Source organism: Rhizobium hidalgonense (assembly GCF_002914525.1).
In the GTDB taxonomy this organism is placed as follows: Bacteria; Pseudomonadota; Alphaproteobacteria; order Rhizobiales; family Rhizobiaceae; genus Rhizobium; species Rhizobium hidalgonense.
In genome coordinates, this window is the sequence record NZ_LODW01000048.1 from 280,890 (window position 1) to 337,106 (window position 56,217).

Annotated in this window: 56 protein-coding genes, 2 pseudogenes and 1 riboswitch (2 of these 59 running past the window's edge); of the genes and pseudogenes, 25 read left to right on the plus strand and 33 right to left on the minus strand. The window is 62.3% G+C overall.

Annotated elements, in window-relative coordinates; all coding sequences use genetic code 11:
* The 6 genes from cbiB to ATY29_RS11330 form a co-directional block, all read right to left on the minus strand.
* Nucleotides 1-138, minus strand: the start of a protein-coding gene (cbiB, locus tag ATY29_RS11305) for an adenosylcobinamide-phosphate synthase CbiB (protein WP_097532741.1). Its footprint begins 843 nt before the window's first position; only the first 138 of its 981 coding nucleotides appear in the window; the start codon lies at nt 136-138; its stop codon lies beyond the left edge, outside the window.
* Nucleotides 135-1,157 (minus strand): threonine-phosphate decarboxylase CobD, encoded by a 1,023-nt coding sequence (cobD, locus tag ATY29_RS11310; protein WP_097532742.1) that lies wholly within the window; start codon nt 1,155-1,157, stop codon nt 135-137. The genes cbiB and cobD overlap by 4 nt, the downstream gene beginning before the upstream one ends.
* Entirely contained in the window at nt 1,154-2,461 is a 1,308-nt protein-coding gene (locus tag ATY29_RS11315; protein WP_003564247.1) for a cobyrinic acid a,c-diamide synthase CobB, read from the minus strand. The genes cobD and ATY29_RS11315 overlap by 4 nt, the downstream gene beginning before the upstream one ends.
* Complete coding sequence (gene cobA, locus ATY29_RS11320) at nt 2,458-3,297, minus strand: uroporphyrinogen-III C-methyltransferase (protein ID WP_097532743.1); 840 nt, start codon at nt 3,295-3,297, stop codon at nt 2,458-2,460. The genes ATY29_RS11315 and cobA overlap by 4 nt, the downstream gene beginning before the upstream one ends.
* Nucleotides 3,298-3,480: 183 nt before the next feature.
* Entirely contained in the window at nt 3,481-4,431 is a 951-nt protein-coding gene (locus tag ATY29_RS11325) for a nucleoside hydrolase (RefSeq protein ID WP_097532744.1), read from the minus strand.
* Nucleotides 4,432-4,560: 129 nt separating this feature from the next.
* Complete coding sequence (locus ATY29_RS11330; RefSeq protein ID WP_097532745.1) at nt 4,561-4,980, minus strand: cobalamin biosynthesis protein; 420 nt, start codon at nt 4,978-4,980, stop codon at nt 4,561-4,563.
* 99 nt (nt 4,981-5,079) lie between these two features.
* On the opposite strand from ATY29_RS11330, the gene ATY29_RS11335 reads away from it, so the two are divergent.
* From ATY29_RS11335 to ATY29_RS11345, 3 genes and pseudogenes are all read left to right on the plus strand, one after another.
* Complete coding sequence (locus tag ATY29_RS11335) at nt 5,080-5,865, plus strand: TSUP family transporter (RefSeq protein WP_097532746.1); 786 nt, start codon at nt 5,080-5,082, stop codon at nt 5,863-5,865.
* Between the two features lie 61 nt (nt 5,866-5,926).
* Nucleotides 5,927-6,330, plus strand: a pseudogene (locus ATY29_RS11340) (nuclear transport factor 2 family protein).
* Entirely contained in the window at nt 6,330-7,124 is a 795-nt protein-coding gene (locus ATY29_RS11345; protein ID WP_097532747.1) for a helix-turn-helix domain-containing protein, read from the plus strand. Before ATY29_RS11340 ends, ATY29_RS11345 begins: the two are co-directional and overlap by 1 nt.
* A 5-nt stretch (nt 7,125-7,129) precedes the next feature.
* On the opposite strand, the gene cobO is transcribed toward ATY29_RS11345, so the two are convergent.
* The 4 genes from cobO to cobU are packed head-to-tail and all read right to left on the minus strand — an operon-like array spanning nt 7,130 to nt 13,484.
* Nucleotides 7,130-7,765, minus strand: a complete 636-nt coding sequence (cobO, locus tag ATY29_RS11350; protein WP_097532748.1) for a cob(I)yrinic acid a,c-diamide adenosyltransferase — start codon at nt 7,763-7,765, stop codon at nt 7,130-7,132.
* Between the two features lie 17 nt (nt 7,766-7,782).
* Nucleotides 7,783-11,916, minus strand: coding sequence for a cobaltochelatase subunit CobN (gene cobN / locus ATY29_RS11355; protein ID WP_097532749.1), 4,134 nt, complete (start codon nt 11,914-11,916; stop codon nt 7,783-7,785).
* Between the two features lie 4 nt (nt 11,917-11,920).
* Nucleotides 11,921-12,970, minus strand: a complete 1,050-nt coding sequence (gene cobW, locus ATY29_RS11360) for a cobalamin biosynthesis protein CobW (RefSeq protein ID WP_097532750.1) — start codon at nt 12,968-12,970, stop codon at nt 11,921-11,923.
* A 4-nt stretch (nt 12,971-12,974) separates the two neighbouring features.
* Nucleotides 12,975-13,484 carry a bifunctional adenosylcobinamide kinase/adenosylcobinamide-phosphate guanylyltransferase gene (gene cobU / locus ATY29_RS11365; protein ID WP_037091570.1) on the minus strand — a complete coding sequence of 170 codons (510 nt, stop codon included), beginning with the start codon at nt 13,482-13,484 and terminating at the stop codon, nt 12,975-12,977.
* Between the two features lie 299 nt (nt 13,485-13,783).
* Nucleotides 13,784-14,176, minus strand: a riboswitch (cobalamin riboswitch).
* 253 nt (nt 14,177-14,429) lie between these two features.
* Here cobU and ATY29_RS11370 point away from each other — a divergent pair.
* On the plus strand, nt 14,430-16,220 hold the full coding sequence (locus tag ATY29_RS11370; RefSeq protein ID WP_097532751.1) for a chloride channel protein: 1,791 nt from the start codon (nt 14,430-14,432) through the stop codon (nt 16,218-16,220).
* Between the two features lie 54 nt (nt 16,221-16,274).
* Here the strand turns inward: ATY29_RS11370 and ATY29_RS11375 are convergent, their stop codons facing one another.
* The 3 genes from ATY29_RS11375 to ATY29_RS11385 all read right to left on the minus strand — a co-directional run bounded on the left by ATY29_RS11375 (nt 16,275) and on the right by ATY29_RS11385 (nt 20,058).
* Nucleotides 16,275-17,333 carry an adenylate/guanylate cyclase domain-containing protein gene (locus ATY29_RS11375; protein WP_165779348.1) on the minus strand — a complete coding sequence of 353 codons (1,059 nt, stop codon included), beginning with the start codon at nt 17,331-17,333 and terminating at the stop codon, nt 16,275-16,277.
* Nucleotides 17,334-17,751: 418 nt separating this feature from the next.
* Nucleotides 17,752-18,522 (minus strand): SDR family oxidoreductase, encoded by a 771-nt coding sequence (locus ATY29_RS11380; protein WP_097532753.1) that lies wholly within the window; start codon nt 18,520-18,522, stop codon nt 17,752-17,754.
* Nucleotides 18,523-18,603: 81 nt separating this feature from the next.
* Complete coding sequence (locus ATY29_RS11385) at nt 18,604-20,058, minus strand: cobyric acid synthase (RefSeq protein WP_097532754.1); 1,455 nt, start codon at nt 20,056-20,058, stop codon at nt 18,604-18,606.
* 685 nt (nt 20,059-20,743) lie between these two features.
* Between ATY29_RS11385 and ATY29_RS11390 the strand changes: the two genes are divergently transcribed.
* Complete coding sequence (locus ATY29_RS11390; protein ID WP_172644314.1) at nt 20,744-21,745, plus strand: glycine betaine ABC transporter substrate-binding protein; 1,002 nt, start codon at nt 20,744-20,746, stop codon at nt 21,743-21,745.
* Between the two features lie 18 nt (nt 21,746-21,763).
* Nucleotides 21,764-22,123 carry a hypothetical protein gene (locus ATY29_RS11395; protein WP_173883767.1) on the plus strand — a complete coding sequence of 120 codons (360 nt, stop codon included), beginning with the start codon at nt 21,764-21,766 and terminating at the stop codon, nt 22,121-22,123.
* A gap of 58 nt (nt 22,124-22,181) precedes the next feature.
* Here the strand turns inward: ATY29_RS11395 and ATY29_RS11400 are convergent, their stop codons facing one another.
* The 3 genes from ATY29_RS11400 to ATY29_RS11410 form a co-directional block, all read right to left on the minus strand.
* The gene (locus tag ATY29_RS11400; RefSeq protein ID WP_003560194.1) at nt 22,182-22,337 is read right to left on the minus strand and encodes an entericidin domain-containing protein; all 156 of its coding nucleotides are present in this window, start codon (nt 22,335-22,337) and stop codon (nt 22,182-22,184) included.
* Nucleotides 22,338-22,436: 99 nt separating this feature from the next.
* On the minus strand, nt 22,437-23,378 hold the full coding sequence (locus ATY29_RS11405) for a LysR family transcriptional regulator (protein ID WP_025416416.1): 942 nt from the start codon (nt 23,376-23,378) through the stop codon (nt 22,437-22,439).
* Nucleotides 23,379-23,661: 283 nt separating this feature from the next.
* A complete protein-coding gene (locus ATY29_RS11410; protein WP_025416417.1) occupies nt 23,662-24,270 on the minus strand; it encodes a LysE/ArgO family amino acid transporter in 609 nt (202 codons plus the stop codon).
* Between the two features lie 100 nt (nt 24,271-24,370).
* On the opposite strand from ATY29_RS11410, the gene ATY29_RS11415 reads away from it, so the two are divergent.
* Nucleotides 24,371-25,264, plus strand: coding sequence for a LysR family transcriptional regulator ArgP (locus tag ATY29_RS11415; protein WP_025416418.1), 894 nt, complete (start codon nt 24,371-24,373; stop codon nt 25,262-25,264).
* 23 nt (nt 25,265-25,287) lie between these two features.
* Here ATY29_RS11415 and ATY29_RS36830 read toward each other — a convergent pair whose 3' ends face one another.
* The gene (locus tag ATY29_RS36830) at nt 25,288-25,425 is read right to left on the minus strand and encodes a hypothetical protein (protein ID WP_155256630.1); all 138 of its coding nucleotides are present in this window, start codon (nt 25,423-25,425) and stop codon (nt 25,288-25,290) included.
* 112 nt (nt 25,426-25,537) lie between these two features.
* Nucleotides 25,538-26,020, minus strand: coding sequence for a transcription elongation factor GreA (gene greA, locus ATY29_RS11420; RefSeq protein WP_025416419.1), 483 nt, complete (start codon nt 26,018-26,020; stop codon nt 25,538-25,540).
* Nucleotides 26,021-26,245: 225 nt separating this feature from the next.
* Here greA and ATY29_RS11425 point away from each other — a divergent pair, with 225 nt between their 5' ends.
* Nucleotides 26,246-26,965 carry an MgtC/SapB family protein gene (locus ATY29_RS11425; protein WP_097532755.1) on the plus strand — a complete coding sequence of 240 codons (720 nt, stop codon included), beginning with the start codon at nt 26,246-26,248 and terminating at the stop codon, nt 26,963-26,965.
* A gap of 17 nt (nt 26,966-26,982) precedes the next feature.
* Here ATY29_RS11425 and ATY29_RS11430 read toward each other — a convergent pair whose 3' ends face one another.
* The 5 genes and pseudogenes from ATY29_RS11430 to ATY29_RS11455 all read right to left on the minus strand — a co-directional run bounded on the left by ATY29_RS11430 (nt 26,983) and on the right by ATY29_RS11455 (nt 29,668).
* Nucleotides 26,983-27,168, minus strand: coding sequence for a DUF3008 family protein (locus ATY29_RS11430; RefSeq protein ID WP_003564288.1), 186 nt, complete (start codon nt 27,166-27,168; stop codon nt 26,983-26,985).
* A 38-nt stretch (nt 27,169-27,206) separates the two neighbouring features.
* Nucleotides 27,207-27,416: a hypervirulence associated TUDOR domain-containing protein gene (locus tag ATY29_RS11435; RefSeq protein WP_097532756.1), complete on the minus strand. Its 210-nt coding sequence runs from the start codon at nt 27,414-27,416 to the stop codon at nt 27,207-27,209.
* Nucleotides 27,417-27,467: 51 nt separating this feature from the next.
* The gene (locus ATY29_RS11440; RefSeq protein WP_003564293.1) at nt 27,468-27,701 is read right to left on the minus strand and encodes a DUF2171 domain-containing protein; all 234 of its coding nucleotides are present in this window, start codon (nt 27,699-27,701) and stop codon (nt 27,468-27,470) included.
* A 562-nt stretch (nt 27,702-28,263) separates the two neighbouring features.
* Nucleotides 28,264-28,509 (minus strand): annotated as a pseudogene (locus ATY29_RS38330) (hypothetical protein); the annotation flags it as partial.
* Complete coding sequence (locus ATY29_RS11455; RefSeq protein WP_244597391.1) at nt 28,475-29,668, minus strand: ATP-binding protein; 1,194 nt, start codon at nt 29,666-29,668, stop codon at nt 28,475-28,477. The gene ATY29_RS11455 and the pseudogene ATY29_RS38330, both read right to left, overlap by 35 nt.
* A gap of 209 nt (nt 29,669-29,877) precedes the next feature.
* On the opposite strand from ATY29_RS11455, the gene ATY29_RS11460 reads away from it, so the two are divergent.
* The 3 genes from ATY29_RS11460 (at nt 29,878) to ATY29_RS11470 (ending at nt 32,597) form a co-directional block, all read left to right on the plus strand.
* Nucleotides 29,878-30,204 carry a helix-turn-helix transcriptional regulator gene (locus ATY29_RS11460; RefSeq protein WP_097532757.1) on the plus strand — a complete coding sequence of 109 codons (327 nt, stop codon included), beginning with the start codon at nt 29,878-29,880 and terminating at the stop codon, nt 30,202-30,204.
* Nucleotides 30,205-31,079: 875 nt separating this feature from the next.
* Complete coding sequence (locus tag ATY29_RS11465) at nt 31,080-31,280, plus strand: hypothetical protein (protein WP_003564297.1); 201 nt, start codon at nt 31,080-31,082, stop codon at nt 31,278-31,280.
* Between the two features lie 294 nt (nt 31,281-31,574).
* Entirely contained in the window at nt 31,575-32,597 is a 1,023-nt protein-coding gene (locus tag ATY29_RS11470) for a GlxA family transcriptional regulator (protein ID WP_003564299.1), read from the plus strand.
* Between the two features lie 55 nt (nt 32,598-32,652).
* On the opposite strand, the gene ATY29_RS11475 is transcribed toward ATY29_RS11470, so the two are convergent.
* The 4 genes from ATY29_RS11475 to ATY29_RS11490 form a co-directional block, all read right to left on the minus strand.
* Nucleotides 32,653-33,984 (minus strand): diguanylate cyclase, encoded by a 1,332-nt coding sequence (locus ATY29_RS11475; RefSeq protein WP_025416423.1) that lies wholly within the window; start codon nt 33,982-33,984, stop codon nt 32,653-32,655.
* 186 nt (nt 33,985-34,170) lie between these two features.
* Entirely contained in the window at nt 34,171-35,001 is an 831-nt protein-coding gene (locus ATY29_RS11480) for a response regulator (protein ID WP_003564302.1), read from the minus strand.
* A gap of 206 nt (nt 35,002-35,207) precedes the next feature.
* Complete coding sequence (locus tag ATY29_RS11485; protein ID WP_097532758.1) at nt 35,208-35,846, minus strand: TetR/AcrR family transcriptional regulator; 639 nt, start codon at nt 35,844-35,846, stop codon at nt 35,208-35,210.
* 5 nt (nt 35,847-35,851) lie between these two features.
* Nucleotides 35,852-36,361, minus strand: a complete 510-nt coding sequence (locus ATY29_RS11490) for a DinB family protein (protein ID WP_025416425.1) — start codon at nt 36,359-36,361, stop codon at nt 35,852-35,854.
* Nucleotides 36,362-36,640: 279 nt separating this feature from the next.
* On the opposite strand from ATY29_RS11490, the gene arsC reads away from it, so the two are divergent.
* A complete protein-coding gene (arsC, locus tag ATY29_RS11495) occupies nt 36,641-37,063 on the plus strand; it encodes an arsenate reductase (glutaredoxin) (RefSeq protein ID WP_025416426.1) in 423 nt (140 codons plus the stop codon).
* 4 nt (nt 37,064-37,067) lie between these two features.
* Here arsC and ATY29_RS11500 read toward each other — a convergent pair whose 3' ends face one another.
* The 5 genes from ATY29_RS11500 to ATY29_RS11520 form a co-directional block, all read right to left on the minus strand.
* Nucleotides 37,068-37,334 carry a hypothetical protein gene (locus ATY29_RS11500; protein ID WP_003564312.1) on the minus strand — a complete coding sequence of 89 codons (267 nt, stop codon included), beginning with the start codon at nt 37,332-37,334 and terminating at the stop codon, nt 37,068-37,070.
* Between the two features lie 112 nt (nt 37,335-37,446).
* Nucleotides 37,447-39,981: a mechanosensitive ion channel family protein gene (locus ATY29_RS11505; protein ID WP_097532759.1), complete on the minus strand. Its 2,535-nt coding sequence runs from the start codon at nt 39,979-39,981 to the stop codon at nt 37,447-37,449.
* 90 nt (nt 39,982-40,071) lie between these two features.
* Entirely contained in the window at nt 40,072-40,623 is a 552-nt protein-coding gene (locus ATY29_RS11510; protein WP_097532760.1) for a DUF924 family protein, read from the minus strand.
* A gap of 89 nt (nt 40,624-40,712) precedes the next feature.
* Nucleotides 40,713-41,777, minus strand: coding sequence for a sensor histidine kinase (locus ATY29_RS11515; protein ID WP_003564317.1), 1,065 nt, complete (start codon nt 41,775-41,777; stop codon nt 40,713-40,715).
* A 277-nt stretch (nt 41,778-42,054) separates the two neighbouring features.
* Nucleotides 42,055-43,500 (minus strand): MFS transporter, encoded by a 1,446-nt coding sequence (locus tag ATY29_RS11520; RefSeq protein ID WP_097532830.1) that lies wholly within the window; start codon nt 43,498-43,500, stop codon nt 42,055-42,057.
* Between the two features lie 514 nt (nt 43,501-44,014).
* Between ATY29_RS11520 and ATY29_RS11525 the strand changes: the two genes are divergently transcribed.
* From ATY29_RS11525 to ATY29_RS11585, 13 genes are all read left to right on the plus strand, one after another.
* A complete protein-coding gene (locus ATY29_RS11525; protein ID WP_003564320.1) occupies nt 44,015-45,340 on the plus strand; it encodes an ABC transporter substrate-binding protein in 1,326 nt (441 codons plus the stop codon).
* A gap of 134 nt (nt 45,341-45,474) precedes the next feature.
* The gene (locus ATY29_RS11530; protein ID WP_003564322.1) at nt 45,475-46,440 is read left to right on the plus strand and encodes a carbohydrate ABC transporter permease; all 966 of its coding nucleotides are present in this window, start codon (nt 45,475-45,477) and stop codon (nt 46,438-46,440) included.
* Nucleotides 46,437-47,390: a carbohydrate ABC transporter permease gene (locus ATY29_RS11535; RefSeq protein WP_003564324.1), complete on the plus strand. Its 954-nt coding sequence runs from the start codon at nt 46,437-46,439 to the stop codon at nt 47,388-47,390. Before ATY29_RS11530 ends, ATY29_RS11535 begins: the two co-directional genes overlap by 4 nt.
* Nucleotides 47,387-47,599, plus strand: coding sequence for a hypothetical protein (locus ATY29_RS11540; RefSeq protein ID WP_003564325.1), 213 nt, complete (start codon nt 47,387-47,389; stop codon nt 47,597-47,599). Before ATY29_RS11535 ends, ATY29_RS11540 begins: the two co-directional genes overlap by 4 nt.
* Before the next feature lie 3 nt (nt 47,600-47,602).
* Nucleotides 47,603-48,700 (plus strand): ABC transporter ATP-binding protein, encoded by a 1,098-nt coding sequence (locus ATY29_RS11545; protein ID WP_097532761.1) that lies wholly within the window; start codon nt 47,603-47,605, stop codon nt 48,698-48,700.
* Nucleotides 48,693-49,700 (plus strand): ABC transporter ATP-binding protein, encoded by a 1,008-nt coding sequence (locus ATY29_RS11550; RefSeq protein WP_097532762.1) that lies wholly within the window; start codon nt 48,693-48,695, stop codon nt 49,698-49,700. The genes ATY29_RS11545 and ATY29_RS11550 overlap by 8 nt, the downstream gene beginning before the upstream one ends.
* Before the next feature lie 52 nt (nt 49,701-49,752).
* Nucleotides 49,753-51,393, plus strand: a complete 1,641-nt coding sequence (locus tag ATY29_RS11555; protein ID WP_097532763.1) for a dihydroxyacetone kinase subunit DhaK — start codon at nt 49,753-49,755, stop codon at nt 51,391-51,393.
* Nucleotides 51,394-51,440: 47 nt separating this feature from the next.
* Nucleotides 51,441-52,058: a dihydroxyacetone kinase subunit DhaL gene (gene dhaL / locus ATY29_RS11560; protein ID WP_097532764.1), complete on the plus strand. Its 618-nt coding sequence runs from the start codon at nt 51,441-51,443 to the stop codon at nt 52,056-52,058.
* Nucleotides 52,058-52,456, plus strand: a complete 399-nt coding sequence (gene dhaM / locus ATY29_RS11565; RefSeq protein WP_003564335.1) for a dihydroxyacetone kinase phosphoryl donor subunit DhaM — start codon at nt 52,058-52,060, stop codon at nt 52,454-52,456. The genes dhaL and dhaM overlap by 1 nt, the downstream gene beginning before the upstream one ends.
* Entirely contained in the window at nt 52,456-52,812 is a 357-nt protein-coding gene (locus ATY29_RS11570) for an HPr family phosphocarrier protein (protein ID WP_025416435.1), read from the plus strand. The genes dhaM and ATY29_RS11570 overlap by 1 nt, the downstream gene beginning before the upstream one ends.
* Nucleotides 52,796-54,373, plus strand: a complete 1,578-nt coding sequence (locus tag ATY29_RS11575) for a putative PEP-binding protein (protein WP_097532765.1) — start codon at nt 52,796-52,798, stop codon at nt 54,371-54,373. The genes ATY29_RS11570 and ATY29_RS11575 overlap by 17 nt, the downstream gene beginning before the upstream one ends.
* Nucleotide 54,374: 1 nt before the next feature.
* Complete coding sequence (locus ATY29_RS11580) at nt 54,375-54,782, plus strand: hypothetical protein (protein ID WP_097532766.1); 408 nt, start codon at nt 54,375-54,377, stop codon at nt 54,780-54,782.
* Between the two features lie 57 nt (nt 54,783-54,839).
* Entirely contained in the window at nt 54,840-55,832 is a 993-nt protein-coding gene (locus ATY29_RS11585) for a dihydroxyacetone kinase subunit DhaK (protein ID WP_097532767.1), read from the plus strand.
* A 16-nt stretch (nt 55,833-55,848) separates the two neighbouring features.
* Here ATY29_RS11585 and ATY29_RS11590 read toward each other — a convergent pair whose 3' ends face one another.
* Nucleotides 55,849-56,217, minus strand: the 3' portion of a protein-coding gene (locus tag ATY29_RS11590) for an esterase family protein (RefSeq protein WP_097532768.1). Its footprint extends 312 nt past the window's final position; the window shows 369 of its 681 coding nt (coding positions 313-681); its start codon lies beyond the right edge, outside the window — the gene reads right to left on this strand; its stop codon occupies nt 55,849-55,851.

Below are 56,217 nucleotides of genomic sequence, written 5' to 3' on the forward strand. Positions count from 1 at the left end.
CTGGTCGGCATAGGAGATCGCTGCGCCGAAGACGACGACGGGATGCGGCACCCGCGACCACAGCCATTGCGGATCGCCGGCGATGCGATCGAGCAGCAGCGCCAGAAGCAGTACCAGAAGGTTTTCGTCGATCGTCATCGCTCAAATCCCTGAAGGGCTTCGCCAAGCCGTCTGTCTGCCGCCGGATCGGGCGTTAGCCCGAAACGCAGCCAATCCGGCGCATAATCGAACTTGCGGACGAGAATATGATGCCGGCAAAGATGGGTGTAAATGTCGACGGCTCTCGCATCGGCGACAAGGGTAAAAAGCGCCGTCCCTCCCGCCATCCGCAATCCGGCGCCGGTCAGCACCGCAGACAGGCCGGCGCAGCGTTCACCGATGCCGCCGCGGATGGCAGACACATCCGAACGCAGCAGCGAGGCGGCCAGTGACAGCGCCGGGCCTGAGACCGCCCAAGGGCCGAGCCAGTTCTCGAAACGCTCCAGAATATCACGGCGCGCAATCGCAAAACCGAGCCGCAAGCCGGCAAGCCCGAAAAACTTGCCGAAGGAGCGGAAGATGATCAGGTTGGAAAGATTTTGCGCCTGGGCTGCGAGACTCAGCGCCGGGTCGGTATCACCAAAGGCCTCGTCGACGACGAGAATCCCGCCCGCCGCCTTCATCCTGTCGTGCAGAGCAATCAGCGTTTCGGCCGGCCAAGACCTGCCGTCCGGATTGTTCGGATTGACGACGACCGCCAGCCGATGCTCGGCCCGAATTGCGGCGACATCGCCGACCGCATCGACGGCAAAACCCGCCGACGTAAAGGCGCGCGCATATTCGCCATAGGTCGGCGATACCACGGCGATCCTATCGTCCGCCATAGGGGCTTGCCCGTCCTGTCGAAGCAGGCGCGGCAGAAGCTGGATCACCGATTGCGTTCCGGGCACCGGCAGCGGTAGAATCTCGCCGCTGCGGTAATAGTCGCGTGCCGCAAACCGTGCCGCGTCGACGAGATGCCCGTCCGGCAGGCGGTGCCAGGCCCTTGCCGGAATGTCAGGCAGGGCGACGGGGCACGGATTGATGCCTGTCGAGAGGTCGAGCCAGTCTTCCGGCCTGCCGCCGAAGGCGGCAGCAGCGGCGGTGATGCCGCCGCCATGGACAATCGGCGCGCTCATGCGGCCGCTCTCGCGAGATCGATCAGATGCATATAGGATCCCGCCACCTGACCGCGCCTCAGACCGACGGCACCGAGATCGGTTCCGAGCGCATCCTGCGCTGTAAACAGCCGCTTTCCATCACCTTCGGAAACGACGGTAGAATAGTGAAATTCGTGCGCCGTCATCGTCCGTGCGAAGAAGGCGCCGTCGAGCGGTGTCACCCGGCGATAGCCGAGATGGCGCCGGCGCTCGGCATAGCTGGTGACAACCGGCAGCAGGCCGAGCATTCCGTGGCGCTTGCCCCCCGCATCGATCAGCCCATCGCCCAGCACCATGTAGCCGCCGCACTCGCCGTAAATCCTGATGCCGCGCGCCGCCGCGTCGAGCATGCCGGCGCGGAAATTCTGCGCTTGGGAGAGCCGCCCGGCATGCAGCTCGGGATAACCGCCCGGCAGATAGACCGCGTCGGCATCGGCGGCCGGTGCCTCGTCGGCGAGCGGCGAGAAGAAGGAAATATCAGCCCCGCGCCGGCGCCAGCCGAGCAGCATATGCTCGTAGGAAAAGGCAAAGGCGATATCACGCGCCACGGCGATACGGGCGCCGATCGGCATCAGCCGGTCGATATTGGCTGCCGATGGCCGGTTGAGCCCCTGCCTGGCGATGCGCAGCAGGAATTCGAAATTGCATTCCTCGGAAACGGCGTCGGCAGCATGGTCGATGAAACTCTCAAGCGTCGCATGTTCGCCGGCCTGGACGAGGCCGAGATGCCGCTCCGGCAAGGCAAGCGCCTTATCGCTGCCGATCACGGCGACAACAGGCATGCGGATAGCCTCCAACGCCTGGCGCAGCATTGCCTCGTGCCGCTCGCTGCCGACCTTGTTGAGGATGACGCCGGCAACGCGGACATCGGCGCGGAATCCGGCAAAACCTGACACCAGCGGCGCCACCGACTGCGACATGCGCGAGGCATCGACGACGAGCACCACGGAAAGGCCGAGTTGGGCGGCAAGATCGGCCGCCGTTCCCTTTCCGTCGGCCGCTCCATCGAAGAGACCCATCATTGCCTCGATGACCAAAATCCGGTCGCCGGAGCGGTGAAGAGCGGCATTGGCCGAGATCAATTCCCCGCGCATCGCCCAGGGATCGAAATTCAGGCAAGGCGCCCCGCTTGCGGCCGCATGGAAGGCGGGGTCGATGTAATCGGGGCCAGCCTTGCCGGGTGCCACCGCGACGCCGCGCCGGCGCAGCGCCCTGAGCAATCCGAGCGTCACTGTCGTCTTGCCGGCGCCGGAGGACGGCGCTGCGATCAGGAGGCCGCTCATATCAGCACCTCGCCGGACCGGCCGAATGGATCGGGCTGCAGCCGCCGGCCCGCCAGCGCACCCAGCCAGTCGAGCGAGGCCCGGAGCCGTACCACCTCGCCGACAACGACCACCGCCGGTGGTTCGAGCCCGGAAGCGGCGGCAGCATCGGTCGCTTCGCCGAGCGTCGTCTCAAGCACCTGTTGCGCGCCGGTCGCCGCATTGCAGACAAAAGCCACGGGCTCGGATGCCGAACGGCCCGACGCAATCAGATTGGCGCTGATCTGGGCGATATGCTTCATCGCCATATACATGACGATGACGGGCGACCCCTTGCCGATCGCCTCCCAATTGATCGCATCCGGCACAATGCCGGAGGAATCGTGACCTGTGAGAAACGTCACGGCATGATTGATCTCGCGATGCGTCACCGGAATGCCGGCATAGGCAAGCCCGCCGATGCCGGCGGTAATCCCGGGCACGATGCGAAACGGGATGTTGTGCTCAACCAGCGTCAGCGCCTCTTCACCGCCGCGTCCGAAGACGAAGGGATCGCCACCCTTCAGCCGCAGCACCCGCTTGCCGGCGCGCGCCAGTTCCACCAGCCGGAGCGAAATGTCGCGCTGTTTCGCCGAGGGCTTGCCGCCGCGTTTTCCCGCATATTCGATTTCCGCGCCTGATCGTGCGAGCGTCAAACAGTCCTCGTTGACGAGCGCGTCATGGACCACCACATCCGCCTCCACGAGTCCCTTGGCGGCGAGCAGCGTTAACAGCCCTGGATCACCGGGGCCGGCCCCGACGAGCCAGACGCTGCCCGGCTCCAGCGCCGGCAGATGGGAGAAAGCGGCATCGATCATCCCGCTGATCTAGGCCGTGCAATGGGCAAGGTCAACGCCGCACGCCGCGCCTCACTTGAAGTTGCTGAGATGACCATGACTCACCTTGGGAGGAAGCGGATTCAAATTCTCGGAAAGCCCGAATAACAATATGAATATATTGGGAGCGAAGACCGGCCGCGATGCAGCCGGCTTCCGAAGCGGTCAAGCCGTAAGCAGCGTGTCGCGGATCAGGCCGATGACCGTTTCCGACTCGATGCCGGTGCAGACGATCTGGCTCGGCAGACCATCCCAGTCACCGGGCGGAAAACGGCGGCCGTCCGGCTTGATGATCGTCTGGCCGTCGGCAATGCCGCCGCAGACGACGCGCACTGCGCCGGTGACCGTGGTGAAAAGCTCGGGCGCCACGACATAGACTGAGGCACAGCTATCATGCACCATCATGCCGTCCTCGACCGCATGCTTGTAAAAATCGATGTAGGACTGCGACAATGCGTCGAGCAGCTTCACCGCCCCGTCTCCCCTGGCCGCCATCTCGCCAAGATAGCTGCGGCTCATCGTGGTGATCGAGGTGACGTCGAGGCCGATGACGGCCACCTTCCAGGGCGCGGTCATGACGATGTCGGCAGCTTCGGGATCGCCGTGGATATTGGCCTCCGCGACCGGCGAGACATTGCCCGGCACATAAAAATTGCCGCCCATGATGACCACGTCCTTGACCAGGCTCGCAACCTCCGGGTCTTCCTTCAGCGCCCGCGCCAGATTGGTCATCCTCCCGACGGCCACCAGCCTGACTTCGCCGGGGTTGGCGCGCACGGTGTCAATGATGAAGCGATGCGCCGGGCGCGGATCGAGCGGCAGGTCGATCGTCTCGGGCACCTTGATATCGCCGAGGCCGTTCTCGCCATGCACCATAGCCGGCCATTCCCGCTCCGCACGCTCGGGATCGATAGTGACGCTGGCGCCCTTGGCGACGGGGGCGGCAATATTCCATTCGCGCTTGAGGAAGAGCGCATTGCGCGTCGTCGTTTCGACCGAGGCATTGCCGAAAACGGTAGTGATGCCGATCAGATCGATCTCGGGATGGCGATGCAGGAAAAGAAGCGCCATGGCGTCGTCGACGCCCGGGTCCGTGTCATAAATGACCTTGTGCATTGGTAACCTCTATAGAGCAATTCCAGCAAAAGTGCCTGAGCGGCTTTGCGCCCGGAATTGCGTTGAAACAAAGATGTGATTCGCTGATCTGCCGGACGGCGTCGCGACGTGCCGCCACCATAACGCCCGTCAGTCTTTCTGCAACCCGATGCGGGCAATCGCCGCCGTCGCATGCGCGGATTTGATCTTGCCGAGCAGCAGTTCCGCATCCACGCCGATGGCCGCGAGCGCGGCCGATTCTGCTACGCCGTGACAGCCGACGCGGGCAAAGACCACAGCGGACGGATGCTTGAGCCGCGGTGTTTCCTGTTCCAGCCGCCGCGCATCGAAGAAGACCGCCGGCACGGTAAAATGGCTGGCAACGGCCAGGATCGCCGCCTCGTGCCTGCGGCTGTCGATGGAAGCGATGGCCGCGAGCTCCGTCCCAGCGATGCCGGCTGCCCTCAACGCCTCGACAGCAAGCGCCAGCACTTCCGCAGCCGGCGTCCCGCGCTCGCAGCCGAGCCCAAGCACATGCCGCCCTGCAGTATTTAAGGAAATATCGCCCATTGAAGCCGTTGAATGCACCCCGCTGTGTCCCTGCAGCCATTGCAGCTTGGAACGGCAAATGCAACAACGCCGCCAGAAAGCCCCCCTTGGAATACCGTCTTGCCCGACATTGCCCTTCATCTTCTTCTGCTGCTTTGTGCGGCTGCCTTCTTTGCCGGTTTCGTCGACGCCATTGCCGGCGGCGGCGGCCTAATCACCGTTCCCGCCATGCTGATCGCCGGCATTCCGCCGCTGCAGACGCTCGGCACCAACAAGGTGCAGTCGATCTTCGGCGCCGCCTCGGCAACGATCGCCTATGCCCGCAAAGGCCATGTGCGGCTTCGAGAACAGCTGCCGATGGCGATGATGGCGGTCATGGGCGGAGCGCTCGGCGCCGCTCTCGCGACGATCGTGCCCGGGCAGGTGCTGCAGGCGATCATGCCGGTGCTGCTGCTCGCGATCGCCATCTTCTTCGCCGTCAAGCCGAACCTCAACGACCTCGACACCCACTGTCTCATCACGCCCTTCGCCTTCGGCCTGACGCTGGTGCCGGTCATCGGCTTCTATGACGGCGTCTTCGGCCCCGGCACCGGCTCCTTTTTCATGCTCTCCTTCGTCACCCTCGCCGGCTTCGGCGTGCTGAAGGCCACCGCCCACACCAAACTTCTCAATTTCGGCTCGAACCTCGGCGCGCTGATCATCTTCGCAAGCTTCGGCGCGATCCTCTGGAAGATCGGCCTGTTAATGGGTGTCTGCCAGTTCCTCGGCGCGCAGCTGGGTTCACGGCTCGCGATGCGCATCGGCGCAAAGCTTATCAAGCCGCTGCTCGTCATCGTCTGCGTCGCGCTTGCGGTCAAGCTGCTCGCCGATCCGGCAAATCCGCTGCGTGTCTGGCTCGGACTCTGAACGACCGCGCGGCCGCCTTCATTACCTCAGGCGTAATTGATAGGGTGCACCACCTTCCCGCATGATCGCGCTGCCTGGAACTGACGGGCGATCAACAGGAGATGACCCGATGAACGACGCAAACAGCAACGCAGAACGTTACCTCGCCATCTGGAACGAGACCGATGCCGCACGCTCATCGCCGAGAGCTGGTCGGAGGCCGCAACCTATATCGATCCGCTGATGCGCGGCGAAGGTCATGAGCAGATCAATTCGCTGGTCGAAGCGGTGCAGAGCCGCTTCCCCGGCTTCCGCTTCGAACTGATCGGCGCGGCAGACGGCTATGGCGACAATCTGCGCTTCTCCTGGGGCCTCGGGCCTGAAAATGGCGAAGCGCTCATCAAGGGCACGGATTTTGCCGAACTTGCGGGCGGCAAGCTGAAATCCGTCCGCGGCTTCATCGACCAATTGCCGGAAGCCGCGTGATGACGCCGACCGCCCGCTCTCTCGGAGTTCACCTGCGCGAATGGCGCCAGCGCCGCCGCATGAGCCAGCTGGATCTCGCACTCGAAGCCGAGATCTCGCAGCGGCATCTGAGCTTCATCGAGAGCGGGCGCTCGACCCCGAGCCGCGAGATGCTGCTGCACCTTGCCGAGCGTCTCGAGATACCGCTGCGCGACAGGAACCCGCTGCTGCTGGCGGCGGGTTTCGCCCCTGTCTTTGCCGAACGCAAGCTCGATGACCCTGTCCTTCAGGCGGCGCGCCGTGCCGTCGATATGGTGCTCAAAGGGCACGAGCCCTTCCCGGCGCTCGCCATCGACCGCCACTGGACCCTGGTCGCCGCCAACGCCGCGATCGCTCCCTTACTGTCCGGTGTTGCCGATCAGTCGCTGCTTGCACCGCCCGTCAACGTGCTGCGCCTCAGCTTGCATCCGCAGGGATTGGCGCCACACATCGCCAACCACGCTGAATGGCGCGCGCACCTGCTCGATAGGCTGCGTCAGCAGATATCGGCCTCGGGCGATCCTGTCCTGGAAACACTGCTGAAGGAGCTGCGGTCCTATCCAGCATCGGAACGGGCCGGCGAAGGCCATGCCGACTATGCCGGCATCGCCGTTCCCCTCCGGCTTGCGACCAAGGCCGGCTTGCTTTCGCTGATCTCGACAACGACGGTCTTCGGCACGCCCGTCGATATCACTCTGTCGGAACTGGCCGTGGAGTCCTTCTTTCCAGCGGATGAAGAAACGGCCGCCATCCTGCGCAGCATCGCACTCAACTGAGCGCCTCAGAACTCCACGCCCGGCTGGCCCTTGATGCCGGAGCGGAAGGGATGCTTGACGAGTTCCATCTCGGTGACCAGATCGGCGATCTCGATCAGTTCTTCCTTGGCATTGCGGCCGGTCAGCACGACATGCGTCATATGGGGCTTCTCGTTCTTCAGAAAGGCGACGACCTCGTTGATGTCGAGATAGTCGTAGCGCAGCGCGATGTTGATTTCATCGAGCAGCACCATGGAATTGCGCTCGTCGCGGATCAGTTCCTTGGCCTTTTCCCAGGCAGCCGAGGCTGCAGCCACGTCGCGGGCGCGGTCCTGCGTTTCCCAGGTGAAACCCTCACCCATGGTGTGGAACTGGCAGAGATCGGAGAAATGCTTCTCGATCAGGTCACGCTCGCCAGTCCACATCGCACCCTTGATGAACTGCACGACGGCGGACGGTTTGCCATGGGCGATGTGGCGGAAGATCATGCCGAAGGCGGAGGACGACTTGCCCTTGCCCTTGCCGGTATGGACGATGATCAAGCCTTTGCCGTCGGTCTTGGTCGCCATGATCTTGTCGCGCGCGGCCTTCTTCTTCGCCATTTTCTCGGCATGGCGCGCATCGTCCTTGCCCGTTTCGTTGTCTGGGATCTCGTCGCTCATCGGTTCACCTCATTCTGTTATTTGGCCAAGTCGAACCGGGCCGAATTGCTGCGCGGCGTCCAGAGGCTGCGGTCGATCGCTTCGCTGAGCCGCTCCCTCATCTCGTCGAATGCCGCCGGGTTCTTTTCCATCATGAAGCTGCGCACGGCCGCATCGGCGACGAAGGCCTGATAGACCGCCTCGAAATGATGCGCGCTGACCGCCCCTGTCGTCGCCGCGAAAGCGAAGAGATAATCGACGGTGGCGGCGATCTCGGCCGCGCCCTTGTAACCGTGGCGCATGACGCCCGCGATCCATTTCGGATTGATGACGCGCCCGCGCACGACACGGCCGATCTCTTCCTCCAACGAACGGATCACCGGCTTTTCCGGCCTGGAATGATCGTTGTGATAGATCGACGGGCGCGTGCCCACGAGCTGTTCGGCCGCCGCCGCCATGCCGCCCTCGAACTGATAGTAGTCGTCGCTGTCGAGCAGATCGTGCTCGCGATTGTCCTGGTTCTGAACGACGGCCTGCACCGAGCGCAGCCGCTCCTCGAACAGGCCGCGCTCGGCCTGGCCCTCCTCGCCGGCGCCATAGGCGTAAGAGCCCCAGACGAGATAGGCTTCGGCGAGATCGGCACGCCGCTCCCAGCCCTTTTCGTCGATCAGCGCCTGCAGGCCGGCGCCGTAGGCGCCGGGCTTCGAACCGAAGACACGGTAGCCCGCCCGCCGTTTTGCCGAGCCCTCGTCCAGACCGGCAGCGGCAAGCCTTGCCGCCTCGCCGCGCATGCGCGCAGCAATCGGATTGTCGGCCGCGTCCTCGTCGAGCGCGCCGACGGCGCGGATCGCCTTGTCGAATAGGGCGATCTGCTCGGGAAAGGCGTCGCGGAAAAAGCCTGAGATCCTGAGCGTCACGTCGACGCGCGGCCGTCCGAGCACTGCTTGCGGGATGATCTCATAGCCGGTGACGCGGCGCGAACTCATGTCCCAGAGCGGCTTGACGCCGATCAGTGCCAGCGCCTGGGCGATATCGTCGCCGCCGCTGCGCATGTTCGACGTGCCCCAGGCGGTCAGCCCGAAGGAGACAGGCCACTCGCCGTGATCCTGCACATAACGGCGCACCAAAAGCTCGGCCGACTTTTTGCCGAGTTCATAGGCCGCCGGCGTCGGCACGGCGCGGCTGTCGACGGAGTAAAAATTCCGGCCCGTCGGCAGCACATCCGACCGCCCGCGCGTCGGCGCGCCGGAGGGACCGGGTGCGACGAAGCGCCCGTCGAGGCCATTGAGCAGGCCCGCGATCTCAGCGGGGCCGCAGTCAAGGATCGAGGGTTTGAGACGGGTCTCGATTTCGTCAAGAACCGTCCGCGTCGCCGTCCATGCCGCAGGACATTCCATTTCGCCGGAAACAAACGTGGCGGCGAGCAGTTCGATCCGCTCGACCGTGTCGCCGTTGCTGCGCCAGGGGGTGTCGAGGATATCGGCGAGGATCGGGGACTTAGGACCGGTCCAAGGGGCGGCCATGTCGCAGTCGAGAGGGTCGAAGGTGGGGCCCCCCCCCTCTGTCCTGCCGGACATCTCCCCCACAAGGGGGGAGATCGGCAAGAGGCTAGACCGCAATTCCACGTCGGTTGTTTGGGAAAGCCGGTGCCCCGATTCAATCTCCCCCTGTGCGGGGGAGATGTCCGGCAGGACAGAGGGGGGTGCCACAGGCACGCTGCTTACCCCCGCATCCCCAGCAATCGCCCGCTGCAGGCTCGCGTCCCCACCTTCGCCCAGCCCGCGCGGCACCCGCGCCAGCGCCACCGTCAAATCCGTCAGCAGCCGTCCCTGCGGCGACACGCCGAACACGTGCAGTCCATCGCGGATCTGCATTTCCTTGAGGTCGCAGAGATAGGCGTCGAGCTTCTTCAGCGCCTCGTTCTCGCTTTCGCCCTTGGCAATGCCCGCGTCCCGGTCGAGACCGATATCAGCAACGAGTTCCAGGATCTGCCGGCTGAGCAGCCGGATGCGACGGGGATCGCCACCGGAGGCCTCGTAGTATTCGTCGACCAGCGCTTCCAGATCCTTGAGCGGCCCGTAGCTTTCGGCCCGCGTCAAAGGCGGCGTCAGGTGATCGATAATAACGGCCGCAGTCCGGCGTTTGGCCTGGGTGCCCTCGCCCGGATCGTTGACGATGAACGGATAGAGATGCGGCAGCGGCCCGAGGATCGCCTCGGGATAACAGTCCTCCGACAGCGCCAGCGCCTTGCCCGGCAGCCATTCGAGATTGCCATGTTTGCCCATGTGGATGACGGCGTCGGCGCCGAACTCGCGCCGCAGGAAAGCATAAAAGGCAAGGTAACCATGCGGCGGCACGAGATCCGGCGAATGGTAGCTTTCTTTGGGATCGATATTGTAGCCGCGCGCCGGTTGGATGCCGACGAGCACGCCGCCGAAGCGGGCGAAAGGCAGGGCGAATGCGCCCTCGCGAAAATACGGATCGCTCTCGGGATCGCCCCAGCGGGCTCTCACCTCATCCTGAATCTGATTGGGAAGAGATTCCAGGAAGCTATTGTAGCGACTCAAGGAAAGCGTTTCGCGGATGATCCTGCCGTCACGCCCTGAATTGGTCGGCCCTTGCATCAGATGCCGGATCAGCGCGTCACCGTCGGCCGGAATATCGGCAAGCGGATAACCCGCTGCCTGCATCGCCCGAAGCACCTCGATGCTGCCGGCCGGCGTATCCAGGCCGACCCCGTTGCCGAGCCGACCGTCGCGGTTCGGATAGTTCGCCATGACGAGCGCAATGCGCCGGTCACGCGCCGGCCTCCCACGCAGCCGCGCCCAATTGGCGGCGAGTTCCGCCGTATAGTGCACCCGGCCGGCGTCTGGTTCGCTGGCGACGATGTTGGTCTCGACCGCTGCATCGTAGCGCGCCGCCGTCTTGAAGGAGACTGCCCGCGCCAACACCCTTCCGTCGACTTCCGGCAGCGCCACATTCATGCCGAGATCACGGGCCGACAGACCTTGCGAGGAGGCAGCCCATGCCTCCCGCGACGAGGCCGACAGGATCGCCTGCAGCACGACCGCCCCATTCGCCTCCAGCACTGTCGGCTGCCGGTCCGCACCCGGGGCCGAGACGGCAAAGCCGGTGGTGTTGATGACGACATCGGGTTTCAGCGCCGAAAACACGCTTTCGAGAATGCCTGTGGAAACCGGGTCCTTGAGGCTGTAGGCAAAGACCGGCAGCGGCCTCAGGCCAAGCGACTGCAAAGCGTCGATCAGCGCCTCGATCGGTCCGGTCTCGCCACTCTGGACGAGGGCGCGGTAGAAACTGATGGCGACGATGGGGGAAACCGCAGGTTCGAATCCCATCTTCTCCGTCGACCTTGGGGCACCCCCCTCTGTCCTGCCGGACATCTCCCCCACAGGGGGGGCGATCGGGGATGAGAAGCCTCGTGCCGCCTCTTCCGGCGAAAGTACGGCATTCTCAAACGTTTCTTTTGTTGGAAGCCCAAGCGACTTGCCGATCTCCCCCCTTGGGGGGAAGATGTCCGGCAGGACAGAGGGGGGTACCACAACCTCCACCGATGAGGAGGGCACCTCCAGAGCCACCCGCCGCCACTCCTCGACACCGATCAGCCCACGCCCCGGCCACCATATGCCGGCCTTCATCAAAGGCGCCGCTGGCGCGGGTTTCTCGGCCCCCATCAGCATCGCCCCGGCATAGTCGAGAAAGGCCCGCGCGTTGCTATCGCCGCCTTCGATGAGATAGGCCCAGAGCGCATTCAAATCGTCGAGATCGACATTCGAAAAAGCCACAAGCCCCGCATCCGGCCTGGCGTCGCCCGGCAGCACGGCAATCAACGCGCCATTGCGTGCCGCAGCCGCATGCAGCGCTTCCAGCGCATAGTGGAAATAGCTCGCCCCGCCGAGCGCCCGCACGATGATCAACTTGGCATGGCGCGCCGTGCGCTCGACATAGGTATCGACCGACATCGGATGCTTGAGGCTCATCAGACTGGCGAGCCTCAACGTATGGCCGATCGCCCCGCCGGCATGAGCCGTAGCGATCGCCGCAAGCTCGCTGTCGGCAGCCGATAGGAACAGGATATCGCCCGGCGTCTGCCCGAGGTCGATCGCCTCGTCGCCGTCGCTGATCGTTCCCTGTTGAGCCAGAAGCAGATGCATGGGCTTACGCCAGCGCCTCGATCGCTGCCCTTACCGCACCCTCATCCATTTCGTGCAGGCCGATGACGACGAGGCGCGTTGCGCGCGTTTCGCCCAGGCCCCAGGCGCGGTCGAAGTAGTGGTCGATGCGGCTGCCGACGGCCTGCAGCTGCAGGCGCATCGGCTTGCCTGAAACATCGACGAAGCCCTTGAGGCGCAGCACGTCATGGGTTGAGATGATCGTCTTCAGGGCTTCGACGAAACCGGCGGGATCGGCAACGGCGCCGAGCTCGACGACGAAGCTGTCGAATTCATCGTGATCGTGCGGCACGCCGTCCTCATGCTCCAGCTCGTGATGCGACTTGCGGTTGGCGATATCATCCTCCGTGCCGATGCCGAGGCCGAGCAGGATGCCGGCCGGAACCTCGCCGTTTTTCGCCTCGATCATCACCGGCTTGCGCACGGTGCGGGAGGCGACTTCGTCACGCACGCGGCCAAGGCCGGCGACGTCGATCAGGTCCGTCTTGTTGAGCACGATCAGATCGGCGCAGGTGAGCTGATCCTCGAACAACTCCTCGATCGGGCTTTCGTGATCGAGCGATTCATCCTCGGCGCGCCGCGCATCGACGGCATCATGGTCGTCGGCGAAGCGGCCGGCGGCGACCGCTGCACTATCGACCACCGTGATGACGCCGTCGACGGTCACCTGGGTGCGGATATCGGGCCAGTTGAAGGCGGCGACCAAAGGCTGCGGCAAGGCAAGCCCCGAGGTTTCGATGACGATATGGTCGGGCCGCTGCTCGCGTTCCAGGAGCTTCGTCATCGTCGGAATAAAATCGTCGGCAACGGTGCAGCAGATGCAGCCATTGGTGAGCTCGATGATATCGTCCTCGGTGCAATTCTCAGCGCCGCAGCCTTTCAGCACCTCACCATCGACACCGAGATCGCCGAATTCGTTGATAATCAGCGCAATCTTCTTGCCCCCGGCATTGGTGAGTAGGTTGCGGATCATCGTCGTCTTGCCGGCGCCGAGGAAGCCGGTGATGACGGTTGCAGGAATCTTTTGCTGGTTCATGGATTTAACCCTTCATTTTCAGCGGCAGACCTGCCGCGATAAAATAGACTTCGGCGGCCTTCGCCGCGATCGATTGGTGCAGCCGGCCGGCGTGATCGCGAAAATCCCGCGCCATGCGATTGTCGGGCACGATGCCGAGGCCGACCTCGTTGGAAACGAAAACGAGGCGCGCCTTCGCGTCCGGCAGGAAATCGGCGAGTGCGGTAAACTCCGCTGTCATATCCCGCTCCTCCATCATCAGATTGGTGACCCAGAGCGTCAGGCAGTCGATCAGCACGATACGCCCCTCGCTGTCGATGGCGGCAAGCTTGCCGACCAGATCGAGCGGCTCCTCATGCGTCGTCCAGGAGGGGCCGCGATCGGCCCTGTGCTGGGCAATGCGCGCCTGCATCTCGTCATCCCATGCCCGCCCGGTCGCGATGTAGTGGCGATCGAGGCCGCTTGCGATCACGAGGGATTCGGCAAAGCGGGATTTGCCCGAGCGGGCGCCGCCGAGGACGAGGGTGGCGGTCATGCCGAAGCGACCCTGCGAGATAGGGTAAAGCGGCGCCACGTCCCTCTTCTCCCCAGCGGGGACAAGGTGCCGGCAGGCGGTTGAGGGGGTGAGCGGCGAAGCCGCGATTGCACTGAGCGCAAGTGAAGGGCAAAAGGACGGAGGTGCCGCGCGGCCCACTCATTCGACCCTTCGGGCCACCTTCTCCCCGCTGGGGAGAAGGGGAAATTCCATGGCACCGCACCAGGCCGCGCCGAATTCAATCGTTCAGCCAAAACAACCTCCGTGCTGGCAGCGGGCCTCTTGCCCAGGGGTGGGCTTCTCGCCCGGCAGGAATGGCAGGTCTCCTGGCTCGCGGTTATCGGCCCCGACCGGGGCGACCCGTTACGGTCGCCCCTGATCGTGCCAGCGGATCTGCCTCGCCTTCCCGGCTGCATCGGTGAAGAGGTGGACGATTCGTAGAAATAGAGGCGTCCGACCCCGGTTGATCACCATGCATGTCCAGTGGCTTTTCCGGCATGTCGCCCCTCTGGCCCGCCTGCACCATTGCAAGTGTCGGCCGGAAGCGCTCGATGCCGGATGGAAGACCCTGACCGCCTACAGTCGCGGGGTCGGCTGTGATGAAGGCGCCCGGCTTGGGTCCGCCCCGTCACATTCCCTTTTCATCCGAAAGGGCGCTACGCCGATCCGGAACCATCCGTTATATCGGGATGGCCAGGCGACCATCCGTTAGATCGATGGTTAGGCAAGCCGGGGAATGAAGTCAACCGGCCTTGGCGGTGGGCCAATCGTTTGCGAGGCGGCACGCTCGGCCAAACACGACTTACCCTACCAGAATTATCGTCATTTATCAGAGACTTATGTCATAAATATTTGACTCTCGCGCCGGCTTTTCGCCGCAATTGCAAGGCAAGCGGACGGCATCATCGCCCTTGACCGGGTCTCTCCCCGCCTAGTTGTCTAGCCATGTTTATGAAATTGGATCAGCGCCGCCTGCGCGCGCTGCGTGTTTTCTTTGATCCGGGGCGGTTGCGCGCGCTGACGCGCCGCAGCGAGGTCGGCCTGTCGCTCGCCGGCGCCGTCGTGGGCATCGCCTCGGGACTTGCCGTCACCGGTATGAGCTTCGTCTCCAATGAATTGCACCAGCTGGTCTTCGGCATAGCAGACGACGAAAGGCTGAGCTCCTCTTTGATCGAAGACAAGCTGCTGCTGCTCACCGCCCCCGTCGTCGGCGGCGTCGTGCTCGGTCTGCTGCTTTTCGTGCTGGCGAAACGGCGCAAGAAGCCGATGGTCGATCCGATCGAGGCCAATGCGCTGCATGGCGGCCGCCTGTCCTTGACCGACAGTATCATCGTCGCGGTGCAGAACCTGATATCCAACGGTTTCGGCGCCTCGGTCGGCCTGGAGGCCGGCTATACCCAGCTTGCCGCAGGCCTCGCCTCGAAATTCGGCCTGAAGCTGCAGCTTCGCCGCTCGGATCTGCGCGTGCTCGTCGGCTGCGGTGCGGCCGGCGCCATCGCCGCCGCCTTCAACGCGCCGCTGACCGGCGCCTTCTATGCCTTCGAGCTGATCATCGGCACCTATACGATCGTGTCGCTGACCCCGGTCGTCGTCTCGGCCCTCGTCTCGACCCTCATCGCGCGATTACTCACCGAGGGCGATTTCACCATCGATATCGGCAGCTTCGGCGCGGTCGTGCCGGCCGATTATATCCCAGCTCTACTGCTCGGCGTCTTTTGCGCCGGCGTCGGCATCCTGCTGATGCAGGGCGTCGCCTTCATCGAAGAACTGGCGCGCAAGAGCGCGATCGCCCCGCCCTTCCGCCCTGCCCTTGGCGGCATCATCGTCGGGCTCTTGGCGATGATCTCGCCGCAGGTGCTTTCGGCCGGCCACGGGGCGCTACATCTCAACCTTTCCCGCGACGTGGCGATCCCGGCGCTGATCGGTCTCTTTCTGTTGAAATCGCTGGCATCGGCGATCTCGATCGGCTCCGGCTTCAGAGGCGGCCTGTTCTTCGCCTCGCTGTTCATGGGCGCCCTGCTCGGTAAGCTTTTTGCCTATTGCGGTCCCTATTTCGCCGATGCGACGCTGACGCCCGTCATCTATGCCGTGGTCGGCATGAGTTCGCTTGCCGTCGCCGTCATCGGCGGGCCGTTGACGATGACCTTCCTGGCGCTCGAAATCACCGGCGATTTCCCGATCACCGCGCTTGTGCTCGCCGCCGTCATCACCTCCTCGCACGTGGTGCGCTCGACCTTCGGCTACTCCTTCGCCACATGGCGCTTCCATCTGCGCGGCGAAAGCATCCGCAGCGCCCATGACGTCGGCTGGATCCGTAACCTGACGGTGGACAAGCTGATGCGCGCCGACGTCAAGAAGGCCAGGGCCGGCATCACGCTGGAAGAGTTCAAGCGGGCCTTTCCGATCGGCTCCACCCAGCGCGTCATCCTCGTCGAGGAGAGCGACAAATATCTGGGCCTCGTGCTGGTGCCGGAAATCTACGCCAACCCGACCGACGCGCAGGACGAGGGCAAGACGCTCGCCGATTTCATCCACTACCGCAACGATTTCCTGCAGCCGCAAATGAATGCCAGGCAGGCGGCGGCGATCTTCGACAAGAGCGAAAGCGAAGCCCTCGCCGTCGTCAACAACCTGATCGAACGCAAGGTGATCGGCCAGCTCAGCGAAAGCCACACGCTGCGCCGCTACAGCGAAGAACTCGACCGCCGCCGCCGCGAAGTGTCAGGCGAGATCTGAGCCGTTACGACCTGCAGCGTCGCGCGTCTTTCAGACACACTATGATATTTCGAATCATAGAGTAGCCGCGGCAAGCTTGAACACATCGGCCCTCTTCGAAACGCCGCGCAATTCGAACGATCCCAGACGTTCGCAGGCAGTCCCGCAGGCGGCGGCGAAGCTTTCCGACATCAGAAGGTGCTGGCCGAGTTCGCCGCAGAGTTTCTCCAGCCGCGAGGCCTCGTTAACCGCCCTGCCGATCACCGTGAAATCAAGCCGGCCGCGCGCGCCGACATTTCCGTAGAAGACCTCGCCAAGATGCAGGACGACGTCGACGCCGATGTCGGGACCGCCCTCGCGCTTCCGCCGAAGGTTCAGAGCCTCGTTTGCCTCCAGAAGATTTCGGGCGGAGGCCAGTGCGGCCGTGCAGGCCTTCCGGGGATCCTCGCCCTCCTCGCTGCCTGTCGGAAAAATCGCCAACACGCTGTCGCCCATAAACTTGAGGATTTCGCCGGAATTTTCCTCGACATGCCGGCCGATCAGCTCGAAATGTTCATCCAGAAACCTCGCGATCTCGCCCGGCTGATAGACTTCGGTCAATGCCGTGAAGTTTCTCAGATCCGCAAGCAGGACCGCAGCATTGATGGCAGCGCCCTTTCCTCTCTGGATATCACCTGCGAGGATGCGCGCGCTCGTCTTGGCGCCAGTATAGACCGCGAGGAAGTCAGCGGCGGTTTTCGATGCCGCGATGCGGTAGCAAGCCAGCCCAAGCGCCGGAAAAAGCTGTGTGACAACAGCCAGTTGATCGTCGGAAAATCCGCCCGGCAGGTCGCTGGTCAACGACAGGCTGACGCCGCGCAGCGCAGCCTCCTTCGGGAACTCCAGCAGGTTGACCAGATGATCCGTGCCGCCGCCAAGCGCGAATTCAGCCAGCTGCGGATAGCTGTCGATCCCCTCTCCGTCGGCAAGAATCCAACGCCCAGACGCTTCGCCACGCCCCAGAAGATAGTATATTGGCGTCTTCTCGAACTTCAGCACTGCTGCTGTGCCATATTCGGCATTCTCGATCGTGGTCGCCCCGCCGCGCAGGAAATTGGCCGAGACGCCGCCATACATGGGATGAATGGACGGCATCGCGATGCTGCCTCGCCAAATGGGAAAACCATCGGCGATCAGCCGATCGCATAATCCGGTAATCAGCTCGCTAATATGCTCGCTGGTGATTCCCTGCTCTATCAGCCAGTGGATATGATCGCTAATTTTTAAAACCTCCGCATCGGGCCGAGAGCCGGAGAAGCCGTCTTACAATCGAGGCCAGGCACCGGGAACCGCGGGACAGGTGCTGAAAAAGCCATGTCGCGCATGCCATCCATTAGCCTGCTTCGCGTCGCGATACTACTCCCACGCGAATGAAGGATGCAGAATTCGAGAGGGGCAAACGCGGGTTACGGATGACAATGCCTCAGTCTCCCAGTGGCTAGCGAAGCTACTCCAGTTTGAGGCTCGCGAGGCGATAAAAGGCGACCTCGCGTCGCCACACGATCCCAGCCGCTCACATCCTGACTGTCATGCCGCCGTCGACCGTCAGCACATGGCCGTTGACGAAAGAGGCGGCGGCGCTTGCCAGAAACAGCGCCGCGCCGGCGATCTCGTCCGGCCGTCCCCAGCGCTGGACCGGGATGCGCTGGCGCACGAACGGCATCAATTCCTCATTCGCGGCCATCGCCGCGTTCGTCTCGGTGGCAAACCAGCCGGGCGCAATCGCGTTGCTGGTGATGCCGTACGGGCCGAACTCGACCGCCATGCCGCGCATCAGGCCGGTCAGGCCCTGCTTGGCTGCCGGATAGACGCAGTCGCCGGGCATGACGACATGGCCGCTGATCGACGTCACTGCGATCAGGCGGCCGTAATTATGCCGTTTCATCAGCGCGGCCGCATCGCGCGAAAGCGTGATTGCCGCGGCAAGATCGGTGCGCAGCAGCTCGACGATCGCATCATCGTCGAATTCGGCCAGCGGCCGCCGGTCGCGGGCGCCGACATTGTTGATCAGGATATCGAGACGACCGTGGAGTTTTTCGATATCGGCCATCACTGCACGCTGTGCCTCGCGGTCGGCGATGTCAAATGCAGCGGCTTCCGCCGTCCTGCCTGCGGCTCGGATGGTCCTGACGGCATCTTCCAGCGTTGCCGCCGTCCGCCCGGTGACGATGACATGCGCGCCAGCCTCGGCAAGGGCGCGGGCCATTTCGAAACCCAGACCACGGCCGCCGCCGGTCACCAGCGCCACCTGATCCGCCAGTGAAAATCTGTCCAATACGCGCATGGGGTTCATCGCTCTCCACCGGGTCCACCGCGCCGATTAATGGACTCAGTCAACTAATTTGGCAAGAGGAGAACGGTGGACCTAACCGACGAACCCGGCCGACCAGCGCGGATCGAGGTGACGCTCCAGTTCTCTGGCGATCTCGTCGAGGGCCTGATCGACGCTCTCTCGGTAGTTTCTCCGCTCACCGAAGAGCCCAAAGCTCTGAAGCAGCCGGGCGCGGTAGGCGTCGCTTCCGAACAGCCCGTGCAGATAGGTGCCCATGATCCGGCCGTCGGCCGAAAGCGCTCCGTCGGACGCGCCGTCGATAATCGCCGATGGCCTGTCGCAATCCGGGCCGCGGGTGATGCCGAGATGGATCTGGTAGCCGGCAAGCGGCGCGTCATATTCGGTCGAGCGGGCCTGGCTGTTGCGCACGGTTTTCTCAGGCGCCATCTCGGTCTCGATGTCAAGTAGCGCCAGCCCCGGCGTCTCGAGCGCCCCGCCCTCTATGCCGAGCGGATCATGCACCGTCCGACCAAGCATCTGGTATCCGCCGCAGATGCCAATTACCCGGCCGCCGCGCCTGACATGCGCCTGAAGATCGCGGTCCCAGCCTTGAGCGCGGAAATCGGCGAGATCCGATATCGTCGATTTCGAGCCGGGAAGGACGACGAGGCCGGCGTCCGCGGGCAGCCGTTCGCCTGATCGCACGAAGACCAGCTCGACATCCGGCTCGGTCCTCAACGGGTCGAGATCGTCGAAATTGGCGATTCGCGGCAGCACCGGCACGGCAATCTTCAGCGCCCCCGCTCCGCCCCTCGCCAGACGTTCAAGCACGACCGAATCTTCGGCCGGCAGGCGCGCCGCGGCCTGCAGCCATGGCACGACGCCGAAACACGGCCAGCCGGTAAAGCCTTCGATGGCGCGGATGCCATCGTCAAACAGCGAGACGTCGCCGCGAAACTTGTTGATGATATAGCCCGCAATCATCGCCCGGTCCTCGTCCGGCAGGATCGCATGCGTGCCCACCAGCGAGGCGATGACGCCGCCGCGGTCGATATCGCCGACGAGTACGACAGGCACGCCGGCCCGCGTCGCAAAACCCATATTGGCAATATCGCCGGGCCTGAGATTGATCTCGGCCGGCGATCCGGCACCCTCGACGATGACGAGATCGGCACCCGCAGCGACTTTTTCGAAGCTTTCGAGCACGGCGCCGAGCAGCTGCGGCTTCAGCCGCTGGTAGTCGCGCCCCTTCGCCTGGCCGAACACCCTCCCTTGCACGATGATCTGGCTGCCGTTATCCGAATGCGGCTTAAGCAGTACAGGGTTCATGTGCACCGAGGACGGCGTGCGTGCAGCCAGCGACTGCAGCCACTGCGCCCGGCCGATTTCGCCGCCGTCATCGGCAACCGCCGCATTGTTCGACATGTTCTGCGGCTTGAACGGCCGGACGGCGAGCCCGCGATTGGCCGCCAGCCGGCAAAGGCCGGCGACCAGCACCGTCTTGCCGACATCCGAACCGGTGCCCTGCAGCATGATCGCTCTTGCCATGGTGGCCGCCTTTCGCTGGGGCGAGGCCTACAATGGCCTGTTATACCGGGTCAAGCTTCTCGCAAAAACGCGAAAACCGCGCATGGCCTTGGCTCTGCGCGGTTTGCCGAAAACTCAGGCGTCTTCGCCCCTACACGGCGAAGCTCGCTTTCTCCGGTACGCACTACCTGAACCGGAGAAGCGGCGGTCATTCCCGCCACGACCCAACTGATAACGGCACATTCTTACCGGAGAGTTATTGAAGGCTTACGCAAAAGTTAATTTCGATCTTTTTTGACTTTCGCGCCGAAATTTCTGCCGAAGATCCGCCGGCGATCGCCAAGAGCGTGGAGTTCGCTTGAAGGCGCCATTTTCGGGATATTGAGATAAATTCTTCGAATTCAATCATTTAGTTCAGCAACCATCAGCAGAAGACGGTTGATTTCTGCGAGCGAACGCGTAGGCTTTCAAAAAAACGCCATTTTCGAGCCATGACCTGCGACAAGCTGCCGGAGAGCAAGGCGAAGGCGCCGATGAACCGGAAACGTCTGTCTATCGCGGTATCGCCCGCGAGGCATTTCCTTTCGGGCGCCAGAGAAGCTTGCCGCTGATATCCGATCTCCGGCTGCGCGTCCGTAGATTCAACGTATCACAGCATTCTTAGCGCGCATGAAAAGACGCGGCGCTGTAAAGAAGAATTCGGGGAATGACGATGAAGACGTTTCTGATTCCGGCCGTCTTTGCCGCGGCTCTTTCTATGGTTGCGCCGGTCGAAGCCGCAGAGTGCGGCAAGGTTTCGATCGCCGAGATGAAATGGGCCTCGGCCGGTATTGCGGCGAATTTCGACAAGATCATCCTGGAAAAGGGCTACGGCTGCTCCGTCACCATCGTCGACGGCGACACCCTGCCGACCTTCGCCTCGATGAACGAGAAAGGCACGCCAGACATCGCCTCCGAATACTGGATCAATTCCGTCAGAGCCTTGCTCGATCAGGCCGTCAGCACCGGCCGGCTGGTGCAGGGAGCCGAGATCCTGGCCGATGGTGCGGTCGAGGGCTGGTGGATCCCGAAATTCATTGCCGACGCCCACCCTGACATCCGGTCGGTCGAAGATGCGTTGAAACATCCCGAACTCTTCCCCGCCGAGGACGATGCGGCGAAGGGCGCAGTCTACAATTGCCCCGCCGACTGGAGCTGCCAGATATCGACCACCAACTTGTTCAAGGCACTTGCCGCGGACAAGAAGGACTTCGAACTCGTCGAAACCGGCAGCCCCGAACGGCTCGATGCCTCGATTGCCCGCGCCTTCGAAAACAAGGTCGGCTGGCTCGGTTATTATTGGGCGCCGACGGCCGTCCTCGGTAAATACGATATGACGCGGCTGAGCTTCGGCGTCGGCCACAACAAGAGCGAGTGGGACCGCTGCACAGCGGTTGCCGGCTGCACCAGGCCGGAACTTAATTCCTACCCGGTCTCTCGCGCCTTCACCTTGATGACCCGGTCTTTTGCCAGCCGTGCCGGACCTGTCACCGCCTATCTCAAAACCCGCAAATGGGACAATGCGACAATCAACCAGGTGCTTGCCTGGCAGGACGAAAACCGCGAAAGCAACGAGGATGCCGCGATCCATTTCCTTCGCAATTACGAGGGCCTGTGGATGAAATGGGTTCCAGCCGATGTAGCCGAAAAGGTCAAGGCGAGCTTATAACGACAAGCAAGATCAAGCATGGACGATTCGATGACCGGCAATGTTCCCTTTCCCGACCGCGATACCGTCGCGGAAAAGCTCGCCGCGCTGTCAGAGACGGACAAATCATATCTGACGCTGCTCATGGAGAATGTCGCCCAGGACGATAACCTGCTTGACGGCCTGCGCCGCCATCTCGATCTTGCCGCTGGTTCGCGGTTCCTCAACTCGCTGAAGCTCGAAAATCTCGGCCTATGGCTCGGAGCCCAAGCGCCGGATCGGCTGCAGATCCGGCTGATGGAAGCCGCCCGCTCCAGCCAGCATCCGGCTTACCAGGCCTTCCGGACCGGTCTTGACCGATCCGGTGGCCTGGAAAAGGCTTATCCCCCGACCATCTAATGATGGGCCGGCCGCCTGATTGGATGGTCCGGCCCCGGCCGGCAAACTTCTCAGCCGATTACTTCTTCGCTGCGCGGTCAACCGAGCGGCCGGCGTCCTGCGTGGCGTTCACAGTGTTTGCGGTATCTTTTCCTATGCCGCGGATCGTGTTGCCGCACGAGGAGAGGGCAAGAAGAACCATAAAGGCTGCGGCGATTTTGGCCGTTGTCGTCATCTCGAATATCCTTGTTTGAAATCAACCCCGAACGGCACTCATGCCATCCGCGCCGATAACGCACAAGGGAGCAAAAGGTTCAACGGCCGAACGGCAACCTCAGGCAGCGACCGCCTTCGCTCTCTCGGCAAAGGCGCCGCGAATGCTGTCGGCCACCGTCTCGATCGGCCCCGACACCTGCGAGGCGGTCAACAGGCGAATATCGAAAGCGCCGAGCTCCGGCAGTCCTTCCTGAGGTCCGAGGATCGCCATGTCCTCGTTGATATAGGATAGCGGCAGTGGCGCAATGGCGAGATCTGACAGTACGGCGGCGCGTTGCGCCATGGTGTGGCCGCTGAGATAGGCGACGCGATAGGGTCGCTTGTTGCGTTCGAGCTGGGAGAGCGCCTCTTGGCGCCAGATGCAGCCGTCCTCCCAGATCGAGATTGGCAGCGGATCGCGGCGATGCGCCGAACCGCACCTTGCGCCGGCCCAGACCAGCCGCTCGCGGAACACCACCTCGCCGCCCGTCGGGAAAGGCCGCGTCGCACAGTTGATCAAGGCCAGGTCGAGCCGCTGTTCCTCCATGCGCTTTTTCAGCCCGATGCTCATGTCGATCGTCACGTCGACCATGATGCCGGGATAGCTCTCTGCGAAACTCTTCAGGATGCTCGGCAGCAGCCGCTCGCCGATGTCCTCCGGCGCGCCGAGCCTGACAACGCCGCTGAGCTCCGGCATGATGAAGCGCGACACCGCCTCGTTCGACAGGGCCAGGATATTGCGGGCGTAAGACAGCAGCATCTCGCCGTGGCGCGTCAGCGATACCGAGCGGGCGTCGCGCAGAAAAAGCGTCGCGCCCAGTTGCTCCTCGAGCTTCTTGATCTGCATCGACACCGCCGAGGGCGTGCGGAAGACCGCCTCCGCGGCGGTTGAAAAATTGCCTGTCTCGGCGATGGCGACGAAGGTGCGCAGCACATCGTTGTCAAGCAAAGGAATGGGACGGCGAAAGGGAAGGCTCATCGTCGCATCTTTCAATTTTTCTGATTTATAACCGCATATCATTTTGTTTGATTGAATGTCAATCGAGCCGCATATCTGGACCGTCGGAACGGATGCAGCAAAGGAGGACCGACATGTCTCAAACAAGCATCTGGAATATCGTACAAGCCCTTTCCGCATTCAAGTCGCAGCGCCGCAGGCACGCCAATTACGAAGAGGCGATGCGGCAAATAAAATGTTTTCCGCCGCATCTGCTGGCCGATGTCAGCCGACCCGCCGAAGCCGCGCCATCGGGCGCGGCAGAAGGGATAGCCTCTAGTCACGGCGGGTTCGGTTCCCGGCCTGCCTACGTCGAACCCAGCAGCTTGAAGGCGATGATCCACATGGTGACGGCAACGAGCGTTTCCAGCATCCGCCAGGACGACGGCTTCGAAAAGATCGGCCGCAGCCATGCCGCGCCATATCCGAGGGCAAAGAAAAACAGGAAAGAGCCCGTCACCGCGCCAGCGGCAAACGATGCCTGCTGTCCCGGATAGCGCGTCGAGATCGTGCCGAGCAGCACGACCGTATCGAGATAGACATGCGGATTGAGCCAGGTGAGCGCAAGACAGGTCGCGAGCGTCTGCCGAAAGCTCGCTGTCTTGGCCTCCGCCTCCGTCAGGGTGGCGGATGACCGAAAAGCGGAATAGAGGCTTTTAGCGCCATACCAGGCGAGAAACGCCGCTCCGCCATACCGCATGAGCGGATCGAGCCAGGGCAGCAGCCTGGCAATCTGCTGCAGGCTGGTCACGCCGAGCACGATCAGCGCGGCATCCGACAGAGCGCAGGCGAGGCAGACGGCGAAGACGTGTTCGTTGCGCAGGCCCTGGCGAAGAATGAAGGCATTCTGGGCGCCGATCGCGACAATCAGACTAAGCCCCATCATCAGGCCCGTGACATAGATCGAAAAATTCATCGCTTTGGCAAACACCCCTCAACTCGGTGATGATTGGGTATTGCCATTCCTAGAATTAGGCTAGTTAATCTGACTTATTCCGATTAAGCGAAACTAATCCGTGCTCGACTACCCCGCTCTCCGCGCTGTCGCAACCATCGTCCAGACGGGCAGCTTCGAAAGGGCTGCGACGGTGCTGAACGTAACGCCATCGGCCATCTCGCAGCGCGTGAAGCAGCTCGAAGAGCGGCTCGGCACCGTCCTCATCGTGAGAGGTTCTCCCTGCACGGCGACCGAAAAGGGGGAATGGCTCTGCCGCCATATGGAGAATGTCGGCATGCTCGAAGCCGAACTCTTCGGGCAACTGCCGGCTCTGGTCGATCCCGACGAGCCGCGCCAGAGGGTGACGCTTCAGATCGCGACAAACGCCGACAGCCTCGGGACGTGGTTCGTCGAGGCGATGTCGAATTTCGCCAAGGGCTCTTCCTATCTGCTGAACATCGCCGTCGACGACCAGGACCACACCGCCGAATGGCTGCAGCGCGGGCGGGTGATCGCCGCCGTCACCAGCCTGGAAAAACCGGTCCGCGGATGCCGGCGTTTTGCCCTCGGCGTCCTGCGCTATCACGCCACGGCCACGCCCGGCTTCGTCGCCTGTCACTTTCCCGACGGCGTGACCGCCGAGGCCATCCGCAACGCTCCAGCCCTGACCTTCAATCAGAAAGATAGACTGCAGAGCAGCTGGGTACGCAGCGTGTTCGGACGCGATCTCGACTATCCCACCCACTGGCTGCCCTCGCCGCAAAGTTTCGTCGAGGCGAGCGTCTCGGGCATGGGATGGGGAATGAACCCGACCCAGCTGACCGGCGAGCATCTCGCATCGGGACGGTTGGTAGAACTGGTTCCTGACACGCCGTTGGACGTCCCACTATACTGGCAGATAAACCGCCTCGCCGCGGATCGCCTGGCGGATCTGACGCGCGAAATCGTCACGGTAGCGAAGCGACGTCTTTGATCGCGATTACCGACGCGGCGCGATCAAGCGTAAGCCGTGCGGCTGCCGAACTCGCTTGTCTCGCCGGAGCGCTCCTTCGGAGCCTCGGCGGCTGGCTTCGATCCGGCGGATGCCTCGGTCTTGCTGCTCTCGGACGCATCGAGCCTGTCAAACTTGGCCACCAGCGCCTCGATCGATTTCGATCGTGGGCTTCACTTTATCGTCCTTTGCGCGACAGGGATGCCTGCTTTTCGGCAAACTGGCCGAACCCGGCACCGCCCAGAGTATCGCGTCCTACGCGATGGCGACGATCTCCAACTCCTGGCCACCTGTTTCCGCCACGTCGCCGACCGCCTTGCCCATCAGCAACCGCGCCACCGGGGAGACATAGGAAATCGATCCGGCCTTGGGATCGGCTTCGTCCTCGCCGACAATACGATAGGTCTGCACACGCCCGTCGTCGCGGCGGAAGGTCACCGTATTGCCGAAGGCGACAGCGTCGGTTGACGGTGAGTCCGCCATGAGCTGGGCAGTGCGCAGCCTTGCTTTGAAGTAGCGCAGGTCGCGCAAGGGACCTGACGCCTGCCGCCGCCGTTCATTCACGTCATCGATGGTACTCGCCGCATCATAAGCCTCGCGCGCTTGCTGGAACTGCAATTCCAGAGCCTTCAACCCGGCCTCCGTGACAAGGTTCAGATACGGCGAAATCGGACGGTCGGGCAGCAGGGTTTCCGAAGCGGTTTCGAAACTCTCTTCCTTGGTGAAGGCGACGGCCAATTCAATACTCCATTTGAAGCGCAATGCGCCCATAGCTGGCGGGCAAGCTGCCCATAGTGGGAAGTAACCATACACCGGCTGCGGCCGAACCGCCAATATCGGCCCGGCGGCGGCGACGGAACGTCCTGCGCCGCATGGCGTTTTAGACCCGGGACGCATCGAGGCTGAGGAGGATCGCATGCCCGGCAAGCAGCGGAAAGGCCGTGACGAAGGCTGGAGACAGACATGCCTTCTTTCCTGACCGACGCCATGCCGCTGACACCGAGCTGGTGGGATATCGGTGCGCGCATCGCATTGACGGTGGTCGCTGGTGGCCTCATCGGCCTCGATCGCGAGCGCGGCGGTCATGCGGCGGGCTTCAGGACCACGATCCTGGTGGCGCTTGCCGCCTGCCTGGCGATGATCCAGGCGAACCTCCTTCTGTCGACCGATGGAAAAACCTTTAGTTATTTCACGCAGATGGACGTGCTGCGCTTTCCCCTCGGTGTGCTGACGGGGGTCGGCTTCATCGGCGGCGGCGCGATCCTGAGGCGTGGCGATACGATGACCGGCGTCACAACCGCAGCGACCATGTGGTTCATGACCGTCGTCGGCCTCTGCTTCGGCGGCGGCCAGGTCGTGATCGGGATGATCGCCACCGTGGTTGCCTTCATCGTGCTTTCGCCCATGAAGCGCCTGGATAACTGGCTGCGCTGCGAACGCAAGGCAACTCTCGTCATCTACGGGTCGAGTTCCGCCATACCCGACCTGTCGGATGTGCTTGAACCCCTCGAATGCAGCGCGCTGTTCGGATCGGTGAAACGGACCGAAGACGGCCGCATGGGGACCACGTTCGAGTTGCGCTGGCTGGCGAAAGATCCGGACGCATCCGCGCGTGCGATCCTGGCCGCCGTCTCCGACGCGCACGAAGTCGCGGAATTTTCGATGCAGTCCACGACAACCTGATTCGAGGGAACCATTCCCTATTTGGAGGCGTGCTCGGGTTTGCCCTTTCTCTTGGTCGACGCGAATTCTTCGAGCTGCTTTTCGCTCATGGATTCGACCATCTGCTTTGAAGCGCCCTTGAGTTCCTTCTTCGGCGTCTCGCCGCGCTTGGCCGAAAGCGCGGCGCCGGCTGCCTTTTGCTGGGCTTTGGACTTGGCTGGCATATCGATCTCCTTCTGCCTGAATAAGGCGCCCGCTGCCGTCAAAGCTTCCGGAGTTCGCCGGGCTTGTGCGCGGCCCGCTTTCCCGATTTGTCACTTTTGACGATATATTGCGGCAGCGCTGCCGACGCCTTCACCTCATGACCCTTGATCTTCGTCTCGCGGGTCTGCTTGCTGATCACTTTGCCCTTGGTCTTTCCCCGGCTGGTATCCCAGCTCACTTCGTCGCCCCCCTCCAATTGTTTCGACATGGCTCTCCCCGTCGGTGAGGGGTTGCGGCAAAAGCCGCAGCCGATCGCTCGTCAGTTGATGGTGGCCCACTGGCTGCGGACATCCCTTGCGTTTTTCGACAGGTGAACGTGAGCGTCGACATGATCGACCCAGTCGAGCGGGATCAGGTGGTGCTTGCCGTCCTCCGAGTCGGTCTTCGTCAGCTTGATGCGGGTCGGACCATCGAGATGATCCACGGTCCCGACATGGGTGCCGTCGGCGGTCAGAACTTCCATATGTTCACGGATCTGATCTGCGGAAATCATCGTTTGCTCCTTTGCGTCGTTGTCGGTATCAGACGCCAACGACGTGGAGCGAACTTGGTTCCCCAGTTCGATGAACCTCGTTCGTTACCTACTCAGTCATCTTGATCGACATCATCATGTCGGCAATTTCAGCATCGTGCTTGTCCTCGTCGCCTTTCGTCCCCCAGTACGTAACGACAAGAGCTTTCTCGCCGGTGCTTGATACGAATGCCATGCCAACGCTCACAGGCCCGTCTTCGTCCTTGCCGTCCCAGTCCAGCGTCGTCATTTGGAGGCCGTTCACTTCGGTTACCGGCGTCTCCTTCTGGGTTTTGACGTCCAGTGTCACACCATTCTTCGCGAGAAAGTCGATGGCATCGGTGGTGACCTGATCCATCGACTTGGAGTCCGCCACATCAACAGAGAAGTAGATCGCCGAGTCCGACGAATTTGCCTGGACACCGGTTTCCGTCTCTTCGGGTTGCCAGCTGTCCGGGATGGTGATGCTCGCAACCGGAGCGTCGCTTGGAAACTTCATCGTGGCAGCGTCTGCGAAGGCCGGCATGGAGGCTGTAATAAGCGCGTAGCCGTTCTTCACCATCCCCTCGACGAGCTTTGTTTGAAACCGACTGACCCCGCCCGTGAACTTAAAGGTAGCCATCGACTTGCGAAGCTGATCGGCCTCGCCGCCCGTAAACCCGGCACAGACCATCGCGACCTTCATGGCGCTCTCCTGAAAGAGCGGCACGCCGAGCGTCTTGCTCAGCACTGCCTCGAGTTCGGGCGTCGGATATTCAGGCTTCTCCTTGCCCTCGCGACGCCGAAGATAGCGAACGATTCAAGTGATAGGCCAGGATCTCCGCACGCTCCTCGTCCTCCGGAAGATCCAGATGGACGTGCTTCTCCAGACGTCCGGACCTCAAGATAGCGTTGTCGATCAGGTGCCCGTAGTTCGTCGCTCCGACGACGATCGTTCCCGGCTGTCCGAGGGCATGCGTCGTCAGGTCGAGAAACCTTCCGATCACGTTTCCCTCGTAGAACGCGTGATCGCCCCGCATCGTTGTGCGATCTCCGATCGCGTCCAGTTCGTCCACGAGCAGTACCGCGCCTCGACGAGACGTGGCATCGGCGAACGATGCGGACATCGCGGCAAGCATGTCGCCCAGGTAACCCTTGTTGGCCCCCTGCCAGGCGCCGACCGATGTCGGAACGAGGTCGAAGCCGAGCTCGTTGGCGAGCGCGGTTGCGAACAACGTCTTGCCAGTTCCTGGCGGGCCGACGAGAAGGACGCCTCTGTCAACGTCCGACCACGGCAGCTTGTCCTCCCGCCAGTCCGCCACGTCCTGTTTTATCGCGCCCACCCAGGCTCGGGCGGGTCCATACCCAGGAAGGTCGGAAAGCTTCGGCGAGCGATCCGGCTCCGGGACGGGTTTAGTCAGAGTGGCCAGGTCCAGCCCATTCAAGGATCTTCTGGCTGTGAGGCCGACCACGATCTCGGCCGGCAGTTGCGCGATCGCTTCTGCAAGCGGCTTGTTGACGTCCTCCACGCCCAGCACCTTCCGCGCGGCAACGACGTGCCTTGCGGTCGGCGCTTTCACGTCGACGATGACGTCCGCGGCCAACTGGAGCGAATGCTTTACGCTGTCAAGCGAGGTCGCAAGGTAGATAACCTGATGATCCGGCCGAAAGACTGTAAAGTCTTCGACGCCCTTTCCCCCGGAGCGACGGGACGACTCGCCGATAACGTGGACGGGTCGGCGAAAGTCGTCGTAGTACGAGCGATCCCGGCCACCCGTCATGAGGAGCATCGCCGCGGATTTCGCGTGCCAGATCCATTCCTTGTCGACGAGGCAGACGATGATCCCCCTAGCGTTGTTCTTGAACTGATCCGTTCCCCGAAGCGCTCTGCGAAGAGAGCAAAGCATCAGGAACTGGGCGGCGTTTCTGCTGGTCTCCTGGAAAACCTTGCCGTCGAGGTGGTGATACATTCACGCCGCCTCCACCGGCTGAAACCGGTCTGGGGACGGCCGACCGATTCGAGAAGCCCAGATTGGCTGGAAGACGACTGACAAAGGATTTAGCATGATTACGACTCCATTGGATGCATTGCGCATCCAATGGATGGCGCCAGCTTCTCGACGTCAACATTTATTTCCATCAATTTGCGGCGCCTGTGGATACATGGCATTGAATCCTTATGCTGATGGTGCCGCCGGAAATCCTTAAGGTCGCGAGAGAGTTCCTTGGTCTGAGCCAGGAGCAGGTCGAGAAGCACGCAGGCGTTTCACGGGCGACGGTCTACCGCGTGGAGCGGGGCGTGCGCGATCTGCCTCAGTACGCATTGCTGGTTCAGCACTTCTATGAGCAGAGCGGGATCGAGTTCGTAGCTCCAGTGGGCGATCGTGGGTGGGGCGTATTCAACCACAACACCGCCAGAGACGTCCGCGAACTGAACAGGTTTGACGATGTCAGCAAATCGCCCGCCGAAGCAGGGGCGCCGCCCCCGAAGGAAATCGAGACGTGACGATCAACTTAGCTCCGACGTATGCCACTGAGCCGACGTTCGGGAGAGGCGCCCACATCTCAGACCGCCTCATGCTACCATCGGAGTCAATAGCATCATATGGGTTTGAGCGTGGAAGAACTGAAACTTCGGGTGCGTATTGCTAAAACAAAAGCGCATTTTGAAGCCCGAGTGACCGATACTTCAACAAACGTCAGATTTCATAAACTTACGGTTTATGGTGGCCCGTTGAAAACAGTTTAGATGGGTGAATCCGCTTCACTATACGTGGTTTTGTCTCGCCCAAGGCCGGGTTCTGTTTCGCTTTAATGTGGGTTCGACATACCGCACAGTTTTTGATTCAATAGCGCAAACGCCGCCTCTATCGTGCAAAGTCAACCTTTAAATACCACCACAAAGGAAGAGGGGCTGCCACCAGCGAGTCCATTTGGCGTTTTTCTTCATGCAATTAATTCAAGTACTTAGCTTGCCAGAAAATCGTTTTATGTAGCAAAAAAATCATTTTGGACTGGGGCTATATTTCGACTGCTCCCGATTGCTCTCGGGTCAATTTTCATAATCATGTCGGATCCGACGTGCTGCTAAACGCTTGATATTATTTTGCTGCAATGATTTCGCTTTAGCTGAATCTGTTTCGCTTTACCCGATTCTAGGACGCTTTAGACCGAGGTTAAGGGCGCTTTAAAGTGAGTTCCACATGAGGCGTGACGCCGGACGGCCGGCAGGGGGCGCCGCGATCATTCAATAACTCTGATGTTATCCATAAGCTCTATTCGTTTGAATGATGAGTGCCCGAGGCCCATATTAGGATCATGGACATGGACGAACCTCCCATTCAACGACCATGCCCCTGACCCTTAGAAAGGAACCGGACAATGACCACGCTCACCTATCGCGGTGGCGGCAAGCCCCTCACCTCCGGCCACGGCCATTTCGATCTGACGCATTATGCCCGCAGGCTGGTGCTCGCTTGGACACGCTGGCAGACCGCCCGTGAAATCGAAGCCATGCCCTTCGACATCCGCAAGGACATCGGCTGGCCGAGCACGGACGACAACAAACACCGGACCGTATAATGAATGCGACATTCCTCTCGAGATGAGGGCGGCGTCTGCATCTCGCAACGCCGCCTTTTTCTTGGTCTGAGCGTCCATTCTGAGGCGGTTGCCAGTCTTGAATTTCAGTCGCCAGTCAGCCCATTCCTTTCCCAACCTGCGGCCATTCCGGCGGCTTGACCAGTCAAATCGCGGTCAATGTCGCATATTTGCTCTTCCCGGCCGCATTTTTCCATGTCAGTGTCGCTTTCAGGACATCGGCGCGACGCATTCCGCGCAACCAATATGCATCGCCCCTCGAGCATGGATTTCGCTATGAACAGGATGCAGATCAAGAAGCGTTCGCTGGTCTTCTTTATGGTACCGCAATTCACCATGCTGCCCTTCTCGGCGGCCGTGGATACCTTGCGCATCGCCAATCGCATGCTCGGCTACCAGGCCTATACCTGGCGCCTCGCTTCCCTCGACGGGGAGAAAGTCTATTCCTCCTGCGGCATCGGCGTCGAGGCGAATTCCTCGCTCGCTGAAGAGCGCCGCCATCTCGGCGGCGAAAACCGGCCGGGCATGGTGCTCGTCTGTTCCGGCATCGATGTCGAGCAGTTCAACAACAAGTCGGTCAATGCCTGGCTGCGTGAATGCTACAATCGCGGCGTTGCCGTCGGCAGCCTCTGTACGGGCGCGCATGTGCTGGCCCAGGCCGGCCTCCTGAACGGCAAGCGCTGCGCCATCCACTGGGAAAATCTGCCGGGCTTCTCCGAAGCCTTCCCGCAAGCCGAAGTCTATGCCGATCTCTACGAGATCGACGGCAATCTTTACACTTGCGCCGGCGGCACCGCCTCGCTCGATATGATGCTGAACCTCGTCGGCGAGGATTTCGGCGAAAGCCTCGTCAACCGCATCTGCGAGCAGCACCTGACCGACCGCGTGCGCAACCCGCACGACCGCCAGCGCCTGCCGCTGCGCGCCCGCCTCGGCGTGCAGAACGCCAAGGTGCTGTCGATCATCGAACTGATGGAGGGCAATCTCGCCGAGCCGCTGTCGCTGATCGAAATCGCCGACGGCGCCGGCCTCTCGCGCCGCCAGATCGAACGGCTGTTCCGCCAGGAGATGGGCCGCTCACCGGCCCGTTATTATCTGGAAATCCGCCTCGACCGTGCACGCCACCTGCTGGTGCAGTCCTCGATGCCCGTCGTCGAGGTCGCCGTCGCCTGCGGCTTCGTCTCGGCCTCGCATTTCTCCAAGTGTTATCGCGAACTCTACCATCGCTCGCCGCAGCAGGAACGCGCCGAGCGCAAGATGACCATGGCGACCGCGCGTCAGCAGGCGGTCGCGGCCTGAGAGTTGAAAGCAAGAGACCGCCGCCTGAAAAGGGCGGCGGCTCGCCCGAACGGCTCTACTGCGCCGCCTCTTCCGTCATCCTGGCGTCGGAATAGACCTGATTGCGGCCCCTGTGCTTGGCCATGTAGAGGAACTGGTCGGCGGCGTTGAGGTAATTTTCGAAAGTCTCGTAACCGCCGATCTCGGCAATGCCGATCGAAATCGTGACGCCGAGTTCCTCGTCGTCGGCGGTGACCTTCAGCCGCGAAATGTCCGAACGGATCTCGTCGCAGAGTTTGGTCGCGGCAAGAGAATCCATTTGCGGGAAGAGGATGGCGAATTCCTCGCCGCCGAGCCGCGAGAGAAGATTGTCGCTGCCATCGAAGATCGTGAACAGCCTGTTTGCGACAGCCTTCAGCACCTTGTCGCCGATCTCGTGGCCATAGGTGTCGTTCAGCCGCTTGAAATGATCGATATCGAGAATGGCCACCGAACTCGGCACTTTCAGCCGCAGACACTCGTTCACCAGTTTCGGGCCGTTGTCGTAAAAATAGCGGCGGTTATAGAGGCCTGTGAGATAGTCGCAGGCCGCCGCCGCCCTCAGCTGCCGCATCTGCGTCAGCGTTTCGGCATTGTTGGCGATGCGGCACTGCAGTTCCTCGGCGACGAAGGGCCGGTAGACGAAATCGCTGGCACCAGCCTTGAGAAAACTCGCAGACAGCATGCGGTCGCTGGAGGAGGAAACACCGATGACGCGCAGCCGATCCGAACCGAAGCGATGGCGGATGCGCCGCGTCAGCTCGTAGCCGCTCATATCGGGCATGTTGTGGTCGGTGACCACGAGTTCGATATCGGTGTAGGCTTCGAGTGCTGCCAGCGCCTCCAGCCCCGAGCTTGCCTCTATGACGAGATATTGCTGTGCCTTCAAGAGGTCGACGAGCACCTGGCGCGCCGAGGCGACATCGTCGACGACGAGCACCCGCGTCTTGCGGTTGGAAATCGCCCGCCGGACAGTAGAGACCAGATTGTCGAGCGCGAATTCATTGTCCTTCAGGACATAGTCGATGACATTGCGCTCCATGATCTTGTTGCGCGTGTTGATATCGAATGTCGCGGTGAAGACGATCGCCGGGATATCGTGCTCGATCGTGCAGTCGAGCGCCTCGCCATAGGGCGAATCCGGCAGGTTGAGATCGACGACGGCAATGGAGTAGCCATGACCGTCCTCGGCAAGTTCTTCGCGAAGCGCCTTCAGCGACGGGCAGGATTTGACCGCAAGGCCGAGTTCCGTCTGGAACCGATGACAGAGCACGGCGGAAAACATCCGGGAATCTTCAACCAGAAGTAGCCTCAGCCCGCCGGAGCGCAGCCCGATGCCATCCCGCTGAAAATCCGCTTGAAAAGCCACAGCCGCTACTCCCCCATGCGCCCTATGGCCTCGACTCGGCCCTCTCCCCGGCGGGGCGGACGATAACCGAGAGGCCTGCGCGCGTGAAGGGGACAAATGACGACGTTACTTATAATTGCAGAAATTCGATGACTGTCTGCGACCGTCATCTCCGCCCCCCTGGCGAAACCGATACTGGAAGGGCCGTCAGGCAACCGCCCGCTCCCTACGCATCGACTGGATTTGCAAGAGCGTATCGAGGTTCTGGTTGACGCGGCAGTAGAACTCCTCGTCGATGAAGGGGCGCAGCATGAAGTCATTGCCGCCGGCCTTCAGGAACCGCGCCGAAAGCAACCGGTTCGAGGAGGAGGAAACGCCGATGATGCGCAGCTCGTGCGAACCGATATTGGAGCGGATCCGCCGCGTCAGCTCGAAGCCGTCGATGTCGGGCATGTTGTAGTCGGTGATCATCAGGCCGATATCGCGGTTGGCCTTCAGGATCTCCAGCGCCTTGGCGCCGTTCTCGGCAACACTGACGCGGAAATTATAACGCTTCAGCCGGCTCGACAACAGCGCGCGCGCCGTCGCGCTATCGTCGACGATCAGCACGTGATGGCGGTGGTTGGTCAGGAACCGGCAGATCGATTCCGCAAGAAGGTCGACGGCGAAGATATTGTCCTTGAGGATATAGTCGACGATGTCCTTGGCCATCAGCTTGTCGCGCATGCCTTCCTGGAAGGTGCCGGTGAAGACGATAGTCGGGATGGAGAGGTCGACCAGATATTCGAGCGCTTCGCCGTTTTCGGCACCCGGCAGATTGATGTTCGAGATCGCCAGGGTGATCGGCTCGGAAGACTTGTCGTAGGAATACTGCAGATCCTCGAAGCTGCGGCAGATCTCGACCTCAATGTCGAACAGCTCCTTGAGCCGTTTGCTGATCATCGAGGTGAATACGTTGGAATCTTCCGCGACAAGAATACGCGCACCGGCAAACATTTCCCCGGAATATTGCATGCCCGAAATACCTAGAAACGCCATAGCAAACCTTTGATGTAAAATCTGTCCCCGGATCAAATTGGTACATCAATTGATTTGAGTAATTATTAATCGGCGCGCCCGGATATGAAACGAAGAGGGGGCCGAAGGGGCAGCTTCTGGTTTCTTTGCGGATATGATTAAGAAATAAGGCGTGAAGCGAGAGAGCCCGGTAGCCGACCTCGTCCTCCGGGGCCCTGCGGGGGACCTCAGAATGAGGTCGGAGAGTAGGCAGAGATCGCCTCACTGAAAGGCAAACCCAGCAAGCGCAGAACATGCGCCTCGATCTTGTGCAGCAATTCGGCGCGATCAGCGGGTGTTTCGCCGGTGGGCTGATTGACTACGCCGTGCAGGGCATTGAACAGAAACACCGCCGTAAAGCCGGGATCATCGACCGACCACGCGTTCCCGCCTGCCCCGGCGGCGAGCAGTTCGCTCAGATGGTCGATCAGGATGTTGCGCGAAAGCCCTTCCCGCGTTGCGGGGGGTGTCGCCACGAAGGCGAGATGATGCAGTCCGGCCGCGTCCAGATAGCCGGTGGCGCACGCCCTCGACCAGGCCGCCAGCTTGCCGCGCCAGTCTTCCTGTCTCCGTCTTTCGACAGCCGCAACGATACCGTCAAGCACGCCCTGCACGAAACGGACGCGCAGCGCCTGGAGAACATCGGCCTTCGAAGAAAAGTGCAGATAGAAGGTGCCCTTGGCGACCCCTGCTCCCGTAGTGATCTCCTCGACGGTGGTCTGCTCGAGGCCCTTCTCCAGAAACAGCCGTTCGGCCGAGACCATGAGCTCGTCACGCCGCTCTTCAGCGGGCTTGGTTCTCGGCTTTGAAACGGGATTTCCCGACATCGGGTCTAGTCTTGTTGACGGCGCGCGGGCTCTGTCCTGTGCAGATAGCCGGCAAACACGTCGCGCATTGCGGTGCTCTCGATATCCGGCAGCAAACGACCGACCTCACCGCGATGATAACCGGCATGCGTCACCACATGGGCCAGCATCTCCTCGCGCGACATGCGTCCGCGCCCCCCGTCGGTAAAGGTGAAATCGACGACCTCCTCCAATTGCTCGGGCATTAGGCGCGAGGTGAAATCAATGTACCAACGGTCGGTCTCCCGGATGTCCGAGGCGAGCTGCGCCAAGGGCGGCACCTCGCTGCTCCAGCTTGCTGCGTAGGAGTGGGGCTGCCGCTGAAGATTGGCGGCGAAGATGCGGTCGACGAGGTGGGCATGGTTGAGCACACGAAGGGCCGAGGAAACCGCCTCCGATCGTGCCTCCTCGCCGAGCCCGTTCAGGGCGTCGAGAAGCTCGTTATCAATGCTGGCTTTGTATTGGAACAGGGAGTTCAACAGGGTCTGCGCACTCATGGCGATCTCCGGGCGGTGAACGGGTGATGCCAGAATTAGGCCGGCAATCATCTGTAAATGACTGACTGATGGTCAGTCAATGGTGTTTAGACGTTTCATATCGATGTACACAGCGGCGCAAACAAGACCGAGAATTGGCCCCTCCGGGCCGTGATGATATGGTCACCGAGCTCTGCCGGCTGGCCTCGCAACTGCGATGACTACACGGCGCCGCCCTTTTCCTGTTCGCCCAGTTGCGATAGTTCATGGAAAAGCCAATCCTATCACCGCAGGCAAAACATGAGCGTCACCATCTACCACCACCCCGGCTGCGGCACCTCGCGCAACACGTTGGCGATGATCCGCAATGCCGGCATCGAACCCACGATCATCGAATACGCCAAAAGCCCGCCGTCGCGCGCGGCGCTGATCAGGATGATCGCCGATGCCGGCTTGTCGGTGCGCCAGGCCCTTCGCGAGAAGGATACGCCCTATGCCGAACTCGGCCTCGACAATCCTGATCTCAGCGATGATCAACTGCTCGACGCCATGCTCGCGCATCCGATCCTGATCAACCGGCCGTTCGTCGTGACACCGCTCGGCACCCGCCTGTCCCGGCCCTCCGAGTTGGTTCTGGAAATCCTACCGGAGACGCACAAGGGCGCCTTTGCCAAGGAAGACGGCGAGAAGGTGCTCGACGCCGACGGCAAGCGGATCGTCTGATCGTCTACTTGACGACGGCCGAGCCCTTGACGATGTCGATCGTCTCGCCGCCGTCGAGCCCGATGCGGTCGCCGTCCGGCGTCGTCATGAAGCAGCCGGAGGAGCAGAGGCTTTCCGAAGCACCGGCATCGACAACCACTTCGACGCGCTGGCCGCTCTCGGTGATGACAAGCACCACGGCGGCGGGATCGGTATTGGTGACGGATGCCGCATGAACCGCCGGCGCGGCAAGCAGCGGGACAAGCAGAACGGCGGCAAACCTTGCCATCATGTGCGGCGGCGCGGACGCGCCCTCCCCTCGAACGATCGGTGCTGCCCTCGGCAGCGATCCCGATGCTGGAGATGATGCACATAGATCTGTGAATGATGGCTGAATGAGCCGTTCAGCTCTTCAGGCCGCCCTCCGCCGTCCGCCCGCGCAGCTGCCGCACCGGCCGCTCCTCGTCTTCCATCGGCTTATCCCGGGGCGTTTCCTGGCCGTCGGCCTGATCCTTGCGTGCGTTGGCAGGGAGAGGCGCCGCATCGCGATGGATGGTGAGATCGCTCTGCGGCAGCGGGATCTCGATGCCTTCGGCCTTGAAGCGCCGGAGGATCTCGATCCTGAGATTGTTGCGCACTGTCATGCCGTCGCCCATGTCGGCGAGGAAGAAGCGCAGCTCGAAATCCAGCGAATAGGGTCCGAAGCGCAGGAACTCGACATGCGGCTCGGGATTACGCATGACGAGCGGTATCTTGGCCGTCAGCTCCAGCAAAATATCCATCACCTGCTGCGGATCGGCATTGTAGCTGACGGAAACCGGAATTTCCGAGCGGCCGATCTTGTTGCGATGCGTCCAGTTGCCGACCAGGCCGTTGATCAGCTCCGAATTCGGCACGATGATCGACTGCTTGCGGAAAGTCTCGATCTCGGTGGCGCGCACCGAGATGCGTTTGACGATGCCTTCGGCAGTGCCCGAGACGACATGGTCGCCGACCTTGAACGGCCGTTCGACCAGCAGGATCAGGCCGGAGACGAAGTTTGAAACAATGTTCTGCAGGCCGAAACCGATACCGACCGAGAGCGCCGAGGCGACGAGCGCGAAGCTCGACAGATCGATGCCGGCGGCCGAGACGCCGATGATCGCGGCGATGCCGACGCCGAGATAGCCGATGCCTGTTTTGACCGAATTGCGCACGCCGAGATCGACATGGCTTCTTGCCATCACATTGCCGTCGAGCCAGCGCTGCAGCCAGCGCGTCAGCAGGTAGACGCCGGCAAACAGCAGGATGCCGGTGCAGATGCCGAGCAGCGAGATGCTGATGCCGCCGAGCCTGACCTCGGTAAACAGCCGGTAGGCGATAAGCTGCAGGTCCTGTATGTGGAAGCCCCACAGCAGCAGGATCAGCGGCAGGCCGACCACCAGCGCCACTGCATAGATCGCAAGGCCGACAACCAGACCCGCCTGGTCGATCGCCACCGGGCCGAGATTGAAGCGGCGTGTCAGGAAGCGCGCGAAGAAGGTATCGCCGAAGCTTTCCTGTTTGGATATGGCTTTGCCGGAAAGCAGGCCGACATACATGGTGACGACGACCGCGCCGGTGATGATGAGCTGGGTGGCGACGAAGCGAGCGAGCCCGACGTAACCCGTCAGCGCAGCGATGATGAGGCCGGCGCCGAGGACGCGCAGGATGATCGCCATTCCGCGCGGCCAATGCCGGCCCGGCGCATCCGGATCGCCGTTCTTTGCCAGCATCGGCTTGCCGAAGGACGCCGAGATCAGAATGATGCCGATGATTAACGCGGCGATCAGACTTCTGACCACGGTCAGCACCAGCGGCGAACCCATCGCCTCGCTGACCGTGCTGAAGAGATAGTCGAGCGCATTGACGATCGCCATCGCCAGCAGGCAGTAGCCGATCGAGCGGGCGCCGAGATTGGAAAGATGCACCAGCCGCCAGCGCGGTTCGTTTGGCGCGAAGATAGCGTTGACGAAGCGGCCGACGAAATAGACGAGCCCGATCGCCGCGAACAATGCGCCTATGACGGGCGCGATATCCGGCCGCAGCACGTTGAAACCGTTGAGGAAGAAGAAGGAGGTGACGAGCAGAACCGAAAGCGCCAGCGTACGGATCAGCGTCGACCAGAAGGCGATCGACAGCCGGCCGATATAGGACGGGTTCTCAACTGCCTCGTCCCGGCGCAGATAGGAGCCGAACAGCCGGTAGCTGCCGGAGAGCAGGATCAACGCCGAGGCGAGTGATAGGAAGATCGCGGCAAACAGCGGGAAACGTTTGAATTTCCAGACGAAGACGGCCCAGCTCGACAAGGCTTGCGAGAATTCGCTGACCTCGTGCACGAAGGCGCTCGCAGCATCGTCGAGCACCGAAACGGAAATCTCGGTGCGTCTGAAAAGCGTATCGGCAAAAAGCCGCCGCCGCATCTCGATGATCTCGTTGACGAGCTTCGTCACCGTAATCGACAAGTTTTCGGCATCGCCCGTCACCGCATTGATCTGCGCCCGCTCGGCGGCGAGCGCGTTGCGCTCCTGGGTGACGATCGCGGCCTCGGGCGGCTGCCCGTCCTTCGGCGGTTCGCCGATCTCGGCAAGTCGGTTCTTGATCTGGTCGAAACGCGGCCTGAGATTGACCGATATGGTAATGACGGCGCGGCTGAGCTCGTCGGCCGTCGTCGCAAGCCCGACCAGTGCATCGTCATTATCGGCGTTCTGCTTGACGCCGTCCTGAAGCGCCGTCAGCTGGACCTTTGCCTTGTCAATCTCCTTCGCCGCCTGGTCGAGCGGCGTATCGGCCAGCGGCGCGTGCGCGGCCGCCGATGCCTGCGGCTCCTGTGCGAAGGCCGCAGCACCCTTGAAATGCGCGCCGGCGAGCGCCAGCGTCACGAGAAGAATGGTGCGAAGCAGGATGGACCTCAGCCGCAAAAGCGCCTCCGGGAAGGTTGTCGTCGGGATGGAATTCCAGCTTTTCCTAGCAAAGAAAGGCGACAGAAAGGCGGAAGCTCCTGGAAAGGTTCAGAAGCCGGCGCCGGGGTTGGAGAGATAGTCGCGTTCCACAGCCGTCGATTCCCGTCCGAGCATGACATTGCGGTGCGGAAAGCGGCCATAGGCGGCGATCACGTCGCGATGGCGGATCGCAAAATCCAGATATTCCGCATCGCCGAGCGCGGTGAACAATGCCACCGAATGGTCCTGCTCGCCAAGGTCTTCGGCGTGTTCGAACGGCAAATAGAAGAAGGTGCGGCAAGCGGTCTCGACCGCCTGGTCGGCCCCGGCGGCAAGCGCGAGCTTGGCCTCCCGAAGCGCCAGCCCGTCAGTGGCGAAGGCGAGCGGCGTGCCGCGATAAATGTTGCGGGAAAACTGGTCGAGCACGATGATGGCCGCGAGCCGGCTTTCGGCATCCGCCCGCCATTCGTCGCCGATACCAGCCGCAAGCGCCAGATGCGTGTCGCGGAAGCCGTCGCGGATTTCGACGTCGAGCTCCGGCGTCGGGCGGAACCACAGCTCCCGACCGCATCGGACAAACCAGAAATCGTAGACTTCGCGCGGTGTGCGGATGGTTGCCATTTTAGCCTCCCCTAGCGTCAGGTATGATGATGCGACGTCAATAAACTGTTGCAGAAAAAGGGGTAATGGTGTGCCGTACGCCCCATTCCCTACTTCCCCTCGTGCAACGAAAACACCAGCGTCGCCTTCGTCCCATCATGCCCGGGATCATAAGCGAAATCCGACTTCAAACTTGCTGCCATGGCCGTCAGGATGCGTGTGCCGAGGCCGGTTCCCCGCGCCGGGTTCGCTGGGTCGAACCCAGCCCCATCGTCCTCGACGATGACCCTCAACGCCTCGTCCGTCTGGTCCACAAGGACGCGGATCTCGCCCGGCACACTGTCCGGATAGGCATATTTGAAGGAATTGGTGACGAGTTCGCTGACGATCAGCCCCAGCGTGATCACCTTGTCGGTCGACAGATTGACCGGCTCAGCGGCCAGTACGATGCGGTGCGGCCGCTTGTCGTCGCGCATCGCTGCTTCGAGTTCGGTGAGCAGGCTGTCCAGATATTCGTCGATCTGCACCGAACCGACCTGCCGATTGGTGTAGAGCCGGCGGTGCACGCTGGCGATCGCATTGATGCGCATCTGGGTTTCGTGAAGCGCATCGATCGCCACCTGGTCCGTAGTCATCGACGATTGCATGCGGATCAGCGCGCCGACGAGGCCGAGGCTGTTGGCGATGCGGTGATTGACTTCGGAAAGCAGCATCTCGGCAAGGTCCCGCTGCTGGCGGATCACCTCTTGCGCCTGCGCCGACTCGCGGCGAAAACGCGCCCGCTCCAGTGCCTGTTCGAGCGCGGCGGCGAGCAGGTCGAAATAATCGGCCGAAATCCCCTTGAGCATGTAATCGTCGGCGCCGGCTTTCAGCGCCGCCACCGCGATGCTGGTATCGTCCGAACCCGTCGCATAGATGACCGGCGGATGATCCGGCAGTGACGTGATGCACGGCAGGATGTCGAGACCGGTCTCGTCCGCCAGGATATGATCGAGCACGACGGCGTCAAAGCCGCCCTTGCCAAGTCTGTCGAGGCCGGCAGCACCGTTCTCAGCCCATTCGACCGAAAAGCCGCGCCGGCCAAGGTTCTCCTGCATCGAGAGGGCGAGCCCCTCATCGTCGTCGATATAGAGGATGTGGATCAGGGCATCCGCATCGCCGCTAGAATTGCTCATTCCGTCTCCCGGCTTTCTCTCGCAGCGACGACCGTCCGCAAGCGTCCGAGTCGTCCGCATGGCAATGTCGTATTGTATTGCCCGCCTGCGGTAAACAGGGGTTATCCCTCGCCCTTGTCGCAGGCGCCGCGGAAGAAGGATGTTGGGAAGCCGGCATTTTCAGAACATGACTCGGGGCTGGAGGAGGATGCCATGGAAGCCGTCGAAGGAGATCGGAAACGAAAACCTGAAAGGAAATGCTCAAACGCCAAGCGCCCCGATTGGTTCCGCCGGCAGGCTAATTTTTCTGGAGTTTCCGATGGCCGGATACTTCGGCCCCCGCCTCCGCCGGCAATTGTAGGAAGCGCAGCGACGAGATGACGCCAATCGCGCCGACCACGAGGAAGGCCCAGCGGAAGTCGGCAAGAACGGGATTGTCGGCGCCCCTAAGGGCCGAGGCAATATTGAGCACGGCCGCCGCCACGGCGACGCCGAGCAGCATCGACACCTGCTGCAGCATGCTCGACAGCGTCGAGGCCGAGCTTCGCTGCGTCGGACCGATATCGGCGAAGGCGAGTGTGTTCAGCGCGGTGAATTCCATCGACCGCGACAGGCCGGCGAGAAAAAGCAGCGTATGGATGAAAAACTGCGGCGTATCGGGCGTCAGGAGCCCGCAGGCGGCGATTGAAAGCGCCGCGATCAGCCCGTTGAAGACCAGCACGATGCGGAAGCCGAAGTAGCGCAGGAGCGGTGTCGTCACCGTCTTCATGCCGAGATTGCCGAGGAAATAGACGAGCAGATAGGCGCCGGCAGCAATCGAACTCAGCCCGAAACCGAGCTGGAACAGGAGCGGCAGCAGGAACGGCGTCGCATTGATCGCCAGCCTGCAGGCCGTGCCCGCCGACAGCGTCGACATCGAGAAGGTCTGGACGCGGAAGGCCGAAAGGTCGAGCAACGGATTGTCGACGGCGAGGAAATGCCTGGTCGCCATGACCGACAGCACGATGCCGGCGGCCAGCATCGATATAACCGGCAAGACACCGCCGTCCCATTTGACCGAAAGCTTCAGGGCGGCGAGCAGGAAGGTCAGGCCTGCAGCACTGAGGACGAAGCCGGCGAAATCCAACCGGCCGGGATCGGTCTCCCGCTGCTCCGGCACGAAGCGCAGCACCAGCGCCATGCCGAGAATGCCGATCGGAATGTTGATGAGGAAGTTCCAGTGCCAGCTGGCATAGGTGGTGATGAAGCCGCCAAGCACCGGGCCGATCACCGGCGCCGTCAGCGCCGGCCAGGTGATCAGCGCGATCGCCTGGACGAGTTCGGACTTGCGGGCGTTCTTCAGCACGATGATACGCCCGACCGGCGTCATCAGCGCGCTCCCCGCCCCCTGGACGGCGCGCCACAACACGAATTCCGTAAGGCTGCCGGAGAGGCCGCAAAACAGCGAGGCGCCGGTGAAGACCGCAATCGACATCAGGAAGACGCGCCGCGCGCCAAACCGGTCGCCGAGCCAGCCCGACAACGGAATGAAGGCGGCCATCGTCAGCATGTAGACGGTGATGCCGATGCTCATCGACACCGGCTGGACACCGAAGCTTGCCGCCATCTGCGGCAGCGAGGTGGCGACGATCGTGCCGTCGAGGATCTGCATGAAGAAGGAAACGGCAACGACCAGCGCCACGATCTTTGCCTGGCGGCCGCTTGCCGCCTCTTGCCCCTGCTCGCTCGTTTCTGCCGTGGTCATCGATCCGCCAATGAAAATCAGGATGCCGCGGCAGGGAAACGGACGGAAGCCGATCGGAAATCTGCCGTGCGAAGAGCGCGCGGACATGGAAAACCGCGCATTGGCTGAATACGCCCGTTGCGGCTGGCCGGAAAGGCTAAATCTCGCACTGCATTGGAATATTCCGATGCGACTGGGCAGCCGGCGGCGTCGACACAAGAAAAAGGCCCCGCCGAAGCGAGGCCAAGCTGAACCACTCCCGGGAAAACAGGAGGGTGTGGTCTCCATAGCGCTCAGCCCATGAGGCAGCGAGGCCAGATTTCGCCGGATCGGTACGCCTTCGCGGGAGATTTCACGGATTTCGCACGAAACTTCCTGTGCGCTGCAGCAACGATTACGGCTTGCATTGTTTATAAAAACATCTATCACTAAACATATTGCTAAACATGATGATTGAGGAGTTCATGTGAGCATTCTCTGACTTGGGTCAACGTGCGACGCCGGCGGGGAGCCGGCTTGGTTCTGGGAGGAACTTATGCAGAAAACATCGAAAGCCCTTTTGGGGCTGGCCTCGGCATTCATCATGTCGTCGGCATCGCCCAATCTCGCCAAAGCCGATGAACTGACGCTGTGCTGGGCTGCATGGGACCCCGCCAACGCGCTGGTCGAACTGTCGAAGGATTTTACCGCCAAGACCGGCACCCAGATGAAGTTCGAATTCGTGCCGTGGACGAGTTATGCCGATCGCTTCCTCAACGAGCTGAATTCGCATGGCAAGCTCTGCGACCTGATCATCGGTGACAGCCAGTGGATCGGCGGCTCGGCAGAGAACGGCCATTACGTCAAGCTCAATGACTTCTTCGACAAGGAAGGCATCAAGATGGATGACTTCGTGCCGGCGACGGTCGTCGGCTACTCGGAATGGCCAAAGAACACGCCGAACTATTGGGCGCTGCCTGCCATGGGCGACGTCGTCGGCTGGACCTACCGCAAGGACTGGTTCGAGAAGCCGGAACTGCAGAAGGAATTCAAGGAGAAGTACGGCCACGATCTCGCAGCCCCGAAGACTTACGATGAACTGAAGCAGATCGCTGAATTCTTCCAGAGGCGCGAGATCGACGGCAAGACCGTCTACGGGGCCTCGATCTACACCGAGCGCGGCTCCGAAGGCATCACCATGGGCGTAACCAACGTGCTCTACGACTGGGGCTTTCAGTACGAGAACCCGAAGAAGCCGTACGACATGGAAGGCTTCGTCAACTCGGCCGACGCGGTCAAGGGCCTCGAATTCTACAAGTCGCTTTATGATTGCTGCACGCCGCCCGGCAGTTCCAACGTCTACATGGTCGAATCCGCCGACGCCTTCAAATCCGGCCAGGTTGCCATGCAGATGAACTTCGCCTTCACCTGGCCCGGCCTCTACAAGGACGAGAAGGTCGGCGGCGACAAGATCGGTTTCTTCCCCAACCCGGCTGAGAAGGCGCATTTCGCCCAACTCGGCGGCCAGGGCATCTCGATCGTCTCCTATTCCGACAAGCGCGATGCCGCCCTGCAATACATCAAGTGGTTCGCACAGCCAGACGTGCAGGCCAAGTGGTGGGAGCTCGGCGGTTTCTCCTGCCTGAACTCCGTCGTCAACGCGCCGGACTTTGCCAAGAGCCAGCCCTATGCCCAGGCCTTCCTGGACTCGATGGCGATCGTCAAGGACTTCTGGGCCGAGCCGAGCTATGCCTCGCTGCTGCAGGCCATGCAGAAGCGCGTCCACAATTACGTGGTCGCCGGCAACGGCACGGCTAAGGAAGCGCTCGACGGTCTGGTGAAGGACTGGAGCGACGTCTTTAAGGACGACGGCAAGATCTAGTGTCCGAGCGGACAGGCGGCATCGCATTGCGCGCCATCCTGGCAAGGGCGGCGGCCCGGATCGGCAGACGAGCCGGGCCGCCGGATCCCCCATATCCAGAAAGACCTGATACCCCAAATAGACCAGGTGAAAACTTGACCATTTCCCCTTCCATTGTCGACAAGGCGGCCGATGCCACCGCAAGGGCAACGCCGACATCGCTCGCCCGCCATGTGCGCGGCCTCTCCGACAGAGCGATCGCCTGGCTGTTCATCGCGCCTGCCATCATCCTGCTTCTGGCGATCAACATCTTCCCGCTCCTCTGGGCGATCTATCTGTCCTTCACCAATTACCGCGCCAACCGGCCGAATGCGCCGGTCCAGGGCGTCGGTCTTGGAAATTACCAGCGCGTTCTCAACGACCCCGATATCTGGCAGGCGATGCAGACCACGGCGCATTTCGTCTTCTGGACGATCGTGCTGCAGACGCTGATCGGTTTTGCGCTCGCCTATCTGATCGATCGCAAGTTTCGCGGCCATGCCTTCTGGACGACGATCATCCTGATCCCGATGATGCTGTCCCCAGCCGTCGTCGGCAATTTCTGGCGCTTTCTCTATGAACCGCAGATCGGCCTCTTCGCCTATGCCGTATCGCTGATATCGGGCATTCCGACCTCTGATATCCAGATGCTCGGCAATGTCCAGCTGGCACCCTGGGCAATCATCATCGTCGATACCTGGATGTGGACCCCCTATGTGATGCTGATCTGCCTGGCCGGTCTACGCTCGATCCCCGACTATATCTATGAGGCGGCCGAGGTCGACCGCGCCTCGCCGTGGCGCCAATTCTGGTCGATCACCGTGCCGATGGCCCTGCCCTTCATCATGCTCGCCGTGCTCTTCCGCGGCATCGAGAATTTCAAGATGTTCGACATGGTGACGCTGCTGACCGGCGGCGGGCCTGGCTCCGTCACCGAGGTCGCCTCGATCACGCTGAAGCGCGCCGCCTTCGAAAGCTGGGCGACCGGCCGGGCCTCGGCCTTCGCCATCGTCCTCTTCGTCGCGGTGTTCGGCCTCGCCAACATCTACGTCAAGGCTCTGAACAAGGTGAAGCAACGATGAGTGCCGCCAACTCAGCCCATTCGGTCGTCGTACCGAGCCTCACCAGCAAGCGCATCGCCGGCACGATCGTCATCCTCTATGCGCTGATCACGCTGATCCCGCTCGCCTGGATCTTCCTCACCAGCATCAAGTCGCCGCCGGATTCGATCAGCTATCCCCCTAAGATCGTCTTTACGCCGTCGCTCGAAGGTTATTGCAACCTCTTCACCACGCGCACCCGGCAGACGCCTGACTATATCGCCTCGCTGCCGGCGCCGACCGGCACCTGCGATGAGGTGACGCGCAAGCGCAACATGGTGATCGCCGGCCCGTCGAACTTCGTGCCGCGCTTCGTCAATTCGCTGGTGATCGCTTTCGGCTCTACCTTCCTTGCGGTCTTTCTAGGGACGCTTGCCGCCTACGGCTTTTCGCGCTTCAAGGTTCCGCTCGCCGATGATCTGCTGTTTTTCATCCTGTCGACGCGCATGATGCCGCCGATAGCCGTCGCCATCCCGATTTACCTGATGTACCGCGAGCTCGGGCTCTCCGACACGGCCATTGGCATGATCCTGCTCTACACCGCCGTCAACGTCTCGCTCGCCGTCTGGCTGCTCAAGGGTTTCATCGACGAGATCCCGCGCGAATACGAGGAAGCGGCGATGATCGACGGCTATACCCGCCTGCAGGCCTTCCGCAAGGTCGTGCTACCGCAGGCAACCACCGGCATCGCCGCGACCGCGATCTTCTGCCTGATCTTCGCCTGGAACGAATATGCCTTCGCCGCCCTTCTGACCTCGGGCGAAGCCCAGACGGCGCCGCCCTTTATCCCGACGATCATCGGCGAGGGCGGGCAGGACTGGCCGGCGGTTGCCGCCGGCACGACGATCTTCTTGATCCCGATCCTCGTCTTCACCATTCTCCTGCGCAAGCAGCTGCTGCGCGGCATCACCTTCGGAGCCGTCCGCAAATGACCCATCTGATCGGAACATCAGCCCCTGCCCGCTCGAAACGGCCGTTCTTCCTGCGTCGCGGGCCGATGGAAAACATCGCCACCGTGCTGATTGGGCTCGGCTTCCTGATGCTGTTCCAGCCCTTCCTGCTGGTGCTCTACACCTATTCGCTGGTCACCCTGCTCATAGGCACCGTCATGTTCATCATCGTTTCAAAATTCCCGGAGTGAATCATGGCGGACATCCGGATCGAAAATCTCCGCAAGGAATTCGGCAGCTTCGTCGCCGTCCAGGATTCGAGCTTCACCGTCCATGACGGCGAGTTCCTGGCGCTTCTCGGGCCTTCCGGCTGCGGCAAGACGACCACGCTTCGCATGATCGCCGGCCTCGAGCTGCCGTCGAGCGGCAAGATCTATCTCGACGGCGAGGACGTCACCTTCAACCGCGCCAGCGCCCGCGACATCGCCTTCGTCTTCCAGCTCTTCGCGCTCTATCCGCATATGAACGTGCGCAAAAATATCGGCTTCCCTCTGCTGTCGCAGGGCATGCCCAAGGCCGAAATCCGTCAGCGCGTGGAAGAAACCGCTCGCCTGCTGCAGATCGACCATATCCTAAATCGCTCGGTCTCGGGCCTTGCCGGCGGCGACCGGCAGCGCGTGGCGCTCGGCCGCGCCATCGTCCGGCGCCCGAAATGCTTCCTGATGGACGAGCCGCTCGGCACGCTCGACGCCGAGTTCCGCGAGATCATGGTCCATGAGCTACGCGAACTGCACAACCGCATCCACGCGACCACCGTCTATGTCACCCATGACCAGCACGAGGCGATGGCGATGGCCGACAAGATCGCCGTCATGAACCATGGTGTCATCGAACAATTCGGCACGCCGCAGGAGATCTACGCCAAGCCGGCGACCATGTATGTCGCCGACTTCATCGGCTCGCCGCCGATGAACTTCGTGCGCTTCACCTCGGGACTCAAAAGCGGCGACCGCTCCATCCGGCTCGACGGCATCGATGTTGCTGTTCCCGAAATCCACCAGGACATGGCCGAAAGCGAGCTGGCCCTCGGCGTGCGGCCGGAGCATATCCGCTTCAGCGACGCCTCGGCCCTCCGCGGCGCGGTCTACGGCAGCGAATATCTCGGCACCAACCAGGTCGTGGCGATCGAAACTCAGGGCGGCCTGATCAAGGCCCGCGTTCCCGCCAATCGCAGCTTCCAGATCGGCGAGACCGTCGGCCTCGAATTCAACCCGGCGAAACTGGCGCTCTTCGACTGCACGTCGGGCCGCGCCGTGCAGTCCTCGCTCTATCAGGAGACCCGACATGGCTGATGTCGTCCTCAGGAACCTCGCCAAACGCTTCGGCGACACCCAGGCTTTGGTCGACCTCGATCTTTCGATCCGCGACGGCGAGTTCGTCGTGCTGCTCGGTCCGACCGGCGCCGGCAAGACCACGACGCTCAGGCTGATCGCCGGCCTCGAGAAGCCCGATCGCGGCCGCATCGAGATCGGTGGCCGCAATGTCGCGACTGAGGCGCCGGCCGGGCGCGATGTCGCCTTCGTTTTCCAGCAATATTCGCTCTATCCGCACATGACAGTCTACGAAAACCTCGCCTTCCCATTGAAGGCGCCGGTCCGCAAGCTCAGCGCCCAGGAGATCGACCGGCGCGTCCGCGAGGTCGCACGCATGGTCCGCATCGACCACAAGCTGGAGAATCGCTCGACCAGGCTTTCCGGCGGCGAGATGCAGCGTGTCGCCATCGGCCGGGCGCTGGTGCGCCGACCGGCGATCTACCTGATGGACGAGCCGCTGTCCTCCCTCGATGCCAAGCTGCGCGCCGAACTGCGCCTGGAGCTCAAGCGCATCCAGAAAGAAATGGGCTCGACACTGCTCTATGTTACCCACGACCAGGTGGAAGCCATGACCATGGCCGACCGCATCGGCATCGTCGCCGAGGGACGGCTGATGCAGGTCGGAACGCCGCGCGAGATCTACGGCAATCCCGCCAACCTGCACGTCGCCGCCCGCCTCGGCCAGCCGCACATCAACCTTCTGCCGGCCGACCTGCTTCCCGGCGGGCAGCCACCCGCCGGCACCAAAACCGTCGGCGCGCGCACCGAACATCTCGACATCGTGATTGGCAAGGACGCCAATGCCGAAATCGACTGGATCGAGCATCTCGGCGACCAGAACCATCTGCACATCAGGGCTGGCGACCACAAGCTCGTCACACTTGCCGATCCATATCTGGCGATCGCGCCGGGCGACCGGATCAGCCTGACGCTGCGAGATCCGCTTTATTTCGATGCGGCTGGACAGCGCTTGTCCTGACCGGCAAACAGACGTGATGATGGCATAAGAACGAACAGACGGGTCTCAATCGATGAAACACTTTTTCAACCGCAGGGAAAACATCGTCACCGAAGCTCTGGACGGTCTGCTTCTGACAAGCAGCAACGGCCGTCTTGCCCGCCTCGACAGCTTTCCCGATATCAAGGTGATCCTTCGTGCGGAGTGGGACAAATCGAAGGTGGCGATCATTTCAGGCGGCGGCGCCGGCCATGAGCCCTCCCATGCCGGCTTCGTCGGCAAGGGCATGCTGACAGCGGCCGTATCCGGCGAAATCTTCGCTTCGCCGAGCGTCGATGCTGTGCTCACCGCGATTCGCGCCGTGACCGGGCCGAGCGGTGCCCTGCTCATCGTCAAGAACTACACCGGCGACCGCCTGAACTTCGGCCTCGCCGCCGAAAAGGCGCGCGCCGAGGGCTTCGACGTCGAAATGGTCATCGTCGCCGACGACATCGCCATCCCCGATATCAACCAGCCACGCGGCGTCGCCGGCACGCTGTTCGTCCACAAGATATCAGGCTATCACGCCGAAAAGGGCGAGGACCTGAAGACGGTCGCAGCCCATGCCGCGGCTGCCGCCGGCGACATCGTTTCGCTCGGCATGTCGCTCTCCACCTGCAGCGTGCCCGGCCAAGCGCATGAGGACCGCCTCGGCGCCGACGAGGGCGAACTCGGCCTCGGCATCCATGGCGAGCCGGGCGTCGAGCGCATCACACTGCAGCCGGTCACCGATATCGTCGATACGATGGTGGCGCGCTTGTCGCCGACGCTGCGCGAAGGCGGAAGCCATGCCCTCCTCATCAACAATCTCGGCGCCGTGCCGCCGCTCGAAATGACCGTCATCGCCAAGACGGTGCTGTCCTCTGCCCTCGCCAAGCGCGTCCGGCTCATCATCGGCCCTGCGCCGATGATGACGGCGCTCAACATGAACGGCTTCTCGCTGTCGCTGATGCGGCTGGATGCAGGCCGCGAAGCAGCGCTGACGGCAGCCGTCGAGCCGCATGCCTGGATGCCGGCCATCGAACGCCACGAGATCCGGATCATCGCCGCGCCGAGGACGGCGGCGGGATTGAACCGCACAGCCGAAGCGGGAGAAAACCTCCGCAACCGGCGACTGATCACGGCGCTCTGCGAGCATCTGATCTCGCAGGAAAGCGAACTCAACCGGCTGGACGGCCGCGTCGGCGACGGCGATACCGGCTCGACCGTGGCAACAGGCGCGCGCAGCGTGCTTGCCCGTCTCGATGAGCTGCCGCTCGACCGGCCGGCGGCAACGCTCGCCTCGCTCGGCGATATCCTCGGCACAAGCATGGGCGGATCGAGCGGCGTGCTGCTGTCGATCTTCTTCACCGCAGCGGCCAAGGCGATGGCCGATAAGGCCGATATATCGGCCGCACTTCTTGCCGGGCTGGACAGGATGACGTTCTATGGCGGGGCCGCGGTCGGCGATCGGACCATGGTCGATGCGCTGTCGCCCGCCCTGCAGGCGCTCGCATCGGGCGATGTCGCCGCGGCCGCAAGGGCTGCGGCATCAGGCGCGGAGTCGACGAAGACGATGATGAAGGCGAGAGCCGGGCGCGCCTCCTATGTCGGCGAAAGGGATCTGGCGGGTGTCGCCGATCCCGGCGCGGTCGCGGTTGCCGCGGCGTTCGGCGTGGTGGCAAGCCTGGCCTGAACGGCGTAAAGTTCGAGAGCCGCGCAGGAGGCGCAGCGACAGGGAGGATGACAGTGCAGGCGGAACCGGTGCTAGTGGCGGGATTGATCGAAGTGTGCCGCGCGACGATCGCGGAAAACAGCGACCACCTCTGCGCGCTTGATCGCGCCATCGGTGATGGCGATCACGGAACCAACATGCGGCGCGGCTGCGAAGCCGTCAGCGCTGAAGGTAAAAGCTTGTCCAGCCTTCCCTTCCCCGAGGCCGTGGAAAAGATCGGTTTGACGCTGGTGATGAGTGTCGGCGGTGCTGCCGGCCCGCTCTACGGCACATTGCTAATGGAGATCGGCCGCGAACTCCGCAAAAGCGAGGAAAAGGCCGATTTTTCGCTGGTGCTGAAACAGGCGATCGATGCTGTAGCAAGGCGCGGCCGGGCGCATGCCGGCGACAAGACGCTGCTCGACGTGCTCTATCCCGTCCATGCCGCGCTGGCGAAGCGGTCTCCACTCGGTGACATCGCCCGCAAGGCCGAACGCTCCGCCAGCCGCACGGCCGATATGAAGGCGATGCGCGGGCGCGCCGCCTATCTCGGAGACCGTTCGATCGGCCATGTCGATCCCGGCGCTTCGAGCTGCGCGCTGCTGACCACGGCGATCTGCCGCTATCTCGGGGAGAATCGTCCGTAATGAATGGAAAGACCGCAAATGTGGGTATCGTGATCGTCTCCCACTCACCCCTGGTGGCAAGGGGTATCGCCGACATGGTGCGGCAGATGGTTGGCGACTGCGTGCCGCTCGCCTGGTCGGGCGGCAATGCCCATGGCGAACTCGGCACCGATGCCGGCGGCATTCTGAGAGCGATCGAGGCGGCTTGGTCCGATACCGGCGTCGCCGTCTTCGTCGATCTCGGCGGCGCAGAAACCAACAGCGAGATGGCGATCGAAATGCTGGGCCTTCCCCGCTCGGCCCTCGTCTCCATCTGCAACGCGCCGCTGGTCGAAGGCGCCGTCATCGCCGCTGCCGAAGCGTCGGGGGGCGCGTCGCTGGCCAAGGTCGTCGCCACAGCCGAGGAACTGTCCCCCTGATGACGAGCCGATTGCGCAGTGAAAAACAGGAGCCCGGTCCATTGCCCGAGCCATTTAAGGTGAACTGCCAGACGGAAGTGGAAGTCAAGCACGGCGTCGGGCTGCACGCTCGCCCCTCCGTCACCTTCACGCGGCTTGCCAAGTCCTTCCCCTGTTCGATCGAGATCGCCGTCAACGGCAGCGATGTCTGGCTGAACGGCAAGAGCATCATCAAGATCATGGGCGCTAAAATCCGCAAGGGATCGATTCTCCGGATCCGCGCCGACGGCATTCTCGCCGAAGAGGCGATCCGCGCGCTGAAGGAACTCATCGAGCGCAACTTCGATGAGGAAAAGAAACATGGCCGAACCGCTTAGACTGAAGGCAAAGAGCGCATCCCCGGGAATCGCGTCCGGCCCAGCCTTTCTGGCCGAGCGACCGGGCGCTGCTCCTGCGCCCCAAACTGCCGGCGGATACGGCGCGCTGGAGATGGCGATCGACATCTCGATCGGCGAGCTCGAGCGCCTTGCCGAGGGGGCCGATCCCGAAAGCCGCGATATCATCGATTTCCAAATCGAGGTGCTGCGCGATCCGTCGATCGCCGAAGCGACCGGCGCGCGCGTCGAAGTCGACGAGAACGTCGTATTTGCCTGGGTCGCTACCCTTGACGCCTATATCGGTGAACTCGAAACGGCCGACGAAGAGCAGATGCGGGCGCGCGCCGTCGATATTCTCGATATCAAGAACCGTGTGCTCGGAGCCCTCGCCGGCACCCCGATCGCCGACTTCCCGCCCGGCTCCGTCTTTGTCGGCAAGGACATGGAGCCGAGCCGCTTTCTCGCCCATGACTGGTCGAAAGGCGGCGGCATCGCGCTATTTTCTGGCAGCACCGCCGGCCATGTCGCCCTGCTGGCTCGGGCGAAGGCGGTGCCGATGGTGGTCGGCACGGGCCGCTTTTCGGCCGAAGACGGAGATCCTGTTCGCGTCGACGGCGATGCCGGCGCGGTCGTCCTACAGGCTGGCAGAATGCTGATCCCGCCTCTGGTTCCCACACAAGCGCCTGCCGGCGACACGCAAATCGAAAGCGTCGAACTGCGCACGGCGGACGGTGTGCCGATCCTCATCTCCATCAACATTAACGATCCCGCCGAGATCGACTCGCTCGATCCGGCAACGGCAGGCGTCGGCCTGATGCGCTCGGAATTTTCGATCGCCTCGATCGCCGATGCCGCCAATGAGGAGCGGCAGCTGGCGATCTATCGCCGCGTGCTGGAACAGGCCGGGGAGAAGCCAGTAATTATCCGCATGCTCGATATCGGCGGCGACAAGCCGCTCGTCGGCCTGGAAGACCTGCCGGCTCTGGATTCGGGCCTGCGCGGCACCCGGCTGCTGCTTGCCCGCCCGGAAATCGCCCGCGTCCAGGCGCGCGCCCTACTGCGCGCCACCGCCTTCGGCGGGCTTTCGGTGATGCTGCCGATGGTGACCTTTCCAGATGAGATCGACAGGATGCGCGAAATATTCCGCGAGGAAGCCGAAAAGCTCGGCCGCCGTTCCCTGCTCCACCGGATGCCGCCGATCGGCATGATGGTGGAGGTGCCGGCAGCCGCATTGATGCTCGACACTTTTGGATCTGCCGCGTTCTTCTCGTTCGGAACCAACGATCTCACCCAATATCTTGCCGCAACGGCCCGCGACGATCTCGAAGCCGATGCCGGCAAAACGGCGCCCGCCGTGCTCCGGCTGATTGCCCAGGCGGTGAAACTTGCGGCCGGCAAACCCGTCAGCATCTGCGGCGACATGGCCGGCGACCCGCATTATCTGCCGGGGCTGCTCGCCGCCGGTCTCAGGCATTTTTCCGTGGCGCCGGCCCGACGTCCCGCGATAAGATCGGCGATCACAGGCTTCAACGCCGATGGCACCAGGGCAGCCGGAGAATAGGATGGCGCGCGAAGATACCGAAGACGCCATTATCGCCTACAAGTCCATTCTGGCGCAGATCATCGACAACAGGCCCTCGGGTACGCGCCAGCGCCTGGCGACGGCGCTTGGCAAACACCGCAGCTTCGTCACCCAGATCACCAGCCCGACCTATGCGACGCCGCTGCCGGCGCGTCATCTCGCCACGATCGTCCGCGTCTGCCATTTCAACGCCGCAGAACAGGAGCGTTTTCTCGACGCCTACCAGGTCGCTCATCCCGGCAAGCTGCCGGACCTCGGCCATTCCGAGAAATTGCGGCACCTGTCGCTGATGGTACCGGATTTCGGCGACGACAGGAAAAACCGGCTGCTGGAGGAAGCGATCTCCGATCTGGTGCAGAAAATCGTCGCGATTTCAGACGGATCGTAATGAACGGCAAGCTGAAGATTGACGTAACGTAATGACTTTGGCCTTGGGAGAGGCTTGATGAAGAAGTTCATGAACACTGCGGAAACCATGGTGACCGAGAGCGTCGAAGGCTTCGTGCGCGCCCATGAGGCTTTCGTGGTGTTCGGGCCAGAACGCAAATGCATCCGCCGCCGCCATCTTACCCTTGACAAGGTGGCACTCATCTCCGGCGGCGGCGCCGGCCACGAACCGATGCATATCGGCTTCGTCGGCCACGGCATGCTGGATGCCGCCTGTGTCGGCCATATCTTCACCTCGCCGACGCCGAGCCAGATCATTGCTGCAATCGAAGAGACCGATACCGGCGCGGGCTGCCTGCTCGTCGTCAAGAACTATGACGGCGACCTGATGAATTTTGAAATGGCGATCGAGATGGCCGGCGACCGCCACAGCCTCGGCATGGTCGTCGTCAGCGACGATATCGATACGTCGAGAACAGACGAAGGCCGCGGCCGGCGCGGCGTCGCCGGAACGCTGATCGTCGAAAAGATCCTCGGCGCGGCCGCCGAACGCGGCATGTCGCTTGTCGAATTGAAAGGGCTCGGCGAAGGATTGAACGGGCGGATCCGCTCGATGGGCGTCGCGTTGAACGGCGTGACGGTGCCGCAGACCGAGCGCCCGACGTTTTCGCTCGGACCCGACGAGATGGAAATGGGCGTCGGCATCCATGGCGAGCCCGGCCATGCCAGGCAGCCCTTCGCAGCCTCCGACGCTATCATCGGCCATCTTTGCGAGACCATCACCAATGACATCGCGGCAGCGCCGGGCGCCAGGGCGCTGCTCTTCATCAACGGTCTCGGAGGCACCCCGCCCGCCGAACTCTATCTCGCCTATAACGGCGCCCGCCGCTTCATCGAGGAGAGCGGCATCCCGATCGAGCGTTCTCTTGTTGGAACCTACGTCACCTCGCTCGATATGCAGGGACTGTCCGTTACCCTGGCCTTACTGACTGACCAGGAGATCGCCCTCTGGGACGCGCCGGTGGCGACAGCGGCATTGCATTGGCCTTGACCCCTGTCCAAGGGCCTCAGAGATAAAGCGCCGCCATCTTCCGCCAGGCGCCGGCGCGGTGGGCGCGGCCACCCCGGACATGCAGTTGATGGCCGACATTTTTCTCGGCGAGCAGCCGGCTGAGATAGCGGTTGTTGTCGAGGAAAGGGTCGGCATCGCCGATGGTGAGAACGATGTCGAGCGAACGCAGCTTCTCGAGCCGCCAGTCGCTGCCGAGACCGGGCAGAAAATGCGTCGGTGTGTGGAAATAGACGCTGTCGTCGTAATAGCCGTCGAACAGGTCGCCGAAGGATTCCACCTTCATCGTCAGGTCGTAGCGCCCGGAAAAGGCGACGAGTTTTCGGAAGAGATGCGGATGGCGAAAAGCAAGGCTCGCCGCCTCGAA

Bases quoted from the DNA above. Each gene is read 5' to 3' on its own strand.
- arsC (WP_025416426.1), top strand. From the start codon at position 36,641: ATGAGCGTCACCATCTACCACCACCCCGGCTGCGGCACCTCGCGCAAC.
- ATY29_RS11460 (WP_097532757.1), top strand. From the start codon at position 29,878: ATGCTGATGGTGCCGCCGGAAATCCTTAAGGTCGCGAGAGAGTTCCTT.
- ATY29_RS11465 (WP_003564297.1), top strand. From the start codon at position 31,080: ATGACCACGCTCACCTATCGCGGTGGCGGCAAGCCCCTCACCTCCGGC.
- ATY29_RS11585 (WP_097532767.1), top strand. From the start codon at position 54,840: ATGAAGAAGTTCATGAACACTGCGGAAACCATGGTGACCGAGAGCGTC.
- ATY29_RS11490 (WP_025416425.1), bottom strand. From the start codon at position 36,361: ATGAGTGCGCAGACCCTGTTGAACTCCCTGTTCCAATACAAAGCCAGC.
- ATY29_RS11380 (WP_097532753.1), bottom strand. From the start codon at position 18,522: ATGCGCGTATTGGACAGATTTTCACTGGCGGATCAGGTGGCGCTGGTG.
- ATY29_RS11400 (WP_003560194.1), bottom strand. From the start codon at position 22,337: ATGACGACAACGGCCAAAATCGCCGCAGCCTTTATGGTTCTTCTTGCC.
- ATY29_RS11345 (WP_097532747.1), top strand. From the start codon at position 6,330: ATGACGCCGACCGCCCGCTCTCTCGGAGTTCACCTGCGCGAATGGCGC.
- ATY29_RS11435 (WP_097532756.1), bottom strand. From the start codon at position 27,416: ATGTCGAAACAATTGGAGGGGGGCGACGAAGTGAGCTGGGATACCAGC.
- cobD (WP_097532742.1), bottom strand. From the start codon at position 1,157: ATGAGCGCGCCGATTGTCCATGGCGGCGGCATCACCGCCGCTGCTGCC.
- ATY29_RS11570 (WP_025416435.1), top strand. From the start codon at position 52,456: ATGACGAGCCGATTGCGCAGTGAAAAACAGGAGCCCGGTCCATTGCCC.
- ATY29_RS11575 (WP_097532765.1), top strand. From the start codon at position 52,796: ATGGCCGAACCGCTTAGACTGAAGGCAAAGAGCGCATCCCCGGGAATC.
- ATY29_RS11540 (WP_003564325.1), top strand. From the start codon at position 47,387: ATGACCCATCTGATCGGAACATCAGCCCCTGCCCGCTCGAAACGGCCG.
- ATY29_RS11375 (WP_165779348.1), bottom strand. From the start codon at position 17,333: ATGCCGTCCATTCATCCCATGTATGGCGGCGTCTCGGCCAATTTCCTG.
- ATY29_RS11555 (WP_097532763.1), top strand. From the start codon at position 49,753: ATGAAACACTTTTTCAACCGCAGGGAAAACATCGTCACCGAAGCTCTG.
- cobU (WP_037091570.1), bottom strand. From the start codon at position 13,484: ATGACCGCCACCCTCGTCCTCGGCGGCGCCCGCTCGGGCAAATCCCGC.
- ATY29_RS11390 (WP_172644314.1), top strand. From the start codon at position 20,744: ATGACGATGAAGACGTTTCTGATTCCGGCCGTCTTTGCCGCGGCTCTT.
- cobN (WP_097532749.1), bottom strand. From the start codon at position 11,916: ATGCATCTGCTTCTGGCTCAACAGGGAACGATCAGCGACGGCGACGAG.
- ATY29_RS11550 (WP_097532762.1), top strand. From the start codon at position 48,693: ATGGCTGATGTCGTCCTCAGGAACCTCGCCAAACGCTTCGGCGACACC.
- ATY29_RS11480 (WP_003564302.1), bottom strand. From the start codon at position 35,001: ATGGCGTTTCTAGGTATTTCGGGCATGCAATATTCCGGGGAAATGTTT.
- ATY29_RS11425 (WP_097532755.1), top strand. From the start codon at position 26,246: ATGCCTTCTTTCCTGACCGACGCCATGCCGCTGACACCGAGCTGGTGG.
- ATY29_RS11545 (WP_097532761.1), top strand. From the start codon at position 47,603: ATGGCGGACATCCGGATCGAAAATCTCCGCAAGGAATTCGGCAGCTTC.
- ATY29_RS11430 (WP_003564288.1), bottom strand. From the start codon at position 27,168: ATGCCAGCCAAGTCCAAAGCCCAGCAAAAGGCAGCCGGCGCCGCGCTT.
- cobW (WP_097532750.1), bottom strand. From the start codon at position 12,970: ATGAACCAGCAAAAGATTCCTGCAACCGTCATCACCGGCTTCCTCGGC.
- cobA (WP_097532743.1), bottom strand. From the start codon at position 3,297: ATGATCGATGCCGCTTTCTCCCATCTGCCGGCGCTGGAGCCGGGCAGC.
- ATY29_RS11485 (WP_097532758.1), bottom strand. From the start codon at position 35,846: ATGTCGGGAAATCCCGTTTCAAAGCCGAGAACCAAGCCCGCTGAAGAG.
- ATY29_RS11405 (WP_025416416.1), bottom strand. From the start codon at position 23,378: ATGATATGCGGTTATAAATCAGAAAAATTGAAAGATGCGACGATGAGC.
- ATY29_RS11440 (WP_003564293.1), bottom strand. From the start codon at position 27,701: ATGATTTCCGCAGATCAGATCCGTGAACATATGGAAGTTCTGACCGCC.
- cobO (WP_097532748.1), bottom strand. From the start codon at position 7,765: ATGAGCGACGAGATCCCAGACAACGAAACGGGCAAGGACGATGCGCGC.
- ATY29_RS11315 (WP_003564247.1), bottom strand. From the start codon at position 2,461: ATGAGCGGCCTCCTGATCGCAGCGCCGTCCTCCGGCGCCGGCAAGACG.
- ATY29_RS11535 (WP_003564324.1), top strand. From the start codon at position 46,437: ATGAGTGCCGCCAACTCAGCCCATTCGGTCGTCGTACCGAGCCTCACC.
- ATY29_RS11455 (WP_244597391.1), bottom strand. From the start codon at position 29,668: ATGTATCACCACCTCGACGGCAAGGTTTTCCAGGAGACCAGCAGAAAC.
- ATY29_RS11470 (WP_003564299.1), top strand. From the start codon at position 31,575: ATGAACAGGATGCAGATCAAGAAGCGTTCGCTGGTCTTCTTTATGGTA.
- ATY29_RS11370 (WP_097532751.1), top strand. From the start codon at position 14,430: ATGTTTATGAAATTGGATCAGCGCCGCCTGCGCGCGCTGCGTGTTTTC.
- ATY29_RS11580 (WP_097532766.1), top strand. From the start codon at position 54,375: ATGGCGCGCGAAGATACCGAAGACGCCATTATCGCCTACAAGTCCATT.
- ATY29_RS11500 (WP_003564312.1), bottom strand. From the start codon at position 37,334: ATGATGGCAAGGTTTGCCGCCGTTCTGCTTGTCCCGCTGCTTGCCGCG.
- ATY29_RS11515 (WP_003564317.1), bottom strand. From the start codon at position 41,777: ATGAGCAATTCTAGCGGCGATGCGGATGCCCTGATCCACATCCTCTAT.
- ATY29_RS11385 (WP_097532754.1), bottom strand. From the start codon at position 20,058: ATGGCAAGAGCGATCATGCTGCAGGGCACCGGTTCGGATGTCGGCAAG.
- ATY29_RS11410 (WP_025416417.1), bottom strand. From the start codon at position 24,270: ATGAATTTTTCGATCTATGTCACGGGCCTGATGATGGGGCTTAGTCTG.
- ATY29_RS11510 (WP_097532760.1), bottom strand. From the start codon at position 40,623: ATGGCAACCATCCGCACACCGCGCGAAGTCTACGATTTCTGGTTTGTC.
- ATY29_RS11325 (WP_097532744.1), bottom strand. From the start codon at position 4,431: ATGCACAAGGTCATTTATGACACGGACCCGGGCGTCGACGACGCCATG.
- dhaL (WP_097532764.1), top strand. From the start codon at position 51,441: ATGACAGTGCAGGCGGAACCGGTGCTAGTGGCGGGATTGATCGAAGTG.
- ATY29_RS11395 (WP_173883767.1), top strand. From the start codon at position 21,764: ATGGACGATTCGATGACCGGCAATGTTCCCTTTCCCGACCGCGATACC.
- ATY29_RS11525 (WP_003564320.1), top strand. From the start codon at position 44,015: ATGCAGAAAACATCGAAAGCCCTTTTGGGGCTGGCCTCGGCATTCATC.
- ATY29_RS11330 (WP_097532745.1), bottom strand. From the start codon at position 4,980: ATGGGCGATATTTCCTTAAATACTGCAGGGCGGCATGTGCTTGGGCTC.
- dhaM (WP_003564335.1), top strand. From the start codon at position 52,058: ATGAATGGAAAGACCGCAAATGTGGGTATCGTGATCGTCTCCCACTCA.
- ATY29_RS11520 (WP_097532830.1), bottom strand. From the start codon at position 43,500: ATGACCACGGCAGAAACGAGCGAGCAGGGGCAAGAGGCGGCAAGCGGC.